The sequence below is a fragment of the Virgibacillus subterraneus genome (assembly GCF_900110695.1).
Classification (GTDB): Bacteria; Bacillota; Bacilli; order Bacillales; family Amphibacillaceae; genus Lentibacillus; species Lentibacillus subterraneus.
Window position 1 is genome coordinate 173,015 of sequence record NZ_FOEH01000003.1, and the last position, 57,671, is coordinate 230,685.

Genomic DNA, 57,671 nt, shown 5'->3' on the forward strand with positions numbered 1-57,671 from the left:
GATTATCTATGGTGTAGCAGCTATCAAAAAAGATATAGCAGTTGCATTGCCAGGGTTAATCTTAAGTGGAATTGGCTTGTTAGTTTCAATCTATCATTATCTAATTCAAAAATTGCCAGCGTTGCATGAAGCTGGTGGGTCTTGTGGAGCAGTTCCATGTAATACGCAATACGTTAATTATTTTGGATTTGTTACGATTCCTTTTCTAGCTGGAATTGCGTTTATTGTAATTTTTGTTCTACATATTATAATTATCAAACAAGATGGGAGGAAGTAAGATATGCAAAAGAAAATGCTAATTATATTGGCTTCAATACTAGTTTTGTTTATTGCACTTTACTTTGTGATTGATTATAAAAACAACCAGGCTATGGGCGATAATGAAAACCCTTATGGAAAAGATAACTTGCATCAAGCAACAATTGATCAGCTTGATGATCCTGATTATCAGAATCAAATCACCCCTGATAACTTGGAGGAAAAGTTGGATAACGGAGAGGACGTAACCGTGTATTTTTATGATCCAACATGTCCACACTGTAAGCGTACTACACCAATACTTGCCCCACTGGCTGAGGACATGGGCGTTGATATGAAGAAATTAAATGTATTGGAATTTGAAGATGCATGGAGTAATTATAGTATCCAAAGTACCCCAACACTTGTTCACTTTGAAGATGGAGAAGAAGTAGATCGAGTGAATGGATCGCAATCGGAAGAAATGTTCAGAGCGTTTTTCAATGAGTATGCAGTAGATGGAAATGAAGAAGCTAGCTAGGGTGGTTACCCCAAGCTAGCTTTTTTATTGAGTGTATAAGTATAGCTAACGTATTCAGCAATAGAGCCCTTGGCGGATGACAAATTTTTATCTTCACAGTTGATAAACTGTGAAAGTTAACTAAAGGTAACCGATTTGTAGTATTTAGTGAGGCACCCTGACCACACAGTTGGAATATACTCGCTTTCACCGCTCCGGGTACAAAGGACGTCGCGTACTTAAGCTGCCTCGCTCGTAAAGAACGCACCCTGTGAGGTTGAAAATCTCTTTACATGGTGCTCATACTCCTCAATCATCCAGGTTTATCATCCGATAGCTTGTTATGAATGGTCTGTCTGCAAAATATGCAGGTGGTTTTGTACCACCGTCTTTATGGGCTTTTTTAAATTGGTCCGAGTTTTTCCAGTTTTCAAAGTCATCCTCTGAGGCCCATTGTGTCAAGACAACGTAAGTATTACCTTTTTTCGGCTTTAACAAACGAAATGCTTGGAATCCAGGCATTGAGTCCACATTCTGTTGTCGTTGCTTGAACCGGTCTTCGAAAACTGCTGTACCTTCCTCGGTAACAGGGATGTTATTCATGACAACAAAGCCACTGTCTTGTAAATCTCCATTTTTGATAATTGCCTCATACGATCTTCCTGCTGAGAAAATGCTTTTACTGCTAGCTTCATAATAAACTAACGTGCTAGAGTCCCCGCTCATATAATAAAAATCAATAGCTGGATGGTCGTCTCTGAGTTTTTTTAGAAAATCAAATGTCCCATTCGTCATATATGCATTCATAGTATACCCCTTTCTTTCTTTTCATTTTAACATACCCTATTTTTTGCCTCATACTCAATTAAAATAATTATTAAGTAACAGTAAGTATTATTCCTTTTTTAATGACGAATTTTGTCGTATAATAAAGTGTGTGTGCAATAAATATAGAGGTGAATAAATGCATAAATCCAAGAGCTCTATAAGAAAGAAAATGAAATGGCTGTTGATTTCGTCCGCTTTTATTTTAATTGTTGCAATAATAGGATATACGGCTATTTTATTCGGTGGAAACCTTGTTGTCGATGAAGAAGAATTAATACTGGATGCAACGACAACAATTGAAACTAGTGATGGGAATATAATTGGTAAATTATATAATGAAAATCGAATTCCGGTAAACATAGAAGAAATTCCAGGCCATGTAACGGAAGCTTTTGTAGCTGTCGAGGACAGACGTTTCTATGATCATGGAGGTGTGGATTTTCAATCGGTTGTGCGAGCGATCTATCGTGATATTATAGCTATGGCAAAAGTGGAAGGTGCAAGTACCATCACGCAGCAGTTAGCAAAGAATCTGTTTTTGCATAATGATAAAACATGGATGCGTAAAACCAAAGAAGTGATGGCTGCAATACATCTGGAACGTAAATATTCTAAGGATGAGATTTTGGAGTTATACTTAAATGAAATTTATTTTGGACAAGGTTTATATGGAATTGAGACTGCCTCACAAACGTTCTTTTCGAAGTCAGTCAAGGATCTTAATGTGACGGAAGGTGCGCTATTGGCTGGTCTAGCTAAAGCGCCTAATGGATATTCGCCAGTTGATCACCCTAAGAAAGCAAAAGCACGAAGAAATGTTGTCTTAAAAGCGATGGATGATACAGGCAAGATTTCGACTGAGAAGCGTATGAGTTCTCAAGGTAAGACATTAGGATTAAAAGTGAAGAAAAATAAACCAAATCCATGGACAGATAGCTATAATGATTTAGTGTTACAGGAAGCTAAAGAAGAATATAATTTGTCGAATAATGAGTTAAAACGCGGTGGATATCGAATTGTTGTAAATATGAATGAAAAGGCGCAACAAATCGCCTATAAAAAATTCAAAAATGGGGACTATTTCCCAGGAAATACGAAGGGTGTTCAAGGCGCTTTCGTCATGATGGAACAGGATTCGGGAAAAATCGTTGCTGCTATTGGCGGCAGGGATTATCAGCTAGGTGATTTGAACCGAGTGACTGTTAATCGTCAGCCAGGTTCAACGATGAAACCAATTGCAGTATATGGACCGGCTATGATGCAGGAAGCATATCAACCATATACGTTAATACGTGATCAAAAAATGGAAATTAATGGATATACCGCAACGAACTATGACGGTAATTATGAGGGAGCTGTATCCATATTTGAAGCATTAATAGAATCAAAAAACGCTTCTGCAGTTTGGCTTTTGAATGAATTGGGGGTATCCAATGCAAAGGACTACTTAACTAAAATGGATATTACAGTCCCTGATGAAGGTCTTGCTATTGCGCTGGGTGGACTTTCAGAAGGTCTGACCCCTTTAAAAATGGCTGAAAGTTACACTTCATTCGCTAGAAATGGGGAAACTATTGATTCATTTGCAATCGACAAAATATATGACAAGCAAAACGAAGTTATTTTTCAAGGTGAGGCAGCTACAACCGACGTATTCAGCCCACAAGTGGCTTGGAATATGACATCGATATTAACGGAAGCTGTTAACGAGGGGACAGCAAGTGCAGGTGAATATTCAAAGGCGTTAGCTGGAAAAACGGGTTCAACCCAGCATCCGCATGTTGCTGATGAAGTAAAGGATGCATGGTTTGTTGGATATACCCCACAATATGTAAGTGCGCTTTGGATGGGGTATGATACTTCAGATAAAGAGCATTACTTAACTGGCGGCAGTGAATATCCAACAAAACTTACGAAGGCGATTCTATCTGAACTGGACAAAGAGCAAACTCTTACAGCTACTTTTAAAAAGCCTGAAAATGTTAAGGATTTACCAAAACCGATTAAATTACCTGAAGAAGTGGTATTAAATGGGGACTATTCCTTTGGCGGATTTTCATTATTTAAAGGAAAGCTGCAGTGGACCCCGGCTAAAGACGATCGGGTTGTTTATCATATTTACCAGGAAAAAGAGGGTGTTGATGAACGAATTGGTAAAGTCGAAGAGAAAAACGAATTTACTGTTAATAATATAAGTATTTTTAAAGCTACCAGCTATTATGTTGTACCGTACGATCCCTTGACTAAACGGGAAGGGAATAAATCAAATACCGTAACTTTGTCAATGTAATTTAGACAAATTGGTGACAATCCTTGTGGTTTGCTATACAGTGGGATGGGAAAAAGCTATAGTAAATAGTAGATAGTTGACCTTAAGTGGGTAAAATGGCAGTTTAAAAGGATGAAGATAATGTCAGAAAAAATCAATGATACAATTTTAAGAGCGTACAATGGAGAAAAAACGGATTATATCCCAGCATGGTTTATGCGACAGGCTGGGCGTTCCCAAAAAGAATATCGGGAATTAAAGGAGAAGTATTCATTATTTGAAATTACGCATCAGCCAGAATTATGTGCGTATGTGACACGACTGCCTGTTGAACATTATGGAACAGATGCAGCAATTTTATATAAGGATATTATGTCGCCACTACCTGCACTTGGAGTCGAAGTAGAAATTAAATCCGGAATCGGGCCAGTGATTCATAACCCAATAAAGAACTTTCAAGACGTAGAAAGGTTGGGTGCAATCAACCCTAAAACTGATGTTCCTTATGTACTGGATACAATTCGTTTATTAAGTGAAGAGCAACTGGAAGTTCCACTTATCGGATTTAGCGGTGCGCCATTTACATTGGCAAGTTACATGATAGAGGGTGGACCATCTAAAAATTATGCAAAAACAAAAGCATTTATGTATCGTCAGCCAGAGGTATGGTTTGCATTAATGGACAAACTAGCAGATATGACGATTGCTTATGTTAAGGCACAAATTGAAGCAGGCGCTAAAGCCATACAAATTTTTGACTCATGGGTTGGAGCATTAAATGCTGCTGATTACCGTGTATATATTAAACCAGTCATGAATCGTATTTTTACGGCTTTGCAAAAGGAAAATGTGCCATTAATTATTTTTGGAGTAGGTGCAAGACACCTGTTGATGGAGTGGAATGACTTACCAGTAGATGTTATTGGCCTGGACTGGCGCACATCCATTACCGAAGCAAGGGAAATGGGTGTAACAAAGGTGATGCAGGGTAATCTTGATCCTGCTGTTTTACTTTCAGATTGGCAAACAATTGAAACAAAAACGAAGGGCATTTTAGATGAAGCAATTATGCAAGAAGGCCATGTTTTCAACTTGGGTCATGGTGTAACACCAGATATAAACCCTGAAACACTTAAAAAATTAACCGAGCTAATTCATTCCTATTCACAACGATAATAAAGGATAGAAGAGGTGTTTAACAATGGAAAAAAAGAAAATGGGACTAATCGTAATGGCATATGGCACTCCGAATAAAGAGGAAGATATTTTACCGTACTATACGCACATTAGACACGGAAGAAAACCATCTGAGGAAGCGCTGCAGGACTTAAAAGACCGTTATAAAGCAATCGGTGGTATATCACCGTTAGCAAGAATCACGCAGGAACAGGCAAAAGCTTTAGAGGTTAATCTTAATGCTTCCCAAGATGAAGTTGAATACAGTGTATATATTGGATTAAAGCATATTGCACCATTTATTGAGGACGCTGTTCAACAGATGGCTGAAGATGGGATTAAAGAAGCTGTTTCTCTTGTGTTAGCTCCCCATTATTCAACATTCAGTGTGAAATCATATAATACTCGTGCAAATGATGAGGCAGAAAAATACGGAATTACCATTGAATCAGTTGAAAGCTGGTATGATGAGCCTGGATTTATCGAACACTGGTCAAATCAAATTAATGCAGTTTATGATGAAATGTCTGCTGAAGAGCGAGAAAAGGCAGTATTAGTCGTTTCAGCTCATAGTTTGCCAGAAAAGATCTTGCAAAATGGTGATCCATATCCAGATCAATTAAAAGAGACAGCTCGGCTTATTTCCGAAAAAACGGGAATAAAAGATTATGCGATTGGCTGGCAAAGTGAGGGGAATACACCTGATCCATGGCTTGGTCCTGATGTACAGGATTTAACACGTGACCTGTATGAACAAAAAGGATATCGTACATTTGTATATGCACCGGTAGGTTTTATTGCAGACCACCTGGAAGTTCTATATGACAATGATTATGAATGTAAAGTTGTATGTGATGAATTAGGCGCAAATTATTATCGACCTGAAATGCCAAATGTTCATCCGGATTTCATCGCTACCTTATCTAATGTTGTGTTACAAAAAGCAAAGAGTGAAGTACGATGAACGAAACGAAAAGAATAGTTATAGTCGGCGGCGGGATAACTGGGTTAACCGCTGCTTACTATTTACAAAAAGAAATCAAAGAAAACAATTTGCCATATGAAGTCAAGCTTGTTGAGGCAAGTGACCGACTTGGAGGAAAAATTAAAACAGTTAGACAGGATGGATATACGATTGAACGTGGTCCTGACTCATTTTTGTCACGTAAACAGCCTGCTGTGAAATTAGCAGAAGAATTGGGCATGACCGATCAACTTGTTCGTAATGGCACCGGGCAGTCGTATATTTTAGTGAACAATAAGTTACACAAAATGCCTAAAGGGGCATTTATGGGTATCCCGGTACAAGTACGTCCATTTTTATTTTCAGGAATATTTTCACCTAAAGGAAAGCTGCGTGCCGGATTTGATTTTGTAATTCCAAAAAGCAAAAAAGGAAGCGATCAATCATTAGGTGTATTTTTCCGTCGTCGGTTTGGGAATGAACTGGTAGAGAACCTGATTGAACCATTATTATCTGGTATTTATGCTGGAAATATTGATGATATGAGTTTAATGGCAACATTTCCGAATTTCTATCAACTTGAGCAGGAGCATCGAAGCCTGATTAAAGGATTACAAAAAACTACACCGGAAAAGAAAAAGTCAACAGGCAAAAAAACAGGTATGTTCTTCTCCTTTATAAATGGATTTGAATCAATGATACATACGCTTGAGAATTCACTTGATGAAGGTGTTGTTTCATTGAACACATCAGTAGATCATGTTGAAAAGAAAGACCAAGACTATCATTTGCTGCTAAGCAGTGGAGAGGTATATAAGGCAGACGCGATTGTGATGGCAACACCACATTACACATTGCCAAAAGTGTTTAGCCAGTATGACATGTTTAATGAATTTCATGACATTCCAGCAACATCGGTCGCCAACGTTGCATTAGCGTTTGATCAATCAGCAATTAAAAAAGATATTGATGGAACTGGATTCGTTGTTTCCAGAAACAGTGATTTTCGAATTACAGCATGTACATGGACTCATAAAAAATGGCCGCAGTCTACACCTGAGGGAAAAGCATTATTACGTTGCTATGTTGGACGACCAACCGATCAATCGGTAGTAGATTTCTCTGACAAGGAAATTATTGAAATCGTGTTGAATGACTTGAACAAAACGATGAACATTACCCAGAAGCCAGAATTCAGTGTTATTACACGCTGGCAAAATGCAATGCCACAATATACTGTTGGACACAAAGAGCGAATTGCCAAAGTAAGGGACGAGGCAAGTCGTGAGCTTCCCGGTCTATTTTTATCAGGTAGTTCGTATGAAGGAATCGGTGTCCCTGACTGTATTGGTCAAGGTGAAAAAGCAGTTGCTGATGTGCTGGAATACTTGCGTGGATAAATTTGACTGGCACCAGGCGATGGATAAGCGCCTGGTGCCAGTTTTTTATATGGCAGTCAGGGTGATTTTCTGGTGACTCCGAAAATCTCCCTAATCAAATTAAAAAGTGCCCCAAAGGTCGATTACTTTGGGCACACTTGTCGTTATTTGTAACTTTTTTCTAGTTCGTCGACAAGTTCGCCAACGTATGCTACTGCTCCTTTGATTGCGTCTGGTTTGGACATGTCGAGACCTGCTTTTTCAATCAGATCCTGTGGCTTCATGGATCCGCCAGCTTTAAGTACGGATAACCAGCGTTCAACGGCTGGCTGGCCTTCTTTTTGAATCATTTGTACGACAGCAGTAGATACCGTTAATCCAGCTGAGTATGTGTATGGATACAAGCCCATGTAATAATGTGGCTGGCGCATCCATGTCAGACCAGCACCTTCATCCAATGTTACTGTATCACCCCAGAAATTTTCCAAGGCTTCTTTCTTTTGCTTGGACAGTACGTCTGCAGTTAATGGGGTGCCTTCTTCAGCTAAATCATAAATACGACGCTGGAATTCACCCTCTAGTAGATGAGTAACGAAATTATGATAATACGTTCCTAATAATTGTGTGATGACCCACCGCTTCATTCGTTTGTCATCCGTCTTTTTAATCAAATGATCAGCTAGTAATAGTTCATTTAAGGTCGAAGGAGCCTCAACGAAATAGGTTGATGGTCGTGTGTTGAAAAGCGATTGGTTTTTACCAGCCAGATAGAAATGGCCAGCATGTCCCAATTCATGTGCAAGAATGAAGGCGCCACGCATGGTATTTGTCCATGTAATTAAGATATAGGGATGGACACCATATGGACTCGCACAGAATGCCCCAGTTGCTTTTCCAACATTATCGGCTTGATCAACCCAACGATTGTTAACCCCTTGCTTCATAATCTCGCTATATTCAGGCCCCATTACTTGAAGCGCTTCAAGAATAGTTGATGTTGCTTCCTCGTATGTTGTTTCTGGATTAAATTCAGGGTCCAATGGTGCCTTTAAATCAGAAAAATGTAATTCATTTAAGCCCAGCTTATCCTGTTTAAGTTTTGCAAATCGGCGCATATGTGGTGCTAACTCTTTTTGAATTACATCTAACTGATTATGATACATGTCCTGTGTTACTTGCTGTGATTGAAGCAGCATTTCTGTTACGGAATTATAGGAGCGCAAGTTGGACATCTTAACCTGTTTGGTGACTTCGGTGGCATAAGTAGCCGCATATGTGTTTTTGTATTGACTCAACGTTTTGATGAAGGAGTCATATGCTTTTCTGCGAATGTCTTTATCAGGTGACAATTCATAGCGGTCTTCATAGAGTGCAAATGACATTGGCAATTCTTCACCATTATTATCCGCAATTGGTGCAAATGTCATATCCGATGATTTGCTTCGCTGATAGATCATGTAAGGGGAACTATGTACTTCACCAAGTGCTGCAAGTGTTTCTTCTATTTCTGGTGAGAGCGTAAACGGTTTTTTATCCATAATATCCTCAAGCATTTTTCGGTAGGATTCTAATCCTGGTTTATTGTTAATAAACTGTTCAATGGCACTAGGAGAAAACTCCAGCAACTCGGATTCAATAAAAGTTAATTTAGCACCTAAAGTTGCCATTACGGAGGAGACCCTGGACATATCACCTTGATTTTTAGGATTTGTCCCGTCAGCACTTGCTCGCAGGTTGGCATATGTGCCGATGCGAATAAGACGTTTTTCAAAGTTCTCTAAAGCTACTAGACAATTTAATAAATTATCGGCATTATTTAGTCTTCCTTTAAATTGTGTGACATCGCTAACATTTGCCTGAATAGCTATTAATTCTTTTTCCCAATCTTCTTCTGTGCTGAATAAATCAGTCAGATTCCATGTTTGCTCAGTTGGAACTTCTGAACGCGTCCAACGTTTGTTTTTGGTTGTCATAACTGTACTCCTTTTCCGAATAAAATTCGTCTCTTTAATTAATTATAAATTAAATTCAATTGAAATAAAATATTTTTCAGAAATATGCTGTTCCTCAGAAAGTTCGGATTATCACAGAGATAATGGCAGATATTGGCTGCGCACTCGGTAGCAATGTTGGTTTCTTAACTGCAAAAAAATACAGCTATTTGCATAGCTGTTAAATGGAAAGGGAATCTCTGTTATAGTACATTTAAAATAGGTTTCAGTTTTTCGGTTATACTAGATACTATCTAGCTGGATGATCACATTCGTCACATAGGTTACCATAGCAATCAGCTTTCTCATGCATGGCCTGCCCGCACTGATGACACTTTTTCTTTGGTAAATTCCTGAAAAATTCAACGACGTTTATCATGTGTATCCTCCTTTAAGTTGATATCTATATTGTAATATAACAGTATGTATAAAGTCAATGCTGTGTTACAACAAATTATTAAAAATGAGGTGAATGTCTATGAAATTAACGGTAATAGGCTGCTGGGGTGGTTATCCTGCCCCGGATGGAGCGACATCGGCTTATTTAATCGAGAAGGATGATTTTTCATTATTAGTTGATGCAGGAAGTGGTGCACTATCCAAATTACAGAATTATAAACATGTAATGGATATCGATGCAGTTGTTCTATCCCATTATCACAGTGATCACATAGCTGACATCGGTGTTCTGCAATATGCATGGTTAGTGAATTCATTTGTACATGATCGAAATGAAATTTTGCCTATATATGGTCATTCGGAAGACTTGGGAGGGTTTGAATCACTAACACATAAAAATACGGAAGGAATTGCATATGACCCAAGTAAAACATTGGAGATAGGCCCTATATCCATTACCTTCCAGAAAACCAATCATCCTGTTCCATGTTACGGTATGCGAATTACCGATGGCGAAAGTGTTATTGTTTATACAGCAGATACGTCATTTAAACAAGAATGGTCTGAGTTTGCGAATAATGCAGACCTCCTAATAACAGATTGTAACTTTTACGAGGATCAGGATGGTTCTAGTGCAGGGCATATGAATAGTAAAGACGGGGCCATGATTGCTAAGGAAGCACATGTGCAGGAATTATTACTCAGTCATTTACCACAGTTCGGTGATAATTACGATTTGGTACAAGAAGCAGGCAATTATTTTACAGGTGAAATTCGACTCGCGAAGGAAGGTTTTGTCTGGGAAAAAAGTCGTTAGTTTTGATTGTGTCAGCCTTATCTATTAAACTTATCATTGGATACATTATTAATAGGGAGGCTGATTTTTGATGAAATTTATCGACAATAAAGGCATTACAGATCCAACCTTAAACTTGGCATTGGAAGAGTACGTTCTACAAAACTTTGGAGAACAAGATACATATTTGTTATTTTATATTAACAAACCCTCCATTATTATTGGCCGCAACCAAAATTCAATTGAAGAAATTAACACGAACTATGTGGATGAGAATGGTATAAAAGTTGTTCGTCGACTTTCTGGTGGCGGAGCCGTTTATCATGATGAAGGTAATTTAAACTTTAGCTTTATTACAAAAGATGATGGGGAAAGCTTCCAAAACTTTGCGAAATTCACCAAGCCTATGGTGGAGGCATTAAATAAATTGGGTGTACCAGCAGAATTACAAGGCAGAAACGACCTTGTTGCAGATGGGCGAAAAATATCCGGCAATGCTATGTTTTCAACAAAAGGACGCATGTTTAGTCATGGAACCTTAATGTTCGACTCGGAAATTGAAAACGTTGTTTCAGCGTTAAATGTAAAAATGGAGAAAATCAAATCTAAAGGAATTAAATCAATCCGCAGTCGTGTTGCAAATATTTCTGAATTCCTGGAAGATAAAATTACGATGGATGAATTTAAAGAATTGATTTTACGTTACGTGTTCGACGTGGAGGATGTGAAAGACGTACCACGTTATGAGTTAACGGAGCAGGACTGGGAAAATGTCCGTAAAATATCAGAGGAGCGCTATCAGAAATGGGACTGGAATTATGGAAAGTCTCCTAAATTTAATATTCAGGAATCACATAAATTTGATGCAGGACTTGTCGACGTTCGTTTAGATGTAAAAAATGGAACGATTGAGAACTGTAAGATTTACGGGGATTTCTTCGGACTTGGTGAAGTTCGTGATATTGAAGATAAGCTTGTTGGTGTTCGTCATGAGCGAAAAGCAATTGAAGAGGCATTAAAAGATGTTGACGTACCACATTATCTTGGCAAAATTTCAAAAGAAGACTTTTTCAACCTGTTATACTAATATAAGAGAAGGGCTCAGTGAATATCAGATTCCGTTACCAACCACAAACTCAAACAAAAAAATGAATATGGAGTGACCATCAATTTATATGCTGATTGATGGTCATTTTTTTGCGTGATCCTATTCGTAAGTTTTCTTGCATTTTAATCTTCGCAGTAGATATAAACTGCGAAGTAACTGCTGGAATAATCTCTATAAACTCTCGTCCCGCCGTCCGGGGTTGCTACGGGCGGATGCGCACCTTAGGGCACGGCCTCAGCCTCCTTGAGAAAGGCACTCTGCGGGGTCTTTGGACACGTGCTATTCCCGCAGGAGTCACCACCCTCCGCTCACCCGGACTAGTGTAGCTGTCACACATTTATTCAATAGCGATTCCTACTCCAGTCAACAGCGAAGTGTATTTCCGGAGCGGCATAATAGCACTCAAAATTTTCAAAAGTAGTTCGCAGTTTATATCTCTTGTTAACCATTGAAATTATACTCCAAAACTACTTATTGCTCGAAGTGTCGTTTTTTAATGAATCAGCAAGCGCTTTCACTTGATTTGTCGTTTTCTGTATTTTATAATTAATATGAATTTTACTATAAAAATGAATGACTATTCATTCATTTCACTAACGTAGGGGGATATAAAGTGAACTTAACAGAACAATTATCCATTACAGCTAAAGAGAACCCGCATAAGACCGCATATGTTTTTCAGGATAACGAGACAAGCTATATGGAACTGGAAGGATCTGTTACAAAATTTGCTTCACGTTTACAAGAACTGGGCTATAAAAAAGGAGACCATATTGCTCTTGTAGTTGGGAATAGCCCATACTATGTGATTGCACTGTATGGAGCGCTCCGTATGGGGGCAGTTATCATTCCAATTAATCCACTATACACAGCACACGAAATGAGTTACATACTGAAGAATGGTGATGTTAAAGCTGTCATTACCATGGATGTGTTACTTGAGAAATTTGAAGCGATAGCTGATCAGGTTCCAAGTGTAAAGCATTATATATCATGCGAGAGTGGTGCAAATATTTCATTAGATGAAAGTTCGTTATCAGCTAAATTGAAATCGTTTACTCAGTTGGTACAGGAAGGAAATCTGGAATTTGATGCACCACAAATGAGTGACGAGGATACTGCAATTATTTTATATACGTCTGGGACAACAGGTAAGCCAAAGGGTGCGATGCTATCTCATAAAAACATCTTTTCGAATGCAAAGGATACTGCTGATTATTTAACAATTAGTGGAGATGATCGAGTTATTGCAGCGTTGCCGATGTTCCATGTGTTTTGTTTAACCGTATCGTTGAATGCACCATTAATGAACGGCGGAACTGTATTGATTATGCCAAAATTCTCGCCGCAGGAAGTGTTTAAGATAGCAACCGATCACAAAGCAACTATTTTTGCAGGTGTACCAACAATGTATAATTACTTGCTGCAAAGCGCAGAAGGTAATAGTTCAGCCTTTGCTGGAATTCGTCTATGTATCTCCGGTGGTGCAGCAATGCCTGTTGCGTTACTTAGCCAATTTGAAGAAGCCTTTAATGCAAAAGTTTCTGAAGGATACGGCTTGTCTGAGGCATCACCAGTTACTTGCTTTAATCCATTGGACCAGCCTAGAAAACCTGGCTCTATTGGTAAAAGTATTATCAATGTCGAAAATAAGGTCATTGATGAATTTGGTGAAGAAGTTGAAACAGGTGAGGTTGGCGAATTGGCTGTTCGTGGGCCAAATGTGATGAAAGGGTACTATAAACTGGAGGAAGAAACTGCTGTAGCATTAAGAGATGGCTGGCTTCACACTGGTGATATGGCACGATTGGATGATGAAGGATACTTTTACATTGTTGACCGGAAAAAAGATATGATTCTTGTCGGCGGGTACAATGTTTATCCTCGGGAAGTGGAAGAAGTATTATATGAGCATCCAAGTATAGCTGAAGCAGCTGTTATTGGTACTCCTCATCCAGAAACTGGTGAATCGGTACTTGCCTTTGTCGTCACAAAAGATCCTTCGTTAAATGAAGATATTTTAATGGAGTTCTGTAAAATGCATTTAGCCAAATATAAAGTACCATCCAAGATTGAATTTATGGATGAATTGCCGAAGAATACGACAGGAAAAATTTTACGAAAGAATTTGCGTAATAAAGTAGAACAGTAGAATTTATTTATAGAAAAGAGATGTTCTGGTTGCCAGAACATCTTTTTCTATGTCTAGGAGCTTCTGCTTTCGCTAGTATAATTGACCTCAAATCCTGGAATACTAAAAAGTAAAAGGATTTGTTAGCGATGAAAAAAAATAATGATACCCCGGAATTAGCTACATTTACAATATTAAATCCGGATTTTCATGCACAGCTAGATCAAAGAAGGGAAGAGGAACAATTAACTGATGAAAATAGTAGCAATAACGACAACTTGTCAGATTCAACAGATTAATTTTGTCTAAATTGTGAACATTGCTGATAATTTGTTGAAAAATTAAATTATTAATACCTTTTTCACTAGAAATTTGGTAAATTATAGATAAGCCTCTTTCTTTTCATTTAATTATGAAAGGATGAAGATAATATGTTAAATGATGTTTACTTTCCATCGCACGAAGTAACCCCTCTTACCATGGCAGTGATAGCGAAGCATGACGAAAACGGAAATATAAATACGACTGTTTTAGAAGAGCGGGAAGAGTATTTTGTTGAACATTCCCCAAGTAAAGTCATAGATTATGCTTGCAAGTTCTTCGGATCAAGTTTACGTGGTCGTCAAGACGGCACTCGCGATATTTGTGGTATTACGCACAAAGCTCCCATTTCGATTGATCCTACCAGTGGCATGTATTTCTTTCCTACAATTGCACCAACAAGCCCAAAGTGTTCGTGGATTGCCCATTCTCATGTTAATCAAGTCATGAAAGGCCCTGGTCGGTTTACTGAAGTAGTGTTTAAGAATGGCAAAACGATTCTTCTGGAAGTTTCTCTTGGATCGCTGCTCAATCAGGTACATCGAACTGCACAATTTCGCTATTTATTGGATAACCGTATTAAGTATTTGCAGAAACAGAATGCTGATGTGGTGGCAGAGCCTTTTGCATAAGTTCCTGGACGATTAGTTCCACCTTTTTGCGGATAGCAGGGTTAAAATAATTACGTTTTTCTTCCCGACCTTTGCTAATAAATAAAAATGAAGAAAATGAATCATTTTTGTTTAGTGTTACTACCCGTATGCTACCGTCCTCCATCATTTTCCGTAATTTTCTTCGCTCATTTGTTGCTTCTGAATTCATTTTTTCCAAAAGTTCAACATAAGGTTCTTTAATCTTAAAAGCTCCCTGCTGGATGTGCTGAATATCCTGTTGAATAACAACCATTGCCATCGAAAGGAACAGAAAGCGTGAAGCTAACTGTAATTCTTCTTCATTAAGATAGCGCATGATAACCCTCCATTAGTAGAACGTTTGTTCTGTAATCATTATATGATAAAATAAACAAAAAATACACTAAAAAATTTGAAGCTGAAAAGAAAGAGGCTGAAAACTTTATTTCTGGCTTTGCAGATAGTCAGGTTTAATTTAAACTAAAAGAAGATAAACTTGCATTAGGTGTATACGATGTTTATAGGTGATTAAGGGAGACATATTAATGGATGTGTTAAATTTTATAGCTAATTTCAAGATATTACTTCAAGAAGACAAGTTAGATGAATATATCATGCAATTATTAAATGAATATGAAAGTTTAGGTCCTATTCCAGGGATTGCATTACCCTTCATAGAGGCATTTCTGCCATTTTTGCCATTGGTTGTTTTTGTGTTTGCGAATGCTGCGGCATATGGATTGCTGGAGGGTTTTTTGCTGTCATGGGCTGGGGCATCGGTTGGTGCTGTTTTGGTTTTTCTAATCATACGAAGGCTTGGTGATAAGCGACTTTTTAAAGCAATTCGTAACAATAAACAAGTACATAAGGTGACTGGCTGGGTTGAAAGACGGGGCTTTGGGCCGTTGTTTCTATTAATGTGTTTTCCCTTTTCACCATCAGCAGTGATTAATGTTGTATCCGGTTTATCCAATATAAGCACCCAACAATTTATATTGGCAGTATTGCTTGGTAAATCTGTCATGATATTTTCCATAGCTTATGTGGGATCAAGTATTTTTGAATTTGCAAAGGAACCGGTAAAAACGATTGTAGTTGGGATATGTATTGTATCATTTTGGCTTATCGGTAAATACGTTGAGCGTCGTTTGCAGCGAAAAGCATTAATCAAAGAAATTTCCGAAAGAGATTAGGTTAGAAATTATCTGAACGGGGTATGCTAGACAAAGAGAAAAGCGGAAGCGTCTATTAAAAGGATGGATAATCAATTAATTCCATTAATCATGGGGCGCTTTTGCTGGACCGGAGAAAACACCCTGGAGGAAATTTGTATGAAAAGAAAATACTTACGTAAAATCATCCCTGTTGTTTTATTAGCAATAGCATTGGCATTTCTTTTTCGATCCTTTTTATTTGCCAGCTATGTCGTTGATGGTGAATCGATGGAACCGACCCTTTATGATGGAAATCTGTTAATGGTAAATAAAGTAGTATACGATTTGACAGATGTCGATCGTTTTGATGTTATCGTGTTTCATGCAAGTGCGAAAGATGATTATGTGAAACGGGTTATTGGCTTACCTGGTGATGAAATAGAATACAAGGATGATAAGCTTTTTATAAACGGAAAATATGTAAAAGAAACTTTTTTGAAACCATTTAAAAAGATGGATGAGATAAAGCCATACACAAGTGACTTTACACTGGAGGAAAAGACTGGGAAAACGAAAGTACCAGACGGAAATTTGTTTGTCATGGGAGATAATCGTGAATCTAGTTTAGATAGTCGTACGTTTGGTTTTATATCGGTTAATCAGCTTGTCGGAAAAGTAGATATAAAGTATTGGCCATTTTCCCAAATGCAATTAAGCTTTGGTAAATAGCTATAATTAAGCCTTTGTCTCTGATAAAATAGGGGATAGAGGTTTTTTTATTGAAGCTCTTTTAGTAAGGAAGTTCAATAAGGGGGATAAAATATGGGGATACTATTTTTATTAGGTAGATCAGGTACCGGCAAAAGTGGCAGGTCACTGGATGAAATTAAAGAAAAATTGGCTGATAATCCACAAGGCAAACCAATATTTTATATCGTACCGGATCAAATGACCTTCCAACAGGAATATGCCTTGTTTAGTGGTCAGGATATCCATGGAAGTATTCGTGCGCAGGTTACTAGTTTTTCACGTCTGGCATGGCGTGTTTTACAAGAGACTGGAGGAGGTACGAGGCAGTTTATTAGCTCCGTCGGTATCCAAATGATGCTTCGAAAAATTATTGAAGAGAAAGAATCGGAGTGGAATGTATTCCAGAAGGCTTTGGAAAAACAAGGATTCTTGGAACAACTGGAAAAAATGATTACCGAATTTAAACGATATCGTATCACTCCCGAAATGTTATATATGCAAATTGAACAGATGAATCAGTTTGTTCATAAAGAATCTGGTGAGGCTGCACTATCGGATAAACTTAACGATTTATCGTACATATATGAAAATCTGGTACATGCCTTACAAGGTAAATATATTGATAGTGAGGACCAGTTGCAATTATTGGCAGAGAAAATTAAGGATGCTACATTACTTGAGGGTGCCGAGATATACTTGGATGGCTTCCATCGATTTTCACCTAAAGAACTACTTGTTGTTGAAGCGTTAATGAAGAAGTGTAAATCAGTGACCATTGCATTAACTGTCGATCCAACTGATGATGCAGATCTATCTGAATTAGATTTGTTTTACCAAACGAAAGAAACACATCAAACCCTTCAAACGATTGCTGCTGAAAATTATATAAGTATAGATGAAACTGTCATACTTGATCCTGTGAACGGTAGATTTAAGGAACGTCCTTATTTTGCCCATTTGGAACAAAACTTCGATGTGCGTCCTGCACCTGAATACAATGGCGATGTTCCATTACAAATTGCTGAAGCAGTACATCCCCGTGCAGAGGTAGAAGGAGCCGCTCAGGAGATTTTGCGTTTGGTACGTGAGGAAAACCACCGATTTCAAGATATTGCTGTATTTATTCGACAAACAGATATGTATCACGATTTAATAGATACCATTTTTAGCGATTATGATATCCCAGTTTTTATCGATGAAAAAAGAACGATGCTGAATCATTCGCTGATTGAGTTTATTCGTTCGGTCTTAGATATTGTCGAAGGAAATTGGCGGTATGATGCTATTTTTCGGGTGCTAAAAACTGGTTTTATTCCATCGATAGATTCAGAATATCCACTTACTAATGATGCGATTGATGAATTGGAAAATTATATACTTGAATATGGAATCCGCTCACGAGAACGGTGGATAGGGGATAAACAATGGATTTTCCAGCGTTTCCGTGGCTTTGATCGTTCAGCACAAACGGATACGGAAAAAGAAACGCAAAAACGAATAAATGCGTACAGAAATCAAGTTGTCCAAGCGTTACAAGGGTTTGATCAGAAAATAAGAAAAGCTGCTACGATAAGTGAATTATGTGAAACAGTTTACCTGTTACTGGAAGAGCTAGGTGTTCCACAACGACTGGAACAAATGCGAAAAATGTACGATGCAGAAGGGGAAATTGAAAAAGCGCGAGAGCAGGAACAAGTATGGAATGCTGTCATCCAGCTTTTCGACGAAATGGTCGAGATGGCCGGGGACGAAACAATGAACCTGGATACTTTTCGCACTACAATAGAGGCTGGCTTTGATTCGTTAACATTTGCCCATGTACCGCCTAGTATGGATCATGTAATCGTTGGTACCATTGACCGCTCAAGAATCAGTGGAATGAAATGTTCCTTTTTACTTGGTGTGAATGATGGCGTTTGGCCAATGAAGCCAACCTCAGAGGGCATGATTAACGAACAAGAACGGGAGCTACTAGCGGGGCAGGGCATCCAACTGGCAGAAAGCAGCAAACGGCAACTCTTGGATGATTGGTTTTATATGTATGTTGCATTCACATCTCCAACTGATTATTTATGGTTAAGTTACCCGTTAAGTGATGAAGAGGGTAAATCGAAAATTCCATCACAGCTGATTAAGCGGATAGAGGATTTATTCCCGTCGTGTGGCAACCATATTTTACTGCAGGACCCAGAGGAGCTAACAGAGGCGGACAGGTTTATAACGACCCCTATTAAAACAAGGGCAGCGCTAACAGCACAGTTGGCCCGCAGTCGAAAAGGGTATCCTGTTAAGCCTGTTTGGTGGCATGTTCTAAATTGGTATATCGAAAATCATCCAAAATATAGTACAACCTATACGATTTTACAAAGCTTGTACTATCAAAATCGCCCAATTAATTTAACAAAGGAAACAACCGAACAGCTCTATCCAAAACAGGTGAAAGCAAGTGTATCAAGATTAGAATCTTATTATCGCTGTTCCTACCAGCATTTTGCCAAATACAGCTTGAAACTGGATGAAAGAAAGACGTATAAACTCGATGCGCCTGATATTGGCCAGTTGTTTCATGAGGCATTGAAAAAAATAACCGAATGGATTAAGGCAGATGGCAGGGACTTTTCCCAGTTATCAAAAAATGATAGTTCAGGCTATGCGCAAAAAGCGGTTGAAAGTCTTGCACCGATTTTACAGCATCAGATTTTGCATAGTTCTAACAGATATAAATATATTCAGCAAAAATTGCAGGAAGTTATCACAAGGGCAACGTATATTTTAAGTGAACAATCACGACAAAGTGAATTTTCACCAGTAGGATTAGAGCTCGGTTTCGGGTTTGACGATGAAAAGGCATTACCCCCTGTTACGCTGAAGTTGGAGAATGGTTTTGAACTTATGCTGCGCGGGCGGATTGACCGGGTTGATAAGGCACTCAACAACGAGGATTTATTTTTACGGATTATTGATTATAAATCAAGTGCAAAAGGATTAAACTTGGTAGAGGTTTATTATGGTCTTGCTTTGCAGATGCTGACATACCTTGACGTTGTACTTTCCCATTCAGAACAGTGGCTTGGCGCTAAAGCAACACCAGCTGGGGTCCTTTATTTCCATGTGCACAATCCGATGGTTTCAGGCAAGCTGAAAATGAATGATGATGAAATTGAAAAAGAAATATTCAAGAAGTATAAAATGCAGGGATTGCTGCTATCAAATGAGCAAATTGTAAAAATGATGGATACATCACTCGATTCAGGAACAAGCCAGGTAATACCAGCAGGAGTGAAGAAAAATGGCGATTTCTATAGCCATTCTAAAGTTGCTGACAACGAGACGTTTTCTAGTTTGCAGCAGCACATTCATCACCTAATGATGCAGGCAGGAATCGATATGACATCTGGTGGCGTCCATTTAAATCCATTCCAGCATAAACAGAACACGGCTTGCACGTATTGCCCATTCTTGTCAGTCTGTCAATTTGATCCGATTCTAGAGGAAAATAATTATCGAAAGCTAACTGACTTAAAGGATGACGAAATACTGGAGAGACTCCGTCATAAGGAGGAAATGTAATGGCTAATTGGACAAAGGAACAGGAACAAGCAATCTATACGGACGGCAGTGATGTGCTCGTAGCAGCGGCGGCAGGTTCGGGGAAAACAGCCGTACTTGTCGAGCGGATAATTCAAAAGTTAATTAAAAAGGATGATCCGGTGGATATTGATTCGCTGCTTGTTGTAACGTTTACCAATGCTGCAGCTCAGGAAATGCGGAACAGGGTTGGACTTGCCTTGGAAGAAGCATTGGCAGAAGACCCGAGCTCACCGCATCTTAAAAAGCAATTATCGCTTCTGCAGCGTGCATCAATATCAACCTTGCACTCGTTTTGTCTTGATACGGTAAAACAATATGCTTATTTACTGGATATTGATCCCGCTTTTCGTATTGCTAATGATATGGAAGCAGATTTAATTAAACAGGAAGTAATTGATGACTTATTTGAAGAATGGTACGGGAAAGAAGGCGAAGATCAAAAGAGATTTTTTGCCGTAGTAGACCGTTTTTCCAGTGATCGAAGTGATGCAGATGTAGAGAGCCTTGTACTTGATTTATATACATTTGCCGCGCAAAATCCATGGCCAGATATGTGGCTTGATCAGATTGCAGATGTCTATGATATTCCGGATGATTGGACGGAGGATGAACTGCCATGGTTATCAATCATAAAAAGGGAAGCTAAAAATCAGCTGGAAGCTATGCAGCAAGAGATTAATCTTGCAATGGAATTAACAAGAGAAAGCGATGGACCATACCATTATGCGGATGCAATTGATTCAGACGCGGAGAATCTGCAAATAGCACTGGCACATCTGAATTCGTGGAATGATTTACAAGCACATATGGCGGCAAGTTCTTTCGCAAAATTATCAGGCAAGAAAGTCGATTGTGATGATGCAAAAAAAGATAAGGTTAAAAAATTGCGTGATAGCTATAAGAAACGCTGGAATGAAATGAAAGAAGGTTGGTTTAGCCGTGATTTGACAGGCCACATTGCAGATATGCAGGAACTGGCTCCGGTCATCAGGCAATTAACAGAGATTGTGAAACAATTTAAAACACGATTTACAGAACAAAAGCGGGAACGAGCTATTGTTGATTTTTCAGACCTGGAACATTACTGCCTGGAATTGTTAACTGACGATACATCCACCGCGGATAAGGTTTTACCTTCAACTGTAGCAGTCAATTTGCAGAGACAGTTCAGTGAGTTATTAATAGATGAGTATCAGGATACAAACCTTGTCCAGGAAACAATTTTAACGCTAATTAGCGATCAGGCAGGTCCGGGAAACAGGTTTATGGTAGGTGATGTTAAGCAGAGTATCTATCGATTTCGACACGCAGAACCATCGTTATTTATCCAGAAATATAAACGCTTTGCTGATGAAGGGGTTCCCGCCAGGCGAATTGATTTGGCAAGTAATTTCCGTAGCCGTGAACATGTCTTGATTGGAGCCAACTATATTTTCAGACAAATCCTTGACGAAGACTTAGGGGAAATTAACTATGATGAGGATGCTGAGCTGATTTATGCAAATAAAATGTATGATACATTACCACATACTGAACCACAGCCAGAACTAATCATCATTGATCGTGAAGTTCCAGAGGAAAAAGAGGATATTTCACAGGATGAAGAGGACTATCAGGATCTGGAAAAAGCACAGCTCGAGGCACGTGCATACGCAGAAAAAATTAAAGGATGGATTGGACAGAAAGAAAGCGGTCCATTACAAGTCTATGATAAATCGACAGATACACAACGAGATATGCAGTATCGCGATGTTGTTATTTTAATGCGCTCGATGACATGGGCACCAACGATAGTCGACGAATTGAAAAAACAGGGAATACCAGTATATGCCGAACTCTCGACAGGTTACTTTGATGCCATTGAAGTAAAAATCATGCTAAGTCTGCTAAAAGTGATTGATAATCCAAGGCAGGATATCCCGCTTGCTTCCGTACTCAAGTCACCAATTGTTGGGTTGAATGAAGAGGAGCTGTCACTAGTTCGATTAGCAGATCAGAAAGGAACATATTATGATGCATTAAAGGCATTTAACCGCCATAATTCGGATGATACAGCCATTAAGGCAAATAATTTCCTGGAGCGACTTGAACGTTACCGGCTTGCATCACGGCAAGGTGCTTTATCTGAATTGATATGGCAGATTTATCGGGAAACAGGTTATTATGACTTCGTTGGCGGTATGCCCGGAGGACGACAGCGTCAAGCAAATCTTAGAGCGCTATATGATCGTGCCAGAGGATATGAGTCAACATCGTTTCGTGGATTATTCCGCTTCCTGAGGTTTATTGAACGTATGGAAGAGCGTGGCGATGATCTTGGATCAGCCCGGGCATTAAGTGAGCAAGAGGATATTGTCCGAATCATGACGATTCATAAAAGTAAAGGTTTGGAGTTCCCAGTTGTTATCCTGGGAGCGATGGATAAACAATTTAATTTTATGGATTTGAAACGACGTTATTTATTGCATAAAGACCTAGGATTTGCCAGTAAATATATTGATCCGGTCAAACGGATAACGTATCCGACGCTGTTTCACCATGCATTGCAAAAAGAAAAATTAAGGGAACTTCTGGCAGAAGAAATGCGAGTATTATATGTTGCATTGACACGCGCGAAAGAGAAGTTAGTGATGGTTGGTAATGTTCCATCATTTGAAAAGAAACAACAGAAATGGGAAAAAATGATTGATCATTCGGAATGGATTCTTCCTGCACATTACAGGATTGAATCGAAAACGTACCTTGATTGGGTTGGGCCTGCTTTAATCCGTCACAAAGGAAATGATGTGCTACGGACGTTGGATGTTGATGATGCTGTTTTGGAAGCAATCCAAATCGATCCGTCTGAATGGAATGTCTCAATTTTACACGGCAGTTCGCTAACCAATCTAGATGAAGCAGTTACGCAAGCTGATCTAGAGCGAAAAGAAAATATCGTGAATTGGCAGCCGCTGGAATTGGATGATAGCCACTTGGATTGGGCTGTTGACGATCGCCTTGCTTACACGTATCCATATCTTGAAGCTGCAACTTACAGAGCCAAACAAACAGTGACCGAAATTAAAAGACAGCGGGAGATAAAAGATGAATATAGTGGTGAACAGCTTATCCAAACGTCTCATGCCCCAATCGCCAAACGACCTGCTTTTATGCAAAAACAAAAATCGATTACTGCGGCAGAACGTGGTACTGCAATGCACACAGTGATGCAGCATATACCACTGACGAAGCCAATGACTGCAACAGAAATAGAAGAATTTGTGGAACAATTAGTAGAACGGGAAATTTTGACGAAACAGGAGGCAGAGGTTATTGAGACCACTGCTGTTGAACAATTTTTTAACACGTCAATTGCTCAATTAATCATGGAATCGCCGATTATTTATCGGGAAGTACCATTCAGTCTTTCGTTATCTGCAAAAGAAGTGTATGCAAACTGGACCAATAATATGGATGAACAAGTATTGGTGCAAGGTGTTATAGACTGTGTTATTCCAAAAGATGATGGATGGATTATTCTTGATTATAAGACTGATGGAATCACTGAGGAAGTAACCGATCGTGTAAAAGATAAACTTTTAGATAGGTATAAAATTCAAATGGATCTGTACAAACATGCGGTTGAACATATTTGGTACGAGCAAGTAAAAGAGACATATCTTTATTTCTTTTCCAAGCAACTTTTATTGGCAATTAAAAATGAATAGCTACTTTCTTATTTGCATAAGTGCAACTATGACATATGCCACAAAGGCTTGCACTGCAAAGTATAAGGTTTTTTAGCCGACTCGGTCATTTTTATCCTCCTTTTTAAACATGCATTTTAACGAATACCAGTTTTCTAACAAATATAATTTCCGAAAATGTGTCGAAGTAGTTACAAATTATAATGGTTATATTTAAAGAGTTAAACCCTGTTATATCAAGGGTATTACTCTTTATTTTTTTTGGAATTCTTTATAAATGATCACTGGGATTCCCCCTGTAATTAAAATCACGTATTCGTGTGATTTAGTTCACTTCGCAAAACCCCTTAAAAAAATAAGATGTAGTAGAAAGATAGTTTACAAGGAGGGGATTTGTGATGGAAGCAGCAAAAACGAGTACTCCAGTCGAAAATAAAGAAGAAAAATCATTAAAAGGTACAATGGTTTCCGTGTTATTTGTGTTAGGAGTCATCGTTGTTATGTGGGTAGGAGTCTTTTGGTTATATATGTCCAGAGTATAGGAGGGAAACGATATGCATCGCTTAGAAGAAATTTGGCTTGGATTAAGTGCCGGAATTTTAATTTTATTTATGGTTATAGTAGGTTATCAAACATTCGCGTTAGGTATGGGGCCACCAAGTAATAAAGAAAATATTGATCCTGAGCAAGTAGATCAAACTGCTCCATTTGATAATCCTGGCGTGAAAAAGGTGGGGGAAAACGAATATGAAGTTGTTATGACATTACAAGCGTTTGGCTTTACTCCCAGCGATATTGAAGTTCCAGCTGGGGCAGAAGTAACATTTACAATGACTTCCAAAGATGTTGTTCATGGCTTTCAAGTTGCTGGAACAAACATTAATGCAATGGTAATGCCAGGTCACATCCAAGAAATCACACACACATTTGATGAGCCAGGCGAGTATCTAGTGTTATGTAATGAATATTGCGGTGCGGGGCATCAGCTTATGTCCACGACAATCACGGTGAAGTAAAGGAGGTAAAGTTAAATGGAACAATCAATAAAAGAAACATTTCGCGAGAAGGCGAATAAAGGATTAGGCGTTAATCCTCTGGATGCTAAAATATCGAAATCATATTTATCAGTAGCCTTTATTACATTACTTATTGGCGGAATTTTAGGATTAGTACAAGGGCTTCAGAGGGCCGGTCTTCTGGAATTGCCAGCATGGTTAAACTATTACCAAGTGTTAACAGCACACGGTATTTTATTAATTCTAGTTTTTACAGCTACATTCACAATTGGTTATTTATATGCAGTTCTATCCCATACATTAGGAGGACTTCTTCCAAAAGTAAGGAAAATGGCTTGGGTTGGACTAGGGTTGATGCTGTTAGGAGTAGTACTAGTAGTAATAACAATTTTAATGAATGAAGCGTCCGTTTTATATACGTTTTATCCACCACTTGCTGCATCACCTATCTTTTATATTGGATTAGTATTTGTTGTTCTAGGTATATGGTCATGTAGTTTTGGAGCATTCATCAATTACAATCATTGGAGAAAAAATCATCGTGGTCAAGTAACGCCGCTGTATGCTTTCTTCGCAATGGGTGTATTCATACTTTGGTTCTTTGGAAGTATTGGTGTAACAATAGAAGTATTAACGCTTATTCCTTGGTCATTGGGCTGGAAAGAAACAGTTAACGTTATGGTTGCCCGAACACTATTTTGGAGTTTCGGACATACATTGGTTAATATTTGGTATATTGTAGCAATCTCTGCATGGTATGTAGCAATACCAAAGATTATCGGCGGAAAAGTGTTTAGTGATAAACTTGCTCGAGTTGTTGTAATATTATTAGTTATTTTAAACATTCCTGGTGGTTTTCACCATCAAATTATTGACCCAGGAATTTCAGAATCAGTTAAATTTTTACATGTGTTTATGAGTACATCAATCGCATTCCCTTCATTAATGACTGCGTTCGCCATATTCGCTATGTTTGAAAGAGCTGGCAGAAAACGCGGTGGTAAAGGATTATTAGGCTGGTTCACAAAACTTCCATGGGGAGATGTGCGTTTCTTAGCCCCTATGATTGCTATGATTGCTTTTATCCCTGGTGGTGCTGGTGGAATTGTCAATACAAGTAACCAAATGAACCAGGTAATTCACAACACGATGTGGGTTGTTGGGCACTTCCATATAACTGTAGGTGTAACAGTTGTCTTAACATTCTTTGGGATCACTTATTGGCTTGTCCCGTACTTATCCAAGCGTAAGCTAACCCCTCAAATGAATAGACTTGGTGTTATCCAGACAATTATTTGGACAGTCGGAATGATCTTCATGTCAGGTTCACAGCATTTAGTAGGGCTGTTGGGTGATCCGAGACGGACATCTTTCACAACGTATGGGGATCATGAAATAGCATTAAGCTGGGTGCCTTATGAGTATGTTATGGCGTTCGGAGGAACATTACTGCTTTTAGGTGTAATTATACAAGTTTATGCAGTATTCAATATGATGTTTTTCGCTCCAAAAGGTGAAACAGAATTCCCTCTTGGTGAAGCTGAGGAGAGTGAAGGACCTACACCACTATGGACTGAACGCTGGAGCATTTGGATTATCTTAATGCTTATGGTTGTAGCTATGGCCTACGTTGTACCGATTGTAGACTTTATAGTCAATGGTGGTCCCGGATCACCACCAATCAGAACATGGTAGTTGAAATAAAATTTAAGAGATAGTCCTGTTCAGGGCTATCTTTTTAAGCAATAAGAAAGAATAAATTCTTTCTTACTGCATAAGTGCAACTAAGGCAATTCGCCTAAGAACTTGGCGAATGCCAAGTTTTCTAAAGTAAAACTAATGATAAATTACAAACTTGGGAAGTGATCGGTTATGATCAAAGACAGACATAATTTAATAGCTATCATTCTCGTAATCATATTTGGAATTGGTTTATTTTATATTGGAACTGATGGATTCCGTGCATTTACAGCAGAAAGTGCTAGAACGTATGAAGTATTACAAAATAAGCCTGAATTTCCTTCTGTAACTTTGGAGGACAGTCACGCGCGAACATATACTTTTGACGAATTTGCAGAAGGAAAATACGTATTTCTAACATTTATGTATACAAGTTGTACAACTGTATGTCCACAGCTAGAGATGAACATGGCCGATGTCTATGATCAAATTCCGAGTAAATATATTGGTGAGGACATCGTCTTTCTAAGTATAAGTTTTGATCCAACAAGAGATGACCCAGCAACCTTAACCAAATACAGATCCTATTTTGGAAGTGATGGAGAAACGTGGCGTATGGCAAGAATAAACGACCAGTCCGAACTAGACACGCTACTCGAAAAACTGGGCGTAATAGTTATCCCTGATGGTAATGGAGACTTCACACATAATAGTGCTTTCTATTTTATTGGAAAAACTGGCCATTTACAGCAAGTGATGGACTTCACCAAAATTGATGAAGCTGCTGATACTGTTCTAAATATTCTTGACAGTGAAGAGGAGGAATAGACGATGAAACAAGCAATCTATGGTTTAATGCTGTACGTCTTTCTAATTCTTCCACCTGTAGCTAATTTACTAGAATCGATTATGATTGTGCACATGCATATGCAAATGCCACTCCTGGTGATATCTGGATTTCTAATGGCACGATTTTTTCAGATGAAGTTTCCGGGATTTTTTGAAAAATGGAATGGTAACGGTGTACCTGGAATTCTATTATTCATTGTTATTTGGAGTTACTGGATGATCCCACGTTCAATGGATGAGGCTGTTACTATTCAAATGGTAGAGGTATTTAAATTTATCAGTTTGCCGTTTTTAGCGGGGATTCCTCTACGTGATAGCTGGATAAAACTTGGGAAAATTGGCAGAAATATTACTTATGTATTCTTTGTTATCATGTTTGGACTAATGGCGTGGCTGTATATTGGGGCGGATAGTCAGATATGCAATAACTACTTGGAAGTGGAGCAGAAGACACTTGGCTGGGGTTCACTTGCATTTGCAGCATTTTTACTCATATATGTATTGCAATTATTATTCATTGATCAATCAGAATTTGAATAGGAAGAAAAGTGCCTTGTCGTAGAGCGCTTTTGTTGGCAGCGTTGAGGGTAAGCATCATGTCGTATTGGGATTTCAGCCAAATATGAATAACTTCAATCAGATACAGAAAATTGGGCCAAATAGCCAAAAGAACTGTCACATCAATTGGACAGTTCTTTTAAATACTAAGCATTTGCTGTTAAATTCTGATCGTTCACATCAGGGTCAAATGGGTTGGTGGAACTTAAACCACTATTGGTACAAATAAAATCTCCGGTGTTTTGTGATCCTGCACCTGTGTTTGTTTTGGAAGTGCTTTTAGGGGCTAGATAAAAGGAATCACCAAAATTTATGACGCCACCACCCACACTATTTATCTTTATTGGTCCAACAATTGATGGCATGAAGAACTCCTCCAGAATTTATATTTCAGGATACACATAGTTTATGACGTCATGTTGTTATCCGTGCCGGTGGTATACTGACGAAAGTGTTTCACCCTTGCTTCGGCAGATAATTCATTAAGGTTGCCAATATGCAAAATAGATGATTGACTCACTCCGAGGATAGATATGTTTCCTATTTTTATTACATTAGAATGATTTAGTGTATTTTTTTGGACTTCTGTGGCATTAATCGGCCAGTTTGCGTCCCGTTGAAATAATGAAAATCTATTAAAATACAGCCCCTCATCATTTGCAAATGTTGCACCTTCTTTTTGAATTGCAATTCCCCTTGATTTCGGACGGGCATTTGATGTATCGCCAATATTAAAAATGCCGCTGTATGTTAGACCATGAACTCTGATACGCCTAACGGATGCTGTTCGCTTTTGCATCAATAAAACCCCTCATCCTGATAGTGGAACGATGGAACCAATCATAGTTGCTTCTGGCGGAGTATCGAAGAATGATGAGAGGATTATATCTTCACTGTCTCCTACTAAAAACACAGACGAAGATGTGATCGCATCTATTTGGACATTTCCGACTTGTAAGCCCCAATTATGAACTTCCATATTCATTTTCTGAATCATTCCTTTCCATATATGTTGTTAGCGAATGATGAATTTCATTTTTAATTTGCTCCATAATAAATTGCTTCCTTTGATCTTCTGAAAGGTTCTGATTTTTACGTTTGGATTCTTCTTCATAAAACGTGATTCGTTCGGGTAGCTGTTTGGCCATATCCTCGATAAGTATTGATGGATCAGTATTATCGATTGAAAAATGATTCTGGTCAGCTATATTACGGATTAGGTTTAATCCATGTTCTTTCAAATACCTATTTAAGTCAGATAATAATTGTTGTTTGACTGGTGTTTTGCCAGGTGGAACAGAGAGATCTTCTATATCTTTAAGATCATTTGGTGATAAACCAATGTGGAGAGTTCCATCAAGATTCTCTATTTTCAGCTGGTCAAAGTGATATTCGATTTTTTCGATGTTATTGTGGTTCGATTCTTTTTGTTCAAACTTCTCGACTCTTGATTCCAGTGACCTTATTTTTCTGTCCTGTTCTTCGATGCGCTGCAGTAGGTTATACATATAATTGTTCCAGCTATTCATAAGAGTGTGCCCTCCTTACAACTAGGCAAATACCTATAGTAACATATGCATAAAAGGCGAATATGTGCTACTGTCCAGGCTGTTGCAACCGAATAATTGAAGAATCACCAACAGGTTCAGCCGGCTCCGCAGCTTCTTCATACTCCCCTGTATTATAAATATCCGATTGTGCCTGAATACTTCCAGTACTCCCAATTTGTACAACTGAAGAATTTGTGATCGCGCCTATTTTTAACATATGAATACTTATAGATTGGTGAATAGTAAAATTCATGGTATACACTCCATTATTTATCTATATTCTGATCCGCTACATCTGAATCCCGTACATACGTATTTGATTCTTTTAGCCGTATATGGGTGCCATCTCCTGTATTAAAGGAACCCCCACCAGCATATGTTTTTGCAGTGCTTTCAGGACTCATTGAATACACATCTCCAATGTTAAAGATGCTGGACGAGCTTATATTAATTACTTTGACTGCGCCGACTTTTGCTGGCATGATAAATCCTCCTTCAGGTTTAGTTTATGTTCAAGGTGAAAATTTGTTGAAGCAGCAAAAAGAAGTTATTATTAATTTATAGAATAGTAGAAACAAACTATTTTTTGCAGTTAAGATAGTATAAATCCTTTCTTACTGCATAAGTGCAACTAAGGCTTATTTATACTAAGGCTTGCATTCCGAAGTATAAGGGTTCTAAAAAAAGCAAATAAGGTTCCCTTTAAACGAATGCCAAGTTCTATAAGAAAGGTAGTGAAACGAATGAATGTTGCTTCGCCATTGCAGGAATCTAAACGATTGACGTGGATTGATGCCGCTCGCGGTTTTGCTATTTTAGGTATTTTCGTTGTCAACATTGGAGCTTTCTCTGCACCATATTTCATGTATGGTGGGGAGGAGGATGCATGGACATCCACTGTCGATCAATCTACACAAGTAGTTATTGATATTTTCTTTCAGGCCAGCTTTTATACACTCTTCTCACTTTTGTTTGGTTTCGGTTTTCAGGTTTTAAAAGAACGTCTGGTAGAAAAAAATATCAATGTCTATCCACTCTTATTTCGAAGGTTACTTATATTAATTTGTTTCGGTTTGATACATGCATTTTTAATCTGGCATGGTGATATTTTATTATCATACGGAGTTGTTGGTCTGTTTTTAGTGGCATTTGTGAACCGCAAAAGTAAAACTCTATTGGTATGGGGAATACTGATGCTAGGATTGAGCGTTACTTACTTTTCTAAAATGTTATTTGATGCAAGGGCATTTCTAGACGGTTATAACACTTCGAAAATTTTCCTTGTGAAGGAAAACTATAGTAGCAGTGATCTGGCAGTAATTTTATCTCAAAACGCCAGCGATTGGCTTTATTCGAATAGTTTATTCTCAAGTTTGCTGTTAGCAACAACATTATTACCTTTGTTTTTATTCGGTATGTTTATTGCGAGAAAAAGGTGGTTGCACAAGCCCGACGAACACAAACAAACAGTGCTTATAGTATGGTTTATTAGCTTCCTGTTCTTTGCAGCACTAAAAATGGGTCCATATTTATATGGAAATCCGACTTGGTTCTCGTATATTCAGGATAATGTTGGCGGGACTGGATCCGCATTATTCTACTTATTTTCAATAACTTTGTTAAGCAGAAGCAGTTTTGGAAAATTAATATTAAAACCGCTCACATATGTTGGCAGAATGTCCTTAACAAATTATATTACCCAATCTATTATATGTTTTATATTGTTTTATGGAGCAGGTTTTGGGTTATATGGTTCGGTAAGGCCAATCGTTGCCATGGGAATTGTTGTGGTTGTCTTTAGTCTGCAAATTGTCTGCAGTAAATGGTGGCTGGCAAGATATCGTTTCGGACCGCTTGAATGGCTCTGGCGAAGTCTTACCTACAAAGAAAAACAGTCATTACGAAAAGTGAAGCGGAGAAATTCTTAGTGTGAAACAACAATAGTGTGGCAGTTTTTTATCAAGCGAAACCGCCATAATAATGTCATAGTATAATGGTATAAAAGAAGATGTGTTTACGTTATACTAGACAAAATGCTTTTACATATTTAACTTGTTGAACGTCTTAAAGACAATAGGATTCGGCAATGAAAGGAGTAGTTATATTGAATAAACAGAAATTACAATTACCCCTTCAGACATTAAGTTTAGTTGTTGGATTCATGGTATGGGTAATATTATCATCATTAATGCCATTTATAAAAGAGGACATCAATCTAACAATGGGACAAGTTTCTTGGGTAACAGCAGTCCCTGTTATCTTAGGATCTATTTTACGTGTGCCTATCGGGTATTGGACAAATCGCTTTGGAGCCAGGTGGATATTTTTAATTAGTCTTATCTTTTTAATATTTCCAGTATATTATATTAGTATAGCTAATTCATTTATCGGCTTAATTATTGCTGGCTTGTTTATTGGTGTCGGTGGAGCGATATTCTCTACTGGTGTAACATCACTTCCTAAGTATTATCCAAAAGAACGCCATGGCTTCGTAAATGGAATCTATGGTGTCGGTAATATTGGTACAGCGTTAACTGCTTTTGGGGCACCGATAATTGCTGGACAATTTGGCTGGGAAGTAACTGTGCGATTATTAATTATACCGCTAATATTGTTCGCGATATTAAACTTTATCTTCGGTGACCGCAAAGAACCAAAGGTATCGACGCCATTGAAGGATCAAATTAAAGCAGTTTATCTTAATCAAAAACTTTGGTTCCTAAGTCTATTTTACTTTCTGACTTTTGGTTCGTTTGTAGCATTTACAGTTTATCTTCCAAATTTCTTAGTATCAGAATTTAATTTGACAGAAGTTGATGCTGGGTTACGGACAGCTGGTTTTATCGCACTATGTACATTAATTCGTCCCCTCGGTGGTTGGCTTGGGGATAAGTTTGATCCCTTTAAAATCTTAATACTTGTGTTTACTGGGTTAACATTGTCCGGGGTTTTGCTATCATTTTCTCCAACGATCACATTGTATACGGTCGGTACATTAACCGTTGCGATTTGTTCTGGGATTGGGAATGGGACTATTTTTAAGCTAGTTCCTTTTTACTTCTCAAAACAAGGTGGTATAGTAAATGGTATTGTTGCAGCAATGGGTGGCTTAGGAGGCTTCTTCCCGCCACTAATATTGTCAACTGTTTTCAGTCTGACAGGTCACTATGCAATTGGATTTATGGCTTTATCGCAGTTTGCGTTAGCAAGTTTAATTATTGTCATTTGGATGTATTATACAGACAAGCTTAATCTTTCCAATCAAATTGTGGAGAACACAGGTTAAGGTGTTATGGTTACAGATACAAATGGATATATTACAAACGTAAATAAGGCTTTTACTGAAGTAACTGGGTATACAGCAGAGGAAGCTTTAGGAGAAAAGACAAAAATATTAAGTTCCGGTTATCATACAGCTGATTTTTACCAATCCATGTGGGATGAGTTGGATAAAAAACATTATTGGCAGGGTGATATTTGGAATAAACGAAAAAATGGTGAAGTCTATCATGAATGGCTGACTATAAGTGCAATTGAAGGTGATGAAGGAGAAATCATTAAATATGTTGGTATTTTTAGTGATATCTCAAATGAGGAGCCATCTGTAAATTAAGTTCTTTTCATAAGTTCTGTGGCTTTTTAATGATCACATTTAGATATATAAATTTTTTAGAAAAAGACATAAATTAAAAGTAAAGCTTGGATAGTCTTACTATCCAAGCTTTACTTAATTACTAGCCTTTTAAAACATCTTTAATATGGTTCACTGCCCATTTCAAGTCATCTTTTTCAATGATAAGTGGAGGAGCGAATCGAATTACATTTTCGTGTGTTTCTTTACATAGAAGGCCTCTCTCTTTTAATGCCTCGCAGTATGGACGGGCAGCCTCATTCAGTTCAACTCCTATAAACAGGCCTTTGCCTCGCACTTCCTTGATCATCGGATTATCAATGCTTTTAAGCTCATCCATCATATAATTACCAAGTTCCAATGACCGGTCAGCCAATTTCTCTTCTTCCAGTACTTCGAGTGACGCAACTGAGACCGCACATGCCAGTGGATTTCCGCCAAATGTAGAGCCATGTGACCCCGGATTGAATACGCCAAGAATGTTTTTGTTGGCAACGACACATGAGATAGGGAATACACCACCACCTAGCGCTTTTCCTAAAATGAGAATATCTGGTGACACATTCTCCCAGTCACAGGCGAACATTTTTCCAGTTCGACCTAAACCAGCCTGAATTTCATCAGCAATATATAATACATTGTTTTCTGAGCATACATCATATGCTTCTTTAAGGAATCCTTCTGGTGGCATGACAATACCAGCTTCGCCTTGGATTGGCTCGAATAAGAAGCCTGCAGTATTTTCGTTAATAGCTGCCTTTAAAGCGTCAATATCCCCATATGGAATGACTTTTATTCCTGGAAGCATTGGTCCAAAACCACGCTTGTTTTCTGCATCGGAAGATAACGAAACTGCTGCCATCGTACGACCGTGGAAGTTTCCTTCACATGCAATTATTTCTGCTTGTCCCTCAGGGACATTTTTTACATCATACGCCCAACGACGTGCTGTTTTAATAGCTGTCTCGACAGCTTCAGCCCCAGTATTCATTGGGAGCGTCATTTCTTTGTTGGTTAATTTGCAAATCTTTTCATACCATGGACCTAATTGATCATTATGAAAAGCTCGTGAGGTTAGTGTTACTTGATCTGCTTGTTTTTTTAATGCATCAATGATTTTCGGGTGACGATGACCTTGGTTTACTGCTGAATAGGCACTAAGCATATCCATGTAGCGATTACCTTCTGGATCTTCAACCCAAACACCCTCTGCTTTGGATATGACAACAGGAAGCGGATGATAATTTTTAGCCCCATATTCCTGAGTCTGATCAATAATTTGCTGACTGTTTTGTACCATACTATCCCTCCGATTTTAAATCTGCTTTACAAATTATAGTATAACAGTTTTTAATCTATTTTACTTCCAGTTTGGGATGTTCAAATAATTTTCAAATGAATTTCTTAGTGGTACATGATATGATAGTTTTATTATGTCTTAACGCATAGGAGGAACATAAATGAATACACATTTACACGTCACTGCATGGGTCTTGGCAATTATTCTATTTATTGTAGTAGTAGTGCTACATAAATCAGGCAAGGCAAAAGGTGCAAAAATAGTACAAATGATACTGCGTCTGGACTATTTATTAATATTGTATTCCGGTGGTACGCTGCTTGCAGCATATTTCAGCGGTCCGCAAATGGGAGAAGCCATCTTTAAAGGCCTTGCAGGAATATGGGCTATCTTTGCCATGGAAATGATCAGCTTGAAAATGGGAAGAGAAGAAGCAACGAAAAGCTGGTGGATTCAGCTGGCAATTGCAATTATTCTCACACTAATTCTAGGTTTTGGACGATTAGGATTTGGTTTTTTACCATAGGTGATTAAAAAGGACTTTTCAAGTGAGGAAAAGTCCTTTTTTAATGGATTTTTAGCCATTTGGCTCAAACTGTCACAAAATCAGCTCAAAGTTCACAATATCCGGCTCAAACTGTCACAAAGTCGGCTCAAGTTCACAAAATTCTCGCTCAATTTGTCACATTTTTACAGACTTATGGATTGTTCATAACTATAATCGAATGCCAACGCAAAAAAGTGTCATATTTAATTTAATAAATAATGACACTTTTTGCTCTTGAGATTCGATTGTATTGGTGAATAGTTACTTCGTTAACGCTTTAAGTACGTCATCGATTGTTTTTTCGGAAGCGATTAACCCTTTATTAGTCCAGTAACTTGGGTCATTCAAAATATATACATTACCATTTTTGGCTGCTGGAGTACTTTGCCAGACATCACTGTTTTTCAATGTTTCGATTCCTTGTTCACCCTCTGATGCGAGCAGGAAAACATGATCAGCTTTTAATTCGGAAAGCTTCTCAAGTGAAAGTGGATTCCATTGTGCTTGGGCTTCTCCAAGATTCTTGATGAGTTCGGGTGAATTAATCCCTAATTCCGAATAAAGCACTTCTGCGCTATGGCGGTTTTCTTCAAATACAAAAAACTGATTCCCTGTTGCCCAAATTGCTGCAACAGTTTCGTCGCCTATTGCACCACTTAATGTTTCTTTTGCATTTGCAACTTTTTCTTTATACTGATTTATGGCTTCATCGGCTTTTTCTTCTTTTTCAAGAATTTTACCAAAAGTTTCTATTTGCTTACGCCAGTTGTTTGTTGTTTCTTCTTTCATGACAAAAGTTGGGGCGATTTTTTGATAATCTTCATATGATCCTTCATAACTGTCGATACCATGTTCCAGTATGATTAAATCAGGGTTCTGATTTAGTACTTGTTCAAGTGGAAGATTCCATTCGATTTTTGGAAGGTCCTTTAATTCATATTCCAAGTAATTCTGGACGCTTTGTCCAATTGCCCATTTAGCAACTGGGGTAACTCCAAGTGCGAGTAATGCGTCTTCATGAAAGGGAGCAATAATCCGTTCAGCATCAGTTGGGAGTGTAACTTCTCCCATTTTACTGTCTAATGTTACCTCGGACTTCTGTTCACTATCTTGATCGCCGGCATCTGAACTGGAATCTGAACTATCATCACCACATGCCGAAATGATTAATGTTAGCAACAAAACTAAACTCATTAATAAAAAACGGGATTTTTTAATTTTAAACATATGTAAGTCTCCTCTTATGTTATAATAAATTCCTAATGGTAATGATAATCATTTTCAACTGTAATGTCAATTGAATTTTTGTCATTGCAGTGGGAAGTTTGAAGGCTTATACTTTTACATTAGGAAATAGTTTGTAAGTGCAGGAGAAAATCATGTTATCTACTATTCAGCATTCGTCATTTTTAAAAATAATAATCAATATTTTAACCATAATAGCATTATTACTTGCAATGGGACTATCAATTGCCTATGGGGCGGTAGATATAAATCTATCAACTGTTTGGCGGGCGATTAGTAACTTTGATAGAGATATAACATCACATCAGGTAATCCAGGAATTGAGGCTTCCGCGGGCAATTGCTGCAGCACTTGTTGGTGCATTTTTAGCTGTATCAGGTGCTGTCATGCAGGGTATGACCCGTAATCCGTTAGCTTCACCTTCAATCATGGGTGTTACAAATGGAGCTGCATTCGCTCTTGTTCTGACAATGGCATTTATTCCGGGTGTCTCTGGTCTTGGTTTAACACTTGCTTCGTTTGCTGGTGCTGGTGTTGCAGTTGTACTGGTCTTTATGGTCGGTTCTTTTTCAACGGGTGGCTTGACCCCGGTTAAACTTGCGTTAGCTGGTGTTGCAATTGGGACACTATTAAGCTCGGTTTCGACTATAATTGCACTACATTTTCAGCTTGAAAAGCAATTAGGTTTTTGGCTTGCTGGGGGACTGGCAGGAACAAATTGGAGCTCTATTCAGATTTTGCTGATATCCGGTGCGATCGGAATATTTATTGCTTTTATGATAGCGAAATCAATTACAGTACTAAACCTTGGTGAAGATATTGCGGTAGGGCTTGGGCAAAATAATTTGGTGATTAAAGTGCTCGGTATTCTGACAGTACTGATTTTAACTGGAGCAGCAGTCTCTGTTGCAGGTGCCATTGGTTTTATGGGCCTGATAATCCCTCATATGTCCCGTTTTATCATGGGTACGGATTATCGCTGGATTATTCCTTCATCAGCATTATTTGGTGCACTTCTGCTGGTTTTATCCGACATTGTCTCACGGCTGATAAATGCTCCATATGAAACGCCGGTTGGTGCGATAACATCGCTAATTGGTGTACCATTCTTTTTATATCTAGCTCGCGGCAGTAGTGGGGGTGGCAAATAATGAACCCGATTTATCAAAAGAAAACAGGTCGATTTATTGGTATTATAGCGTTATTCATCGTATTAATTATCACCATGTTCTTTATCAGCCTTAGTACTGGTGTTATCAATATAGCGCCATTAGATGTAATAAAAACGCTAACTGGGCAAGGGACGGAAAGACAAGGATTGGTGTTATTTGACTTTCGCTTACCAGGGATTATATTAGCTTTACTGATTGGCTCAGGTCTTGCGGTATCCGGAGTAATTCTGCAGGGAGTCACCCAAAATGATCTGGCTGACCCTGGTATTTTGGGAATTAATACTGGGGCAGGTCTTGCGGTCGTATTATTTATATTTTTTATCCAGGATTCATTGAATACAACGTTATCTATTTTTATAATGCCACTATTTGCGTTAGTTGGAGCTTTATTTGCAGCATTTCTAGTATATACATTAGCATGGAAAAATGGTGTCAATCCAATACGGCTGGTGCTTGTGGGAATAGGTGTTAATGCAGGATTCAGTGCAGCGTTAATTATTTTTCAGCTAAAAATGAACCCGCAGGACTTCAGACAGGCAACCGTTTGGCTTTCCGGTGATATATGGAGCGCCAATTGGTCATTTGTATTAGCTTTGCTGCCATGGATTCTTATACTCGTTCCATATGCACTTCACAAGGCAAACGTACTGAATGTCTTAAACCTCGGCGATGATGTTGCTGCTGGGTTGGGGTCTAAAGTTGAAGGGGATAGACGTCTGCTGCTGCTTATCGCAGTTGCGTTAGCGGGAGCTAGTGTTGCTGCTGGTGGTGCAATTGCTTTTCTGGGACTAGTCGTACCACATATTGCACGAAGGATAATTGGTCCGTTGCATCAATATATTATTCCAATTTCAACATTAATTGGTGCACTTCTGTTAATGGTTTCAGATACAATTGGCAAGAATTTATTAACGCCAACAGAAATACCTGCCGGAGTTGTTGTGGCTGTTCTTAGTACACCTTATTTTGTATATCTTTTAGTTAAAACCAAATAAGCCGTGGAGGTTTTTTTTATGACCGAACAACATGAAGTTTATGACGTTACGATTATTGGCGGAGGACCCGTGGGCCTATTCACTGCCTTTTATAGCGGCATGCGTGAGATGAAAACCAAAATAATTGAATACCTGCCATTTTTAGGTGGAAAAGTTCCATATTTTTATCCTGAAAAGGTAATAAGGGATATTGGAGGTATAGCGAGCATTTCCGGTGAAAAGTTGACAGATCAATTGATTGAACAGGCGATGACATTCAATCCGACTGTTGTTTTAGGAGAACAATGCCTACATGTAGAAAAACTTCATGATGGAACGTTTATCCTAACTAGTGATAATGGTGCTAAACACTATACACGAACGATTATCGTAGCAACAGGCTTTGGGACGCTTAAATCAACGAAATTGGAATTGCCGAATGCAAGTCAATTCGAAGAAAAGAGCCTTAATTATACGATAAAGCGCCTGGAAAGTTATCGTGGAAAACGTGTACTCCTGTCTGGCGGAGGAAATTCCGCGGTCGACTGGGCAAACGAATTGGAATCTGTAGCAGATCAGGTCACATTGGTTTACCGCAAAAAAGCTTTTAGTGGAATAGAAAGTAATATTACAAAGATGAAGAACTCATCCGTGGATGTTAAGACTCCTTATTTCGTTGATAGCTTAGTAGGGGACGGGGGACAAATTTCAAGTGCATTCGTTAAAAACCTGCAAACAAATGAAGTAGAGGAGCTTGAAATCGATGCATTGATCGTAAATCATGGATTTGAAATAGACCTTGGACCTATTGCAGACTGGGGAATGGATATGGAAGGTGGCACCATTAAAGTGAATGGGGAAATGGCGACTTCAATCCCAGGTATGTTCGCAGTTGGTGATATAGCCAATTATCAACACAAACTTCAACTAATTGCTGGTGGATTTAATGAAGGACCAATTGCTGTAAATAGTGTGAAATTGCATATACACCCAGAGGAAGAACTATCTCACTTATTTTCTACAACCTATGATTTTTCGGAATAGTATTTTTTAAAATATGAAGGATTTTCGACAATCTCACAGTATTCATTGACTATTTTTGAAAAAGGTTAATAATAGGGAGGTATTAACTATTATTTTTCTGGCAGATAAGAAAGTATAAATCCTTTCTTACTGCATAAGTGCAACTAAAGCTTATCTATATAAAGGCTTGGCGATAAGCCAAGTTTTCTAAGCAGTTAGGTGAAATACGCTTTCATAAGAATCTCTTTAACAATCGGCCAAGTTTTCTAAAAGGAGTACAATGATGAAACACTTACTATTAACACTTATAATAATTTCTTTTTCGCTCGGAATAACTAACCCGGCTGGTGCAGCAGAAAAAGAAACCATACATAGTGAAATTATTTATAATCTATTAGTTGATCGTTTCAATAACGGTGATCCTTTAGCGGGGGAACAGGTTAATTTGGATGATCCCCTTGCTTATCATGGTGGAGATTTACAAGGAGTAACTGATAAACTTGGATCCTTAAAAGATTTAGGGTATACCACGATTGTATTGTCTCCGATTATGGAAAACGCACCTGGTGGCTATCATGGTTATTGGATTGAAGACTTTTATAAAGTTGATGACCAGTTTGGTACAATGGAAGATTTGAAAAAACTAGTAAAAGAAGCCCATGAACGTGACATTAAAGTAGTAATGGAGTTTGTAACAAACTACGTGTCAGTGACACATCCCATGACAGAGGATTCAAGTAAAAGTGACTGGCTGAAAGAAAATAATAATGTTCAGTCATACCAATGGCTTGATCAAGCTGTTGTACTTGATCAGTCAAACCCAGAAGTACAAAAATTCCTAATGGATGCTGCAGATTACTGGATTGAGGAAGCAAATATTGATGGATATAAATTTCATGCAGCTGATTATACCAATGAGTCATTTTTAAAAGAATTGACTGCTCACATTAATGAACAAAACCCGAATTTCTATATGCTTGGAGATATTTTAAGCGGCGAGGAATATACAGGTGATATCAAAGAGAATACACAAATTGATATGGTGGAGAATCATCCGATATATGAACCGATAACAGAAACCTTTGCAAGTGCAGGAGAGCCTGTTTCAAACCTTTATGATGCTTGGGTAGCCAGTGGCAAAAGTGAGGACCTAACCTACTTGGATAACAAATACACTGAACGCTTTACGCAAAAGCTGCTGAAAAATGCCCGGAATCCATTAACGACATGGAAATTAGCTTTAACTTATTTATACACTGCTCCAGGAACTCCAATGATTTATCAAGGATCTGAGATTCCGATGGGTGGTGGGGCGTTTCCAGATAGTCAGGAGATGGTCCAATTTAATAGTGGAGATGAAGATTTATCAGAGTTCATCAATAGAGCTTCAGCACTTCGCTCTCAGTTTCCTCCCCTCCAAAAGGGAGACTATGAGCTATTAGGTTCAAGTGGTGCCATGAGCCTGATGAAACGTTCATATGAAGGTAAAACGGTCTATATCGCTATCAATAATGATACGGAGTCACAAGCTATTTCAATTGATGGAATTGACTCTAGTATGCAATTGAAAGGTCTGCTTGGAGATAATCTTGTACGGGAAAATGAAAAAGGTGAATTTAAAATTGGTCTTGCACGTGAAACCGCAGAAGTTTACATCGAACAGAATGATACTGGACTAAATTGGACATTTATTGGAACGGTTATAGGTATTTTTCTTTTATTCGTCTTGGGTGTCATCCTATTAAGCAGAAAACAGAAAAAAAGAGAAGAAGCTGAAGCGTAAGCAATTCAGATTGGAATGACCATCAATTTTGTATGTTAATTGATGGTCAGTTTTTTAGGGATTAAAAAACCACATGGCTGCCGTGTGCTCAGCCACCATCAACTATGAAAAATGGCAAACTGAAAATTAACCTGAGTAGGAATGCTAAAAAACTTTAGCGGACACCAGCGACCTTATATCGCAGAATTATCCCTGTTATACTCAGGTATATGTCAAATAAGGTCTTTTGTGTCCGCATACCCACGTTAAAGCACTGTTTTTATAGAAATAGCGGCTTCTATGACCTCTAACTGCTATTTTTGCTTAATCCGTATGTTTAATTTGCTCGTTCCGAATTACCAATTACTCTACCCGTTAACAATCATTCCGCCATTTATATGAATAACTTGTCCTGTCACATAGCTTGCATCATCACTTGCTAGATAAACATATGCTGGTGCTAATTCCTTTGGCTCTCCAGGGCGCTTCATCGGCGTATTTCCACCAAAAGTATCAACTTTTCCTGCGCTAAAGGTTGAAGGAATTAGCGGAGTCCAAATTGGTCCTGGTGCAACTGCATTTACTCGTATGCCTTTATCCACTAATGATTGTGACAATGAGCGCGTAAATGAAGTAATAGCGCCTTTTGTAGCTGAATAATCAATAAGATCTTCACTTCCTTGATAGGCTGTGATCGATGAAGTGTTGATAATTATACTACCTTGACGCATATTTTGTAATGCTGCTTTCGTCATATGAAATGTTCCGAAAACATTTGTTCGAAACGTTTGTTCAAGCTGTTCACTTGAGATGTTTGAGAATGCATCTTGCGGATGTTGTTCAGCTGCATTGTTTACAAGAATATCTATTTTTGAAAACGTCTCAAGTACTTCTGTGACTGCCGCTTCGCAAAATGGCTGGTTGCCAATATCACCATTAATCAGCAAGCATTTCTGACCTTCCAGTTCAACTAATCGCTGTGTTTCTTTTGCGTCTTCATGTTCATTAAGATAGACTATCGCGATGTCTGCACCTTCTTTTGCAAAGTGAATACTGATTGCGCGTCCAATTCCACTGTCACCACCAGTAACAATGGCAACTTTGCTTTTTAATTTGTTGCTCGGTTTATAGTCTTTACTAATATATTCCGGCTCAGGATGCATTTTCGACTCCACGCCAGGTTGCTTAGATTGATGTTGGGGTGGTGGTGTTTTCCTTTTATTATTTTTATCCATCTTATCTCCTCCTGGAATGTTAATTGTTGTTTTATCCATTCCCCGAGATTAATAATTTAAATCATAAAAAAGCCCTCTTCTGGAGGACTAATTGTTTCTATTAAGCGTACTCATGAGCTGAGATAGCGCCTTGTCTATGCAAATAGTAATAGATTTTTCGATACTCATTTATGTCAATTTCACAGTTGATGTATTTTTGCTGATAGAAATCCAAAAGAGCGTTAATTGATTCAGGTGGCTGATTTCGATCCGTTTCAAAAATCGTTATTAGTTCAAATATACTCATACTCATATAAACCCTCCATCAAAAGATTTCGCTTAAGGTTGTCCTATCAGAAATATATGCTGGAGGCTTTTGTATAATGCTAATTAATTCAACTTGCGCAGCGTAAAATGAACGCATAAACTTTGAAGGAATAAGAAAGGCTGAGAAACACTACTTGAGTTGACTTAGATCAATGGTTCTTATTTGATATAAAATGCGACGTACTTTTTAAAAAATTTGAGTGCTATTATGACGCTTCGGAAACACACTACGCTTTCCGCGGGCTCGTGGTGAGCCCACGGAAAGCGAGTATATTCAAGCTGCGTGGTTAGAGATTCTCACTAAATACTTCTAATCGTATCTGTGTTGCATTTTATATCAACTACAAAATAGGAAAATTTAAGCGATTTTGCTAAAGACAGGGAGGGGGTTATACAAAAAGGGCGCCCTAAATTAAAGGGAGCCCCAAATATCGTTACTAATTGTTAATATCTTTCTTTCAGTTCTGGTAATTCGACTGTTTGTGTAACATACTCTTCTGACATATCATAAACTTTCATTTGGCTTAGGGAGAATGTGTATAATGTGTTCCCAACAGATACCATCCGTTTGATTTCAGATTCCCATTTTGGATGCTGCATTTGTTCCATTTTCTGCTGATGTGTAATGGTATCTTTTACATTAATTCCATTCTCAGGTGTAATGTTGTATAAAAAGGCACCTTCGTAAACTAGTGACTGTTCTTCATACGTTGCATCACCTTTATGAACTGTTTTAGTTTCAAACAATGTTGCTGGGAAGCCAAAAATATTATCCTCTGGATGCTTGTATAAAGCATTATGATTATGGTTGAGTTCCGTATAGGAGTGTCCCTGACCGATAATCTCACTAAATTCCTCTTTTGGATTTGTTGGATCAGCCACATCAAATACTGATATTTTCAGTCCGTTAATTCTGACTCGCGGCTCACGTTCATCCTTGGTTTCAACTAACTTTGTGTTTTGACCGAAACCAATTACATGGTTATCATCTAAGGGGTGCAAGTAGTTGCTGAATCCAGGGATCTTTAATTTGCCGAGAACAGCAGGTTTTTCTGGATTCTTTAAATCGATAACAAAAAGTGGATCAACCTGTTTAAATGTTACCATGTACGCAACTTCTTCCATGAATCTGACGCTATAGATTCGTTCGTCCTTGGCTAAACCTTCTAATTTTCCAATCGGGTTCATCTGTAAATCGAATGTATACAGGTTATTGGTAGAAGGTTCTTTTTCATTCCACATATCTCCCTTTGTTGTTGCCACACGAAATGTTTTGTTACGTTCATCCATGGCAAACTGATTAATTAGTGTACCATTAACAACCGTAGAAGCATTATACGTTATTTTTCCGCTATCGATTTTAAATTGATTGATTTCTGTATTTGCCGGCGGTCTTGCAATAGCAATATCAGTTGTACTTTCACCAGCATCGTTTTCATCTTTTTCCTGGTAATTATATTTATTTACTGCAATATAGATATTTTCTTTGGACATATACATTTGATTGGAGGCACCAAGGTAGGATTCCATAGATATTTTTTTATTCATATTGTCTAAGTCAATTGAACCTAACAGCAAGAAATTCTCATCCTCACTTTCAGGGAAAAAGTACATCGAATCATAATCCAATGGCTTTACTTCGTTACTAACAGCAGTATCCTTAACAAATGGTCTTACATCAGTATCTATAGACTCCTCTTCAAGAATACGATATGGGGGATGCTGATTTGCAATTAAATACATATGTCCATCCATCAATCGCGAAGCTGTAAGAGATCCTTCAAATGATATTTCCCGAACTTCCTTTGGGTTGCTTTTGTCAGAAACATCGTAAATTAGCACTGAAGTTTGCATACGGTGCAGAGGAAAGCGTTCTACGCTACCAGATTTGGCTGATTGTTGTTCTCGGATAGGCTCCGATTTATGTCCAATCATGATCAGTTTATCTTTGTGTAAATAAAGTTCAGCTGGACGAAAGCTTTCCTGGGAAATCGTGCTTAATACGTTACTATTATCTTTATTAGCATTGGTTATCACAACGTCAGATTCTCTAGCAAAATACACAAATTCGCCATCGGTTTTGATAATATCACCTTCATCAATACCATCAACTTGAACATTTGTTGTAGAGGCTTTTTCACCACTGCTTGCTGTGTCCATTGCTGCATCACCACTAGAACTTTCTTCTGTTGAGCTATCATTTTGCTGTACAGTCATTTCTTTTCGTTGTTCCATTCGTTCGTTAAGTAATGTCATTAGTTGTTCATTGTCTTTTATGTTTGGTATTCTTGCTACAGCTGTGAAAGAGTGCGTAAATGTATTGTCCAATTGACTACCTGCAACTGTTTCAACTTCAGCAGAAACGGTTATCATATACGTATGGTCAATGTTATACCCGTCATTAGGTGCTTGTAGTGTCAATACCGTATTATCTTCATTCCATTTAAATGAAACATCAACTTGTTCGTTGTTGTTGTTCTTGACTGTTACAGTTTCGCTTGTAAACGTATCGGGATTCATCTTTTTGGAAAAATGAATAGTCCAATCTTTGAATGTAGGTGCGTAACTTGATTTGGAAGGAATGTTTGCTGTTATTGTGTTGGAAAAGAAGATAAACGCCACTGAAATAATAACAATAAAACTTGTTCCAATTATCCACCAGATTTTCTTTTTCATAATTTAGTCACCTCTATATTTTTTTGCGTCTTTAATTTGTTAGACGACAGAAGGGGTATAATGTTACAAGATTATTACAAAAAATACTGACCCAGACTAATTGGATCAGTATCTATAATTACTTATATTCTTTATTTAAGAAGAAAATTGCGATCGTTCCTGGTCCCGCGTGAGATCCAATAGCTGAACCGACCATTTCAATTACAATATCGTGAGCGCCAAATTTATCTTTAAACATTTCAGCATATTTTTCGGCTGTCTCCAAGTCGTCGCCATGACTGATGCCAATCGTTTGGTTTGTGAAGTCAGTTCCGCGTTCCTCCATAATTTCAAGCATACGGTTTAATAACTTTTTTGAGCCTCTTATTTTTTCGAGAGGGACAAGCTTTCCGTTCTCGACATGCAGAATTGGTTTTATTTTTAGGAGCGTACCAACAAATGCCGCTGTCTTACTTACACGACCACCACGATAGAGGTATTCCAAATCATCAACAGTAAAAATATGTTCCATATGTTCTGCATGATATGTAGCTGTTTCGATGATTTCATCAACACTTGCGCCATCTTTAGCAAGTTCGGCAGCACGGAGGACGATTAGTCCAAGTCCGATTGATACACACTTCGTATCAATAACATGAATAGATGCGTCAGGGTATGTTTCTTTAACTTCCTGTTCCATCATTTTTGCTGTTTGGTATGTACCGGATAACTCTGATGATAATGCCAGGTAGATTAATGGCTGATTTGATTCTGCATACGATGTGAAAATAGTTTTAAAGGATTGTGGAGCAACTTGAGATGTCTTGGGACTCTTTTCTTCTCGCATAGCATCATAGATTGCTTTAGGCTTTATTTCTCTACCATCTGCAAATTCATTCTCGTCTAAATGGACCGTTAATGATACCATTTCGATGTCATATTCATTATAATGTTCTTTTGAGAGATCACATGCTGAGTCTGCTAGAATTTTAATACTCATTATAATCACCTTCATTCATATAAAGTACTTGTATATACTTAAGTTTAAAACTATATGGAAAGATAGTCAAAGTATATTTGTAAGAAATGTAAAAATAATGATAAACTTAATCGAAGCTCACAAGAGGGAGGTAGCTATGTTTTTATTTGAAGCAAGACGTATTATAATTGTAATATTCGGAGCAATGCTGAATGCTATGTCACTAAACTTCTTCTTAATTGGAGCAAATGTTTACGCAAGTGGCTTTACAGGTGTTGCACAGCTTATTTCCAGTGTATTCAATGATTTCCTGGGAATCGGTGTTAGTACAGGTATTCTATTATTCATATTAAATATTCCAGTTGCCATATTAGGCTGGTATAAAGTTGGTAAAGGATTTACCGTATATAGTGTTATTTCTGTTGTTTTTACGACAGTATTTTTAGAACTGTTGCCTATTGTAATTTTTTCAGAAGATATTATACTTAATGCTGTTTTCGGCGGGGTTTTAGCTGGGACAGGTGTTGGAATTACATTAAAGCTTGGTGCTTCCACAGGTGGTATGGACATTGTAGCGATGGTTTTATCCCGTATGAAAGATAGACCAATCGGAACTTATTTTCTGTTGTTAAATGGAATAATCATCGCAATGGCTGGGTTCCTTTATGAACCTGAAAACGCACTTTATACATTGTTAACACTCTATGTTACAACACGTGTAATTGATGCGATCCATACCCGTCATGAGAAAGTGACAGCAATGATTATTACACTTAAGGCAGATGAATTGCAAAAAGCGATACATGATACTATGGTCCGTGGAATTACAATAATTCCAGCTAAAGGGGCATACACGAAAGAAGACAAAAATATGATGTACCTTGTTGTAACGCGGTATGAGTTATATGATCTGGAACGAATAATTGGTGAAGTTGATCCGAATGCATTTACTAATATAGTTCAAACAACAGGCATATTTGGTTTCTTCAGACGTGACAATTAAAACGGTACACTACAAGGGGGAGTTAAAAATGAAAAAGTTTATCATCACATTACTCTGCGCATTTGCTCTGGTGGCTTGCAGCAGTGAAGAAGGAACTAGCTCCGAATCTGCTAATGAGAATAGCGAAGAAGAGAATGACTCAGAATCAAACGGTGAGAAGAGTGCAGAAACAGAGGGAAGTGCAGCGGTTCAATTTAGGAATGTTGAAATGAATATTCAAGAAAGTACTATTAGGGTTTCGGGTGAAGCCAAAGCTATGGACAATACATTCTTCTATAAATTTGAGCAGGGGGATTCAGTAATCGTGAAGGAAACTGCTGTTGACCTAGAAAAAAATGATCAAGGCTGGGGTAGTTTTCAGCTTGAATTAGAACTTACCCAAAAGGTAAGAGAAGCACAAGTAATGCCAGTTATTACGTTGTATGATAAAAAAGAAGATGGAACAATGGTAAATAAAAATTATCTTCCAGTCGATTTAAGAAATCTACAAAATCAGTAAAAAATTAGAGGTACATATCATAATTTTGATTTGTACCTCTCTTTGTTTACATATTACTTATGTAATTTTAATATCCGTGTTTTTCAAATACTTCTTTAACTTTTGCTTCAAGTTGATCCCATTCTGCATCAAACATTTTATTTATCGTAATAAAGTTTTGGTATCCAAAAACATTATCAACACCGTCAAGTTTCATCATATCATTTAATATCTCATGCTCACTTGTATCACCAGGCATTACAGAAATACTACTGTCTCCTTGAAATATAAGTTTGTCCGTTGTAAATTTTAGTGCATTTGGATTAGGTGTAGCTTCAGCTCTAACTCCCATTGTTAATTACCTCCCTAGATAGTACCTACTTAATTTTATTTTAGCAGAAAATCAATCGGGACAAAAGGAAAACACCCTTACCATTAAAATGTGGTAAGGGTGTTTATTTTGCACGTTATAATCCCTCGTCATCAGAAAAATGATTTGAAAATCAGTAACGCACATTTAATGGAGGTTAACTTAATTGGTTGTGTTGACGTAATTGCTGCTCAAGTTGCTGTAGTTGCTGTTGCTCTTCAGGAGAACTTTCGGCTTTGGCTGACTGTATGGCGTTTTGTGCAGCCTGTTTATCCTTTTGGTTTGCTGCTCCTCCTTGAGCATTCGTTATGCGGTTAACGGCAGTTTTAGCTTGCTGAAATAAATTATTTTCCATCTAAAACCCTCCTACTGTGTGGCTGTCCGCTTCCTCACGCTTCCGTTCAACATCGCTGAATCGTGATCGGTAAGGAAATCGTTCATCATGTTTTTTAACAGAATCAGCACTGTGTTGACTGAATCGCCTTGATTTGTTACGTTTCCCCATCGGTGATTCCTCCTTAGAAAAACAGTTGCAACCACTTGCGAAAAGTGATTGGTAAAGTTTATCTATTCCGGAAGTCAACAAAAAAGTAGTGAACGCTTTGATGCGCTCACTACTAGTATGGTTCAATATTTGTTTTATATTAAAGGAAATTTTTAGAGGGCTTCTGTAACTGAAGCTTTAAATAATCCTCAAGAAAAACACCAATGCCATCTTGTTCATTAGTGGCTGTTACATGTTTTGAAATAGATTTTAATTCATCTATTGCATTTCCCATTGCGACACCTACACCTGCATAGTCAATCATTTCCAAGTCATTATCTTCATCACCAAAAGCAATAATTTGCTCTTGCGGGATATGATAATAATGTGCAATTTTTTGAAGTCCTACTGCTTTATTCATACCTTTTCGGACAATTTCAATTATGTTCCATGGCGCACCCCATTTACGGTGCTCGATAAGTTCGGCATGATAATCATCTAAATGGCTTCTTAATTTATGAATATGTTCTTCCTTTGGGTGAATTAGCAAGGATGTTGGATCTTCTTTCAGCTCATTTTTAATACTGCCAATTGTAAAAGGTGGATCCTGTTGAGTTGTTTGAAAAATGTCGATAATTTTTTCGTCGTATTGATCAAGATAGACAGTATCCATAACTTCGGCTAAAACGTTATTAACGTTCAAATCATGGCATGCATCAATGATTTTATGCGCTGTTCTGATTGGCATTGGACTATGCAATGCATCCCACTTATGATCTGTTGGATGGTGGATTAATGCACCATTGAAATTAACCATTGGCGTATCCATACCGAGCGCATGGTAATAATTAATACTTGCACGGTGTGGTCTGCCGGTTGCTATAACCACAATATGCCCATCATTTTTTGCCTGTTGAAGCGTTTGCTGATTACGGATACTAATTTCTTTATTATCTGTCAGAAGCGTTCCATCTAAGTCTAACGCAATTAAGTGCCGTTTATTTTTCATAAGTTTTCACCTCATATTAGTTTAGTTTATAAGTCATTTCCATATATGTAAAGGATTATATTACTTGTCGCTTGCAATTTACACAAATTTAATAATATGATGTTCAGTAAATAATATTATATGAGAGGGTCCTGAGAATGATTGGGATATTTCACAAACAAATCAAATCCATTCCGTGTTTAATCATTGTTGATTCAGCAAAGGAAAAGGAACCATTACCAACACTTACATATTTCCACGGATTTACCAGTGCAAAAGAACATAATCTTCCTTTAGCCTACTTGCAAGCAGAAAAAGGATATCGCGTTATTCTTCCAGACAGCATGTACCATGGGGAACGCGAGGCAGAGATTTCCACAAATAAAAAGCAAATCTCCTTTTGGGATATCGTAATGCAAAATGTAAATGAATTAAAATTTATCAAGGGTGCATTAGATGAAGAAAATTTAATTTTGGATGATCGGTTTGGAATTGCTGGCACAAGTATGGGAGGAATTACAACTGCCGCTGCTTTAACACAATTTCCGTGGGTTAAAGTTGCTGGCGTATTAATGGGATCACCAAAAATAACAACTTATGCAAAAACGTTAGTAAACAGCTTTAAAAAAATGGGTGATTTACCAGTGACAGACGAAATGATTGATCAGCTGTATGAACAGTTGCAGCATTATGATTTATCGAATCATGTGGAGAAGCTTCAGGAGCGCCCATTGCTATTCTGGCATGGGGAAAACGATTCTGTTGTGCCATTTGATCATTCATATACGTTTTTTGAAGATGCAAAGCAGCATTATTCTGACCAGGGGAAAATTCAATTCTTGAAAGAAACAAATACTGGCCATAAAGTAAGCCGTTATGCAATACTCGAAACAGTAAAATGGTTTGAAAAACATCTATAGTGTGAGTTATATCATTTAAAAATTACTAAAAATATGTTTAAATAAAGGTAGTATAATGAAGGAGGTAATGGTTATGGATGAAGCTCTGAAGGAAAATATGATGGGCGCACTTGAGAATGTAATTGACCCTGAGCTAGGTATTGACATAGTTAATCTTGGGCTAATATATGACGTTGATTTAAATGAAGAAGGTATCTGTGATGTTACAATGACATTAACAGCAATGGGTTGTCCATTAGCTGCACATATCGAACAGGATGTAAAACATGCACTATCAGATATACCTGAGGTTAAAGAAATTAACGTTAATATCGTATGGAATCCCCCATGGGGCAAAGATAAAATGTCACGTTATGCCAAAATTGCACTTGGAGTTCCAGATTGATTTATTAAATACGAGGTTGGTTCATATGAAATGAATCGGCCTTTTTTTATATAGGTGCATTTAAGCAGTATTGCTTTTATAACTGTCAAAAAGCTAAAGACTGTGATGGAATGTGGATAATTACTGAAATGCTATACACCGCTTCGGAAATACACTACGCGCACCTTAGGCAACGCTTCAGCTGTTGCTGTTCCCGCTGGAGTCTCCATGTATTTCCTCCGCTGGATTGTGCTCACTTTATCTTGACAAATAAAATGCATATTATGATGGATAATATCAAGCATATTCAAACCATAATACCAGCAGTTGGAATTTGCGATATTCCTGTGGGACTGCGATTCTAATAGCCCTAAAAGGGAGCCTTCTTTGTGAGCGAGACAGACTAATTACGCCACGACTATGCATTTACACTAGCACGTCCTATGCGTCGGAGGCTCGTGGTGAGGCCGCGGAAGGATATTCCAACTGCGTGGTCAGTGTGCCACACTAAATACTACGAATTGGTTACCTTAAGCTATATCGCAGTTTATATTAACTGTGAAGATTAATAAAGCAACAAAATTTACAAAAAGATCCTTCTATAAAATGAGGTAAAAGTATGCAAATTTGTCAGATAGTTGGTTATAAAAATTCGGGGAAAACTACGGTAATGAATAATTTGATTCGTTACTTTTCATCAAGTGATATGAAAGTTGGTACACTAAAACATCATGGACACGGTGGCGAGCCAGATATAGTGGAGAATACGGATAGTACGATGCATATTGAATCTGGTTCACTCGTAAGTGGTGTCCAGGGTGAGAATATAACCCAATTGACTTTCCATATGAAGATGGAGCTGGATGAGCTCATTCAGATGTATAACAATTTTTCGATTGATTTACTATTAGTTGAAGGATATAAAAATGCTTCATATCCGAAGATAGTAATGGTGAAAAATGAGCAGGATTTTTCGCTTTTTAAGGGATTATCCAATATAATTGCAATAGGAACATGGGATGAGGGTTTATTTAAAAATAGTGGACTCCCCACATTTAGTATAAATAATATTGATGAAAACATAGTTCAACTAGCTGAATACGTAAGAAGGTGTTAAGATGAATAACAATTTTTGGATTACAGATAAGCCGATTCAAATAAATGAATGCATTGATAAAGTAGTCCGGGCCGAAGCAGGGGCAGTTAATACGTTTATTGGTACAGTTCGTGAGTTCACCAAAGGAAAAAGGACGTTATACCTGGAGTATCAGGCATATAAGGAAATGGCCGAAAAGAAATTGTCCCAAATTGGTGAAGAAATTAATGATAAGTGGAACGATGCTGAGACAGCCATTGTTCACAGGGTTGGCCAATTGGATATATCAGATATAGCGGTAGTGATTGCTGTTTCTACACCGCATCGAAATGATTCTTTTGAAGCAAGCAGATATGCAATTGAGCGAATTAAAGAAATTGTCCCCATTTGGAAAAAAGAACATTGGGAAGACGGTACAAAATGGATAGGTGATCAAAAGGAACAAACGACCTATATACCTTCCGAGGAGGATTTGCGAAATGATTGATGTGTTATTTTTTGCCGAATTACAGGAGATTGTAGGTAACGAGAAAGTCTCTGTTGAAGCGGATGGAATTACCGTGACTGAATTGAAAAACAACCTTTTATCAACGTACAATTTGGATAATCTGAGCAATGCAATGGTTGCAGTAAATCAAGAATATGCGCAAGCGGATGCAACCTTAAAGAAGGGTGATGTTGTAGCGTTTATCCCACCGGTTAGTGGAGGGTAAATACAATGAATTACCTGTTAGTAAAAATTAAAAAAGTATCGTTCGGCACAATCTAAGTAGCCGTTCGATACTTTCAACAGATTAATTAGCGCATTCCAAGCATTTCCTTAGCACGATCACTCATTTTCACGGGGGTCCATGCCGGTTCCCATACAAGATCAATTTTTATTTCACCAACACCCTCAACTTGACTGACACGGTGCAGAACACCCGATTTAATGCTGTCATGCATTGGGCAGCCAGGAGTTGTCAATGTCATTACAATTCTAATATTGTCATCAAAGTCAACTTCGATTCCATATATAAGTCCAAGATCCATTATATTAACGCCAAGCTCTGGGTCAATTACTTCGAATAAAGCAGCTCCAACCCTTTTATCCAATGACATAAAGAAAGTCTCCTTCCATTTCACTTAATTAAAACTTGAATAATTGATAAAGCGTATAGCAAGGATGTAAACGCAAGTAGTCCCTGAAATATAAATACGAAAAATTCGATATACAATAAGCCGCTTCCGGTTAGGCCAAAGACGCTGATGACAAATAACGTAAACAGAATGACAGCGTGTTTTTCATTAATCATTTCTTTCAGTGTAGGTACCTTTTCTTTACCGATTTTGTCTGCGTATTTATGTGTCCACCACAGAAATGGGACGATTTTATACAGATAGCCCAGGATACTAAAGATTATCCAGCTCATAACATATAAAAATATCAGCCATCCCCAAACAGCAGATTCACGAATACCACTAACACTGAACATGAAGGCTAGCATATGAACACCCAATCCATTGAAAATAGCTAAAACAGAAAATGAAAAAGGCTTATCTAATTTTTTCTTCAGCCGTTTTGCTAAAATTTCTCTTATATCAAGAACAAAAAAGAAAAATCCTGCTAAAAGTAAAAACCAGCCAGTTGATTGGACAAGTGTATTTTCTATCCAGAATGAACTAATTAAACTTATTAGGCCTGCAATATATGTGATGAATGCGGGTTTCGCCCATTTCATCGAATAACCATGTGACAAACTGAACATTGGAACAAGCTTATAGGAAAATCCAAAGATCAATAATGTGAACCATCCAGAAACTCCAAGGACAATGTGAGACGATAAAATTGTCCCATGACTGCCGATACTGCCAATTGAGACGTTCCATGCCAGTAGAAAGCCAGCGACAATTGTAAGGAAAAAGCTTGTAATTGCCCCAATTACAAATAGTGTCATAGTGTTCTTTTTCTTTTGCTTAAAGATGGTTTTCACCATTTGAATAATAAACATCATAATTCCGATGATGGCAACTATCCCACCGTATAATGCGAATTCAGGCATTACCCCAAGTAATATGGAAAAAGCTGTTACACCAATTGCAGTTACAAGAAACTGAATAAAGCCAAACGTTTGATTCCAGATTGGTGTTAAGAAGGCAACAGGAACGAGCTGATACATCGCTCCCATTGCAATCATTACCGCATACCCTAACAGCAAAAAGTGTGCTCCCATCCAAATGTCTGGGATCCTGAACTGTCCCGCTGCAAGTACATCATTATTTAAAAAAAGAACTATTTGTGAAATAACCAGTGCCGCTAGTGCATATAGGATAAAGGCTAGTGGCAATTTTATATTTGTGTCTGAATTAAGGCTTCCGCCAGCCATCATGTTATTCACCAGATTTCGTTATTGTAATTTTAAAGCTTCCATCCTCTTGTTCTTCTGTATCGTGCTGGTAACCTCGATCGTTCAATTCTTCATATAAAAATAACGGGCGGCGGTCATTAATGATTGAAAATGACGTACCGTTTTCCATTTTATCCAGTGTCTTTAGAGTACGCATCATAGGTTGAGGTGGTTCAAGGCCACGATTATCAATAATCATTTTAGGACAGCCACCTTTTTTGTATAGGTTACTTTCCAATGTTTTGACTCTATTTTTTCAACGATGCGTTCAAATCCTTTACGTCTCAATATTGCATGCAGCGGAACCGGGTTGAACGGTGCGTGCAGGATAAATGATTCACCATCGTTCACCTCCTTGACAGCTCCCATGATTTTATCAAAAGGCTCCTTCTTCATGCGCAAGTCTTCACGGACATCGAGCTCAACAATTTTTACATCTGCTTTCATGAAATCACCTCATATTTTATTCTGAATCTAATATCATGATAATGATTTTCAATTAAAAAAGTAGTGACTTGTATCACGTTTTGATAATTTTATTAGAGGAGAGCGAGAACATCGCCAGAAGCAGGGCGTGAATCGCCAGAAGGAGAGCGTGAATCGCCAGAAGGAGAGCGTGAATCACCAGAAGGAGGGCATGAATCGCCAGAAGAAGAGCGTGAATCGCCAGAAGGAGGGCGTGAATCACCAGAAGAAGGGCTCGAATCGCCAGAAGGAGGGCTCGAATCACCAGAAGGAGGGCGTGAACCAACGGAAGAGCAGATTTTCAACAGACGAAATGAAAATAAAGAGGTCATCCTCAATTTGGGATGACCTCCACTTAAAACAATTCTTCTTTTAACGCATCAGTATCCAGAATGAATGATCCTGACTTATCGGCAATTATTAGATTTTGTTTTTTTAACTGTGTGAGCGTACGGCTGACGGTCTCACGACTGGAACCTATCATGTTGGCAAGTTCACGGTTTGTGAAATGTGTTGTTATTTTAATCATTTCATCCTTGGTTTCTTTTCCATAGTCTTTGGCAAGTCTTAAAAGTAGCATAATAATCTGTTCATATGTGTTATGTAGAATTTTTTCTTCTAATCTATTATGTAGGTCCATAATTTTGTCGCCTAAAACACGGAAAAGTTTAATACAAATTTCAGGATGGGTAATTAGGTAGTTCTCGAAGTTCTTAATAGGAATATAAATTAGTATAGCATCTTCCAGTACTTCGGAGTGTGCCGGGCAATCACCTTGTCTAAAAAAACCTTGGTGCGGAAACATATCGCCAGGTTGCAGAACGTTCACAATCTGTTCTTTCCCATGAATGTCAGTTTTGTAAATTTTGACTTTTCCTTGATGAATAAAGTAGACGTTTGTCAATGGATCGCCTTGCATAAATATATGTGTGCCATGACGGTACATGCGGTGTTTAGCTAGTTCAACAATTGGCTCCATTTCATAGTCTGTCAAATCTTTAAACAATGGAACCTTTTGTAATAATTCTTGAATTGTATGTGTATTCAATTTCATACTCCCTTCTTCAATAATAAACAACAGCACTTTATTTTAGTATTAGTCCAATTACATTTTATCACTTTATATAGATTCCTATAACCAATAAGTGTGAAAATTATTTGTCAGCGTGATAAATATCATGTCAAGGTGTGTTCTCACTCACAACTAAGAATAGAATTTGCGTTTATGATGAAGTTGGTTAAAGGTTATCAAATCTTAATTTGGAGGGAAAAGCAATGAATGATACTCAGTTTGCAGTGAAAATTCATGCACCGGAAATAGAGCCAAGGTTTAGGCATCAAAAAATATTTGAGGTATTTGATGAGCTGAAATCAGGAGAGTTTATGGAGCTTTCCAATGATCATAATCCAAAACCGCTTCATTATCAGTTTATGATTGAACGTGAAGATACATTCTCATGGGAGTACTTAGAAGAAGGTCCATCTCTGTGGCGTGTAGCAATCGGTAAACAGTAAAATTGTTAAGCCCTTGGTGGTTAATCCAAGGGTTTTAATTTGCAGTTAAGAAGGTATTAATATCCTTTTTACGTTTTCGCATTAAAACTTGGCGATTTTATGACATTTACATATTAGTGAGAAATGTCACATCTGGTCACAAGGGAAATACGTAAGCTAGATGCAGCAACTAATTTAGGAGGGGTAGCATGTTTCCACAAGATTATAATGAAAATCCGTTTATCGTTATTTGGGAATTGACACGTGCCTGTGAATTGAAATGTCTGCATTGCAGGGCAGAAGCACAATACCATCGGCACCCATTAGAATTATCATTTGAAGAGGGAAAAAAATTAATTGATGATCTATATGAAATGAATAATCCGATGCTTGTTTTTACAGGCGGTGACCCATTAATGCGTCCGGATGTCTTTGATATAGCTGAATACGCGGTGAAAAAAGGTGTACGTGTATCGATGACACCTTCTGCAACACCGAATGTAACGAAAGAAGCAATGGAAAAGGCGAAGAATGTTGGGCTAGCAAGATGGGCATTTTCCATCGATGGACACTCTGCAGAGGTTCATGATCATTTCCGTGGTACGTCAGGTTCGTTTGATTTAACAATGAATGCGATAAATTATTTACATGAGCTGGAAATGCCCCTCCAGATAAATACAGTGATTTCAAGATATAATGTCGACTATCTGGATGAAATGGCTGAAATGGTGGAGAAATTAGGTTGTGTGCTTTGGAGTGTGTTTTTCCTTGTGCCAACTGGTCGTGGAAAAGAAAGTGATATGATTTCACCTGCTGAACATGAGAAAGTATTACGCTGGCTATATAAACTGTCAAAACGTGTTCCATACGATATAAAAACAACCGCAGCACAGCATTATCGCCGTGTTGTTATTCAAGGAAAAATGCGCGAGAATAAAGATCATGATGATGCGATTCGTTATGAAGACGCACTAATGAGCGGCAAGACAGGTCAAATTGATGGGCTCGGTCGTGCACCTAAAGGGGTCAATGATGGCAACGGCTTTGTGTTTATTTCACATACCGGTGATGTTTTTCCAAGTGGACTGTTACCGATAAAAGCAGGAAATGTACGCGAGACACCACTTGCAACGATTTACCGTGAATCAGAAGTGTTCCAAAACTTGCGTAATCCCGATAAATATAAGGGGAAATGTGGAGTATGTGAA

60 protein-coding genes and 1 pseudogene (2 of these 61 running past the window's edge) are annotated in these 57,671 nt (G+C 38.0%); 36 read left to right on the plus strand and 25 right to left on the minus strand.

Annotated features, from left to right (window positions below; genetic code table 11):
• Positions 1–277: the 3' portion of a disulfide oxidoreductase gene (locus BMY13_RS10500; RefSeq protein ID WP_092493613.1), read on the plus strand. It extends 152 nt beyond the left edge of the window; 277 of the gene's 429 nt are visible here — the last part of the coding sequence; its start codon lies beyond the left edge, outside the window; the stop codon is at positions 275–277.
• Between the two features lie 3 nt (positions 278–280).
• Positions 281–778 (plus strand): thioredoxin family protein, encoded by a 498-nt coding sequence (locus BMY13_RS10505; protein WP_092493614.1) that lies wholly within the window; start codon positions 281–283, stop codon positions 776–778.
• Between the two features lie 288 nt (positions 779–1,066).
• Here the strand turns inward: BMY13_RS10505 and BMY13_RS10510 are convergent, their stop codons facing one another.
• Positions 1,067–1,564, minus strand: a complete 498-nt coding sequence (locus BMY13_RS10510; protein WP_092493615.1) for an antibiotic biosynthesis monooxygenase family protein — start codon at positions 1,562–1,564, stop codon at positions 1,067–1,069.
• A gap of 157 nt (positions 1,565–1,721) precedes the next feature.
• Between BMY13_RS10510 and BMY13_RS10515 the strand changes: the two genes are divergently transcribed.
• The 4 genes from BMY13_RS10515 (at position 1,722) to hemY (ending at position 7,394) form a co-directional block, all read left to right on the plus strand.
• The gene (locus tag BMY13_RS10515; RefSeq protein ID WP_092504466.1) at positions 1,722–3,875 is read left to right on the plus strand and encodes a transglycosylase domain-containing protein; all 2,154 of its coding nucleotides are present in this window, start codon (positions 1,722–1,724) and stop codon (positions 3,873–3,875) included.
• Positions 3,876–3,995: 120 nt separating this feature from the next.
• Positions 3,996–5,030 (plus strand): uroporphyrinogen decarboxylase, encoded by a 1,035-nt coding sequence (hemE, locus tag BMY13_RS10520; RefSeq protein ID WP_092493617.1) that lies wholly within the window; start codon positions 3,996–3,998, stop codon positions 5,028–5,030.
• A 25-nt stretch (positions 5,031–5,055) separates the two neighbouring features.
• The gene (gene hemH / locus BMY13_RS10525; protein ID WP_092493618.1) at positions 5,056–5,994 is read left to right on the plus strand and encodes a ferrochelatase; all 939 of its coding nucleotides are present in this window, start codon (positions 5,056–5,058) and stop codon (positions 5,992–5,994) included.
• Entirely contained in the window at positions 5,991–7,394 is a 1,404-nt protein-coding gene (gene hemY, locus BMY13_RS10530) for a protoporphyrinogen oxidase (RefSeq protein WP_092504468.1), read from the plus strand. The genes hemH and hemY overlap by 4 nt, the downstream gene beginning before the upstream one ends.
• 143 nt (positions 7,395–7,537) lie before the next feature.
• Here the strand turns inward: hemY and pepF are convergent, their stop codons facing one another.
• Together pepF and yhfH are read right to left on the minus strand one after the other, a co-directional pair.
• A complete protein-coding gene (gene pepF / locus BMY13_RS10535) occupies positions 7,538–9,346 on the minus strand; it encodes an oligoendopeptidase F (RefSeq protein ID WP_092504470.1) in 1,809 nt (602 codons plus the stop codon).
• A gap of 268 nt (positions 9,347–9,614) precedes the next feature.
• On the minus strand, positions 9,615–9,743 hold the full coding sequence (gene yhfH / locus BMY13_RS10540) for a protein YhfH (RefSeq protein ID WP_092493621.1): 129 nt from the start codon (positions 9,741–9,743) through the stop codon (positions 9,615–9,617).
• A 99-nt stretch (positions 9,744–9,842) separates the two neighbouring features.
• Between yhfH and BMY13_RS10545 the strand changes: the two genes are divergently transcribed.
• The 5 genes from BMY13_RS10545 (at position 9,843) to BMY13_RS10560 (ending at position 14,751) form a co-directional block, all read left to right on the plus strand.
• Positions 9,843–10,580 carry an MBL fold metallo-hydrolase gene (locus tag BMY13_RS10545; RefSeq protein WP_092493622.1) on the plus strand — a complete coding sequence of 246 codons (738 nt, stop codon included), beginning with the start codon at positions 9,843–9,845 and terminating at the stop codon, positions 10,578–10,580.
• Positions 10,581–10,650: 70 nt separating this feature from the next.
• A complete protein-coding gene (lplA, locus tag BMY13_RS10550; protein WP_092493623.1) occupies positions 10,651–11,646 on the plus strand; it encodes a lipoate--protein ligase in 996 nt (331 codons plus the stop codon).
• A gap of 634 nt (positions 11,647–12,280) precedes the next feature.
• Entirely contained in the window at positions 12,281–13,819 is a 1,539-nt protein-coding gene (locus BMY13_RS10555; RefSeq protein WP_092504472.1) for a fatty acid--CoA ligase family protein, read from the plus strand.
• 128 nt (positions 13,820–13,947) lie between these two features.
• Positions 13,948–14,097, plus strand: a complete 150-nt coding sequence (locus BMY13_RS19495; RefSeq protein WP_175476773.1) for a hypothetical protein — start codon at positions 13,948–13,950, stop codon at positions 14,095–14,097.
• A 132-nt stretch (positions 14,098–14,229) separates the two neighbouring features.
• Complete coding sequence (locus BMY13_RS10560) at positions 14,230–14,751, plus strand: competence protein ComK (protein ID WP_092504474.1); 522 nt, start codon at positions 14,230–14,232, stop codon at positions 14,749–14,751.
• Here BMY13_RS10560 and BMY13_RS10565 read toward each other — a convergent pair.
• Positions 14,699–15,088 carry a YhjD family protein gene (locus tag BMY13_RS10565; RefSeq protein WP_092493626.1) on the minus strand — a complete coding sequence of 130 codons (390 nt, stop codon included), beginning with the start codon at positions 15,086–15,088 and terminating at the stop codon, positions 14,699–14,701. The genes BMY13_RS10560 and BMY13_RS10565 overlap by 53 nt on opposite strands.
• A gap of 208 nt (positions 15,089–15,296) precedes the next feature.
• Here BMY13_RS10565 and BMY13_RS10570 point away from each other — a divergent pair, with 208 nt between their 5' ends.
• The 9 genes from BMY13_RS10570 to BMY13_RS10610 all read left to right on the plus strand — a co-directional run bounded on the left by BMY13_RS10570 (position 15,297) and on the right by BMY13_RS10610 (position 28,017).
• A complete protein-coding gene (locus tag BMY13_RS10570; protein WP_092493627.1) occupies positions 15,297–15,944 on the plus strand; it encodes a TVP38/TMEM64 family protein in 648 nt (215 codons plus the stop codon).
• A 138-nt stretch (positions 15,945–16,082) separates the two neighbouring features.
• Positions 16,083–16,634 carry a signal peptidase I gene (gene lepB / locus BMY13_RS10575; RefSeq protein WP_092504476.1) on the plus strand — a complete coding sequence of 184 codons (552 nt, stop codon included), beginning with the start codon at positions 16,083–16,085 and terminating at the stop codon, positions 16,632–16,634.
• Between the two features lie 93 nt (positions 16,635–16,727).
• On the plus strand, positions 16,728–20,225 hold the full coding sequence (gene addB / locus BMY13_RS10580) for a helicase-exonuclease AddAB subunit AddB (RefSeq protein WP_092504478.1): 3,498 nt from the start codon (positions 16,728–16,730) through the stop codon (positions 20,223–20,225).
• Positions 20,225–23,953 (plus strand): helicase-exonuclease AddAB subunit AddA, encoded by a 3,729-nt coding sequence (addA, locus tag BMY13_RS10585; RefSeq protein ID WP_092504481.1) that lies wholly within the window; start codon positions 20,225–20,227, stop codon positions 23,951–23,953. The genes addB and addA overlap by 1 nt, the downstream gene beginning before the upstream one ends.
• 377 nt (positions 23,954–24,330) lie before the next feature.
• The gene (locus BMY13_RS10590) at positions 24,331–24,474 is read left to right on the plus strand and encodes a cytochrome c oxidase subunit 2A (RefSeq protein WP_092493631.1); all 144 of its coding nucleotides are present in this window, start codon (positions 24,331–24,333) and stop codon (positions 24,472–24,474) included.
• A 12-nt stretch (positions 24,475–24,486) separates the two neighbouring features.
• Complete coding sequence (locus tag BMY13_RS10595; RefSeq protein WP_092493632.1) at positions 24,487–24,948, plus strand: cytochrome c oxidase subunit II; 462 nt, start codon at positions 24,487–24,489, stop codon at positions 24,946–24,948.
• Between the two features lie 15 nt (positions 24,949–24,963).
• The gene (locus BMY13_RS10600) at positions 24,964–26,643 is read left to right on the plus strand and encodes a cbb3-type cytochrome c oxidase subunit I (protein ID WP_092493633.1); all 1,680 of its coding nucleotides are present in this window, start codon (positions 24,964–24,966) and stop codon (positions 26,641–26,643) included.
• A gap of 177 nt (positions 26,644–26,820) precedes the next feature.
• Positions 26,821–27,456, plus strand: a complete 636-nt coding sequence (locus BMY13_RS10605) for an SCO family protein (RefSeq protein WP_092504483.1) — start codon at positions 26,821–26,823, stop codon at positions 27,454–27,456.
• Between the two features lie 3 nt (positions 27,457–27,459).
• On the plus strand, positions 27,460–28,017 hold the full coding sequence (locus tag BMY13_RS10610) for a hypothetical protein (protein WP_092504485.1): 558 nt from the start codon (positions 27,460–27,462) through the stop codon (positions 28,015–28,017).
• A gap of 164 nt (positions 28,018–28,181) precedes the next feature.
• On the opposite strand, the gene BMY13_RS10615 is transcribed toward BMY13_RS10610, so the two are convergent.
• From BMY13_RS10615 to BMY13_RS10640, 6 genes are all read right to left on the minus strand, one after another.
• A complete protein-coding gene (locus BMY13_RS10615) occupies positions 28,182–28,400 on the minus strand; it encodes a spore germination protein (protein WP_092493636.1) in 219 nt (72 codons plus the stop codon).
• Between the two features lie 41 nt (positions 28,401–28,441).
• Entirely contained in the window at positions 28,442–28,834 is a 393-nt protein-coding gene (locus BMY13_RS10620) for a spore germination protein GerPE (RefSeq protein ID WP_092504487.1), read from the minus strand.
• Between the two features lie 12 nt (positions 28,835–28,846).
• Positions 28,847–29,020 carry a spore gernimation protein GerPD gene (locus tag BMY13_RS10625; RefSeq protein ID WP_092493638.1) on the minus strand — a complete coding sequence of 58 codons (174 nt, stop codon included), beginning with the start codon at positions 29,018–29,020 and terminating at the stop codon, positions 28,847–28,849.
• Complete coding sequence (gene gerPC, locus BMY13_RS10630; protein WP_092504489.1) at positions 29,001–29,564, minus strand: spore germination protein GerPC; 564 nt, start codon at positions 29,562–29,564, stop codon at positions 29,001–29,003. The genes BMY13_RS10625 and gerPC overlap by 20 nt, the downstream gene beginning before the upstream one ends.
• A 67-nt stretch (positions 29,565–29,631) precedes the next feature.
• Positions 29,632–29,838 carry a spore germination protein GerPB gene (locus tag BMY13_RS10635; RefSeq protein ID WP_092493640.1) on the minus strand — a complete coding sequence of 69 codons (207 nt, stop codon included), beginning with the start codon at positions 29,836–29,838 and terminating at the stop codon, positions 29,632–29,634.
• Between the two features lie 13 nt (positions 29,839–29,851).
• Entirely contained in the window at positions 29,852–30,067 is a 216-nt protein-coding gene (locus tag BMY13_RS10640; RefSeq protein WP_092504491.1) for a spore germination protein, read from the minus strand.
• A gap of 261 nt (positions 30,068–30,328) precedes the next feature.
• Between BMY13_RS10640 and BMY13_RS10645 the strand changes: the two genes are divergently transcribed.
• Complete coding sequence (locus BMY13_RS10645) at positions 30,329–31,513, plus strand: DUF418 domain-containing protein (protein WP_092504493.1); 1,185 nt, start codon at positions 30,329–30,331, stop codon at positions 31,511–31,513.
• Between the two features lie 158 nt (positions 31,514–31,671).
• Positions 31,672–33,198, plus strand: a pseudogene (locus tag BMY13_RS10650) (nitrate/nitrite transporter).
• A 121-nt stretch (positions 33,199–33,319) separates the two neighbouring features.
• Here BMY13_RS10650 and BMY13_RS10660 read toward each other — a convergent pair.
• Positions 33,320–34,516 carry an ornithine--oxo-acid transaminase gene (locus BMY13_RS10660; protein WP_092493644.1) on the minus strand — a complete coding sequence of 399 codons (1,197 nt, stop codon included), beginning with the start codon at positions 34,514–34,516 and terminating at the stop codon, positions 33,320–33,322.
• A gap of 160 nt (positions 34,517–34,676) precedes the next feature.
• Between BMY13_RS10660 and BMY13_RS10665 the strand changes: the two genes are divergently transcribed.
• Positions 34,677–35,042, plus strand: a complete 366-nt coding sequence (locus BMY13_RS10665) for a YisL family protein (RefSeq protein ID WP_092504500.1) — start codon at positions 34,677–34,679, stop codon at positions 35,040–35,042.
• 282 nt (positions 35,043–35,324) lie between these two features.
• Here the strand turns inward: BMY13_RS10665 and BMY13_RS10670 are convergent, their stop codons facing one another.
• Positions 35,325–36,290: an ABC transporter substrate-binding protein gene (locus tag BMY13_RS10670; protein WP_092504502.1), complete on the minus strand. Its 966-nt coding sequence runs from the start codon at positions 36,288–36,290 to the stop codon at positions 35,325–35,327.
• Positions 36,291–36,442: 152 nt separating this feature from the next.
• On the opposite strand from BMY13_RS10670, the gene BMY13_RS10675 reads away from it, so the two are divergent.
• From BMY13_RS10675 to BMY13_RS10690, 4 genes are all read left to right on the plus strand, one after another.
• The gene (locus BMY13_RS10675) at positions 36,443–37,459 is read left to right on the plus strand and encodes a FecCD family ABC transporter permease (protein WP_092493647.1); all 1,017 of its coding nucleotides are present in this window, start codon (positions 36,443–36,445) and stop codon (positions 37,457–37,459) included.
• Positions 37,459–38,475: a FecCD family ABC transporter permease gene (locus BMY13_RS10680; RefSeq protein WP_092493648.1), complete on the plus strand. Its 1,017-nt coding sequence runs from the start codon at positions 37,459–37,461 to the stop codon at positions 38,473–38,475. Before BMY13_RS10675 ends, BMY13_RS10680 begins: the two co-directional genes overlap by 1 nt.
• A gap of 18 nt (positions 38,476–38,493) precedes the next feature.
• Positions 38,494–39,498 (plus strand): NAD(P)/FAD-dependent oxidoreductase, encoded by a 1,005-nt coding sequence (locus BMY13_RS10685; protein WP_092504505.1) that lies wholly within the window; start codon positions 38,494–38,496, stop codon positions 39,496–39,498.
• 262 nt (positions 39,499–39,760) lie between these two features.
• Positions 39,761–41,260, plus strand: a complete 1,500-nt coding sequence (locus BMY13_RS10690) for an alpha-amylase family glycosyl hydrolase (protein ID WP_092504508.1) — start codon at positions 39,761–39,763, stop codon at positions 41,258–41,260.
• 347 nt (positions 41,261–41,607) lie between these two features.
• On the opposite strand, the gene BMY13_RS10695 is transcribed toward BMY13_RS10690, so the two are convergent.
• The 4 genes from BMY13_RS10695 to BMY13_RS10710 form a co-directional block, all read right to left on the minus strand.
• The gene (locus BMY13_RS10695; RefSeq protein WP_092504510.1) at positions 41,608–42,474 is read right to left on the minus strand and encodes an SDR family oxidoreductase; all 867 of its coding nucleotides are present in this window, start codon (positions 42,472–42,474) and stop codon (positions 41,608–41,610) included.
• Between the two features lie 100 nt (positions 42,475–42,574).
• On the minus strand, positions 42,575–42,766 hold the full coding sequence (gene yppF, locus BMY13_RS10700) for a YppF family protein (RefSeq protein WP_342728881.1): 192 nt from the start codon (positions 42,764–42,766) through the stop codon (positions 42,575–42,577).
• A 458-nt stretch (positions 42,767–43,224) separates the two neighbouring features.
• Positions 43,225–45,456 carry a beta-propeller domain-containing protein gene (locus tag BMY13_RS10705; RefSeq protein WP_092504512.1) on the minus strand — a complete coding sequence of 744 codons (2,232 nt, stop codon included), beginning with the start codon at positions 45,454–45,456 and terminating at the stop codon, positions 43,225–43,227.
• Positions 45,457–45,574: 118 nt separating this feature from the next.
• Complete coding sequence (locus BMY13_RS10710) at positions 45,575–46,435, minus strand: DegV family protein (protein WP_092493653.1); 861 nt, start codon at positions 46,433–46,435, stop codon at positions 45,575–45,577.
• A 136-nt stretch (positions 46,436–46,571) separates the two neighbouring features.
• On the opposite strand from BMY13_RS10710, the gene BMY13_RS10715 reads away from it, so the two are divergent.
• Entirely contained in the window at positions 46,572–47,417 is an 846-nt protein-coding gene (locus BMY13_RS10715) for a YitT family protein (RefSeq protein WP_092493654.1), read from the plus strand.
• 28 nt (positions 47,418–47,445) lie between these two features.
• Positions 47,446–47,916 carry a hypothetical protein gene (locus tag BMY13_RS10720; RefSeq protein WP_092504514.1) on the plus strand — a complete coding sequence of 157 codons (471 nt, stop codon included), beginning with the start codon at positions 47,446–47,448 and terminating at the stop codon, positions 47,914–47,916.
• A gap of 67 nt (positions 47,917–47,983) precedes the next feature.
• Here the strand turns inward: BMY13_RS10720 and BMY13_RS10725 are convergent, their stop codons facing one another.
• The 4 genes from BMY13_RS10725 to BMY13_RS10735 all read right to left on the minus strand — a co-directional run bounded on the left by BMY13_RS10725 (position 47,984) and on the right by BMY13_RS10735 (position 49,758).
• Entirely contained in the window at positions 47,984–48,247 is a 264-nt protein-coding gene (locus BMY13_RS10725) for a NifU N-terminal domain-containing protein (protein WP_092504516.1), read from the minus strand.
• A gap of 175 nt (positions 48,248–48,422) precedes the next feature.
• Positions 48,423–48,620 (minus strand): DUF3813 family protein, encoded by a 198-nt coding sequence (locus tag BMY13_RS10730; RefSeq protein WP_092493657.1) that lies wholly within the window; start codon positions 48,618–48,620, stop codon positions 48,423–48,425.
• Positions 48,621–48,770, minus strand: a complete 150-nt coding sequence (locus BMY13_RS19500; RefSeq protein WP_175476774.1) for a hypothetical protein — start codon at positions 48,768–48,770, stop codon at positions 48,621–48,623.
• A gap of 139 nt (positions 48,771–48,909) precedes the next feature.
• Positions 48,910–49,758 carry a Cof-type HAD-IIB family hydrolase gene (locus BMY13_RS10735; protein WP_092493658.1) on the minus strand — a complete coding sequence of 283 codons (849 nt, stop codon included), beginning with the start codon at positions 49,756–49,758 and terminating at the stop codon, positions 48,910–48,912.
• A 137-nt stretch (positions 49,759–49,895) separates the two neighbouring features.
• On the opposite strand from BMY13_RS10735, the gene BMY13_RS10740 reads away from it, so the two are divergent.
• The 5 genes from BMY13_RS10740 to moaD all read left to right on the plus strand — a co-directional run bounded on the left by BMY13_RS10740 (position 49,896) and on the right by moaD (position 52,830).
• Complete coding sequence (locus tag BMY13_RS10740; RefSeq protein WP_092493659.1) at positions 49,896–50,657, plus strand: prolyl oligopeptidase family serine peptidase; 762 nt, start codon at positions 49,896–49,898, stop codon at positions 50,655–50,657.
• A 73-nt stretch (positions 50,658–50,730) separates the two neighbouring features.
• Positions 50,731–51,042 carry a metal-sulfur cluster assembly factor gene (locus BMY13_RS10745; RefSeq protein WP_092493660.1) on the plus strand — a complete coding sequence of 104 codons (312 nt, stop codon included), beginning with the start codon at positions 50,731–50,733 and terminating at the stop codon, positions 51,040–51,042.
• A 598-nt stretch (positions 51,043–51,640) separates the two neighbouring features.
• Entirely contained in the window at positions 51,641–52,138 is a 498-nt protein-coding gene (mobB, locus tag BMY13_RS10750) for a molybdopterin-guanine dinucleotide biosynthesis protein B (protein WP_092504518.1), read from the plus strand.
• A gap of 1 nt (position 52,139) precedes the next feature.
• Complete coding sequence (locus BMY13_RS10755; RefSeq protein ID WP_092504520.1) at positions 52,140–52,604, plus strand: molybdenum cofactor biosynthesis protein MoaE; 465 nt, start codon at positions 52,140–52,142, stop codon at positions 52,602–52,604.
• Positions 52,597–52,830, plus strand: coding sequence for a molybdopterin converting factor subunit 1 (gene moaD, locus BMY13_RS10760; protein ID WP_092493663.1), 234 nt, complete (start codon positions 52,597–52,599; stop codon positions 52,828–52,830). Before BMY13_RS10755 ends, moaD begins: the two co-directional genes overlap by 8 nt.
• Before the next feature lie 85 nt (positions 52,831–52,915).
• On the opposite strand, the gene BMY13_RS10765 is transcribed toward moaD, so the two are convergent.
• From BMY13_RS10765 to BMY13_RS10790, 5 genes are all read right to left on the minus strand, one after another.
• Entirely contained in the window at positions 52,916–53,218 is a 303-nt protein-coding gene (locus tag BMY13_RS10765) for a metal-sulfur cluster assembly factor (protein WP_092504522.1), read from the minus strand.
• 20 nt (positions 53,219–53,238) lie between these two features.
• Positions 53,239–54,483: a heme-copper oxidase family protein gene (locus tag BMY13_RS10770; RefSeq protein WP_245736085.1), complete on the minus strand. Its 1,245-nt coding sequence runs from the start codon at positions 54,481–54,483 to the stop codon at positions 53,239–53,241.
• A 4-nt stretch (positions 54,484–54,487) separates the two neighbouring features.
• The gene (locus BMY13_RS10775; RefSeq protein ID WP_092504526.1) at positions 54,488–54,703 is read right to left on the minus strand and encodes a DUF2249 domain-containing protein; all 216 of its coding nucleotides are present in this window, start codon (positions 54,701–54,703) and stop codon (positions 54,488–54,490) included.
• Positions 54,700–54,951 (minus strand): DUF2249 domain-containing protein, encoded by a 252-nt coding sequence (locus BMY13_RS10780; protein ID WP_092504528.1) that lies wholly within the window; start codon positions 54,949–54,951, stop codon positions 54,700–54,702. The genes BMY13_RS10775 and BMY13_RS10780 overlap by 4 nt, the downstream gene beginning before the upstream one ends.
• Positions 54,952–55,324: 373 nt before the next feature.
• Complete coding sequence (locus BMY13_RS10790) at positions 55,325–56,017, minus strand: Crp/Fnr family transcriptional regulator (protein ID WP_175476775.1); 693 nt, start codon at positions 56,015–56,017, stop codon at positions 55,325–55,327.
• A 227-nt stretch (positions 56,018–56,244) separates the two neighbouring features.
• On the opposite strand from BMY13_RS10790, the gene BMY13_RS10795 reads away from it, so the two are divergent.
• Together BMY13_RS10795 and BMY13_RS10800 are read left to right on the plus strand one after the other, a co-directional pair.
• Positions 56,245–56,484: a DUF2249 domain-containing protein gene (locus BMY13_RS10795; protein WP_092493669.1), complete on the plus strand. Its 240-nt coding sequence runs from the start codon at positions 56,245–56,247 to the stop codon at positions 56,482–56,484.
• A 188-nt stretch (positions 56,485–56,672) separates the two neighbouring features.
• Positions 56,673–57,671, plus strand: the 5' portion of a protein-coding gene (locus tag BMY13_RS10800) for a TIGR04053 family radical SAM/SPASM domain-containing protein (protein WP_092504532.1). 126 nt of this gene lie beyond the right edge of the window; the window shows 999 of its 1,125 coding nt (coding positions 1–999); it begins with the start codon at positions 56,673–56,675; its stop codon lies off the right edge, out of view.

Coding starts and splice junctions, on each gene's coding strand:
- BMY13_RS10705 (WP_092504512.1), bottom strand. CDS start 45,456: ATGAAAAAGAAAATCTGGTGGATAATTGGAACAAGTTTTATTGTTATT.
- BMY13_RS10510 (WP_092493615.1), bottom strand. CDS start 1,564: ATGAATGCATATATGACGAATGGGACATTTGATTTTCTAAAAAAACTC.
- BMY13_RS10505 (WP_092493614.1), top strand. CDS start 281: ATGCAAAAGAAAATGCTAATTATATTGGCTTCAATACTAGTTTTGTTT.
- BMY13_RS10605 (WP_092504483.1), top strand. CDS start 26,821: ATGATCAAAGACAGACATAATTTAATAGCTATCATTCTCGTAATCATA.
- BMY13_RS10665 (WP_092504500.1), top strand. CDS start 34,677: ATGAATACACATTTACACGTCACTGCATGGGTCTTGGCAATTATTCTA.
- BMY13_RS10560 (WP_092504474.1), top strand. CDS start 14,230: ATGTTAAATGATGTTTACTTTCCATCGCACGAAGTAACCCCTCTTACC.
- yhfH (WP_092493621.1), bottom strand. CDS start 9,743: ATGATAAACGTCGTTGAATTTTTCAGGAATTTACCAAAGAAAAAGTGT.
- BMY13_RS10770 (WP_245736085.1), bottom strand. CDS start 54,483: ATGGCTGGCGGAAGCCTTAATTCAGACACAAATATAAAATTGCCACTA.
- BMY13_RS10570 (WP_092493627.1), top strand. CDS start 15,297: ATGGATGTGTTAAATTTTATAGCTAATTTCAAGATATTACTTCAAGAA.
- BMY13_RS10610 (WP_092504485.1), top strand. CDS start 27,460: ATGAAACAAGCAATCTATGGTTTAATGCTGTACGTCTTTCTAATTCTT.
- BMY13_RS10625 (WP_092493638.1), bottom strand. CDS start 29,020: ATGAATATGGAAGTTCATAATTGGGGCTTACAAGTCGGAAATGTCCAA.
- BMY13_RS10600 (WP_092493633.1), top strand. CDS start 24,964: ATGGAACAATCAATAAAAGAAACATTTCGCGAGAAGGCGAATAAAGGA.
- hemE (WP_092493617.1), top strand. CDS start 3,996: ATGTCAGAAAAAATCAATGATACAATTTTAAGAGCGTACAATGGAGAA.
- hemH (WP_092493618.1), top strand. CDS start 5,056: ATGGAAAAAAAGAAAATGGGACTAATCGTAATGGCATATGGCACTCCG.
- hemY (WP_092504468.1), top strand. CDS start 5,991: ATGAACGAAACGAAAAGAATAGTTATAGTCGGCGGCGGGATAACTGGG.
- BMY13_RS10595 (WP_092493632.1), top strand. CDS start 24,487: ATGCATCGCTTAGAAGAAATTTGGCTTGGATTAAGTGCCGGAATTTTA.
- BMY13_RS10690 (WP_092504508.1), top strand. CDS start 39,761: ATGAAACACTTACTATTAACACTTATAATAATTTCTTTTTCGCTCGGA.
- BMY13_RS10590 (WP_092493631.1), top strand. CDS start 24,331: ATGGAAGCAGCAAAAACGAGTACTCCAGTCGAAAATAAAGAAGAAAAA.
- BMY13_RS19495 (WP_175476773.1), top strand. CDS start 13,948: ATGAAAAAAAATAATGATACCCCGGAATTAGCTACATTTACAATATTA.
- pepF (WP_092504470.1), bottom strand. CDS start 9,346: ATGACAACCAAAAACAAACGTTGGACGCGTTCAGAAGTTCCAACTGAG.
- BMY13_RS10740 (WP_092493659.1), top strand. CDS start 49,896: ATGATTGGGATATTTCACAAACAAATCAAATCCATTCCGTGTTTAATC.
- BMY13_RS10635 (WP_092493640.1), bottom strand. CDS start 29,838: ATGAATTTTACTATTCACCAATCTATAAGTATTCATATGTTAAAAATA.
- BMY13_RS10780 (WP_092504528.1), bottom strand. CDS start 54,951: ATGAAAGCAGATGTAAAAATTGTTGAGCTCGATGTCCGTGAAGACTTG.
- BMY13_RS10775 (WP_092504526.1), bottom strand. CDS start 54,703: ATGATTATTGATAATCGTGGCCTTGAACCACCTCAACCTATGATGCGT.
- addB (WP_092504478.1), top strand. CDS start 16,728: ATGGGGATACTATTTTTATTAGGTAGATCAGGTACCGGCAAAAGTGGC.
- BMY13_RS10715 (WP_092493654.1), top strand. CDS start 46,572: ATGTTTTTATTTGAAGCAAGACGTATTATAATTGTAATATTCGGAGCA.
- BMY13_RS10795 (WP_092493669.1), top strand. CDS start 56,245: ATGAATGATACTCAGTTTGCAGTGAAAATTCATGCACCGGAAATAGAG.
- BMY13_RS10730 (WP_092493657.1), bottom strand. CDS start 48,620: ATGGAAAATAATTTATTTCAGCAAGCTAAAACTGCCGTTAACCGCATA.
- BMY13_RS10675 (WP_092493647.1), top strand. CDS start 36,443: ATGTTATCTACTATTCAGCATTCGTCATTTTTAAAAATAATAATCAAT.
- gerPC (WP_092504489.1), bottom strand. CDS start 29,564: ATGAATAGCTGGAACAATTATATGTATAACCTACTGCAGCGCATCGAA.
- addA (WP_092504481.1), top strand. CDS start 20,225: ATGGCTAATTGGACAAAGGAACAGGAACAAGCAATCTATACGGACGGC.
- BMY13_RS10765 (WP_092504522.1), bottom strand. CDS start 53,218: ATGTCATTGGATAAAAGGGTTGGAGCTGCTTTATTCGAAGTAATTGAC.
- BMY13_RS10565 (WP_092493626.1), bottom strand. CDS start 15,088: ATGCGCTATCTTAATGAAGAAGAATTACAGTTAGCTTCACGCTTTCTG.
- BMY13_RS10720 (WP_092504514.1), top strand. CDS start 47,446: ATGAAAAAGTTTATCATCACATTACTCTGCGCATTTGCTCTGGTGGCT.
- lplA (WP_092493623.1), top strand. CDS start 10,651: ATGAAATTTATCGACAATAAAGGCATTACAGATCCAACCTTAAACTTG.
- BMY13_RS10745 (WP_092493660.1), top strand. CDS start 50,731: ATGGATGAAGCTCTGAAGGAAAATATGATGGGCGCACTTGAGAATGTA.
- BMY13_RS10710 (WP_092493653.1), bottom strand. CDS start 46,435: ATGAGTATTAAAATTCTAGCAGACTCAGCATGTGATCTCTCAAAAGAA.
- BMY13_RS10685 (WP_092504505.1), top strand. CDS start 38,494: ATGACCGAACAACATGAAGTTTATGACGTTACGATTATTGGCGGAGGA.
- BMY13_RS19500 (WP_175476774.1), bottom strand. CDS start 48,770: ATGGGGAAACGTAACAAATCAAGGCGATTCAGTCAACACAGTGCTGAT.
- BMY13_RS10640 (WP_092504491.1), bottom strand. CDS start 30,067: ATGCCAGCAAAAGTCGGCGCAGTCAAAGTAATTAATATAAGCTCGTCC.
- BMY13_RS10615 (WP_092493636.1), bottom strand. CDS start 28,400: ATGCCATCAATTGTTGGACCAATAAAGATAAATAGTGTGGGTGGTGGC.
- BMY13_RS10620 (WP_092504487.1), bottom strand. CDS start 28,834: ATGCAAAAGCGAACAGCATCCGTTAGGCGTATCAGAGTTCATGGTCTA.
- BMY13_RS10660 (WP_092493644.1), bottom strand. CDS start 34,516: ATGGTACAAAACAGTCAGCAAATTATTGATCAGACTCAGGAATATGGG.
- BMY13_RS10695 (WP_092504510.1), bottom strand. CDS start 42,474: ATGGATAAAAATAATAAAAGGAAAACACCACCACCCCAACATCAATCT.
- lepB (WP_092504476.1), top strand. CDS start 16,083: ATGAAAAGAAAATACTTACGTAAAATCATCCCTGTTGTTTTATTAGCA.
- BMY13_RS10725 (WP_092504516.1), bottom strand. CDS start 48,247: ATGGGAGTTAGAGCTGAAGCTACACCTAATCCAAATGCACTAAAATTT.
- BMY13_RS10670 (WP_092504502.1), bottom strand. CDS start 36,290: ATGTTTAAAATTAAAAAATCCCGTTTTTTATTAATGAGTTTAGTTTTG.
- BMY13_RS10755 (WP_092504520.1), top strand. CDS start 52,140: ATGAATAACAATTTTTGGATTACAGATAAGCCGATTCAAATAAATGAA.
- BMY13_RS10645 (WP_092504493.1), top strand. CDS start 30,329: ATGAATGTTGCTTCGCCATTGCAGGAATCTAAACGATTGACGTGGATT.
- BMY13_RS10735 (WP_092493658.1), bottom strand. CDS start 49,758: ATGAAAAATAAACGGCACTTAATTGCGTTAGACTTAGATGGAACGCTT.
- BMY13_RS10545 (WP_092493622.1), top strand. CDS start 9,843: ATGAAATTAACGGTAATAGGCTGCTGGGGTGGTTATCCTGCCCCGGAT.
- BMY13_RS10680 (WP_092493648.1), top strand. CDS start 37,459: ATGAACCCGATTTATCAAAAGAAAACAGGTCGATTTATTGGTATTATA.
- moaD (WP_092493663.1), top strand. CDS start 52,597: ATGATTGATGTGTTATTTTTTGCCGAATTACAGGAGATTGTAGGTAAC.
- BMY13_RS10515 (WP_092504466.1), top strand. CDS start 1,722: ATGCATAAATCCAAGAGCTCTATAAGAAAGAAAATGAAATGGCTGTTG.
- mobB (WP_092504518.1), top strand. CDS start 51,641: ATGCAAATTTGTCAGATAGTTGGTTATAAAAATTCGGGGAAAACTACG.
- yppF (WP_342728881.1), bottom strand. CDS start 42,766: ATGAGTATGAGTATATTTGAACTAATAACGATTTTTGAAACGGATCGA.